The sequence below is a fragment of the Streptomyces sp. WZ-12 genome, assembly GCF_028898845.1.
In the GTDB taxonomy this organism is placed as follows: domain Bacteria; phylum Actinomycetota; class Actinomycetes; order Streptomycetales; family Streptomycetaceae; genus Streptomyces.
The window spans coordinates 7,030,007-7,086,251 of the sequence record NZ_CP118574.1 but is presented as its reverse complement, the minus strand read 5'-3'; the positions used below and the strand labels follow the sequence as shown (position 1 = coordinate 7,086,251).

General features: G+C 73.4%; 50 protein-coding genes and 1 tRNA gene (2 of these 51 cut by a window edge). 14 read left to right on the top strand and 37 right to left on the bottom strand.

What is annotated here, in order from left to right; translation table 11 throughout:
* The 5 genes from PV796_RS30725 to PV796_RS30705 all read right to left on the bottom strand — a co-directional run.
* Positions 1–1,558: the 5' portion of a bifunctional metallophosphatase/5'-nucleotidase gene (locus PV796_RS30725; protein ID WP_274916795.1), read on the bottom strand. Its footprint begins 413 nt before the window's first position; the window shows 1,558 of its 1,971 coding nt (coding positions 1–1,558); the start codon lies at positions 1,556–1,558; its stop codon lies beyond the left edge, outside the window.
* Between the two features lie 271 nt (positions 1,559–1,829).
* Positions 1,830–3,437 (bottom strand): MFS transporter, encoded by a 1,608-nt coding sequence (locus PV796_RS30720; protein ID WP_274916793.1) that lies wholly within the window; start codon positions 3,435–3,437, stop codon positions 1,830–1,832.
* A complete protein-coding gene (locus tag PV796_RS30715; protein WP_274916791.1) occupies positions 3,434–3,985 on the bottom strand; it encodes a TetR/AcrR family transcriptional regulator in 552 nt (183 codons plus the stop codon). Before PV796_RS30715 ends, PV796_RS30720 begins: the two co-directional genes overlap by 4 nt.
* Positions 3,986–4,142: 157 nt before the next feature.
* Positions 4,143–5,573 carry an argininosuccinate lyase gene (gene argH / locus PV796_RS30710; protein WP_274916790.1) on the bottom strand — a complete coding sequence of 477 codons (1,431 nt, stop codon included), beginning with the start codon at positions 5,571–5,573 and terminating at the stop codon, positions 4,143–4,145.
* A 93-nt stretch (positions 5,574–5,666) separates the two neighbouring features.
* On the bottom strand, positions 5,667–6,869 hold the full coding sequence (locus PV796_RS30705; RefSeq protein ID WP_274916789.1) for an argininosuccinate synthase: 1,203 nt from the start codon (positions 6,867–6,869) through the stop codon (positions 5,667–5,669).
* Between the two features lie 249 nt (positions 6,870–7,118).
* On the opposite strand from PV796_RS30705, the gene PV796_RS30700 reads away from it, so the two are divergent.
* Positions 7,119–7,192 (top strand) — tRNA-Pro (locus PV796_RS30700).
* A 127-nt stretch (positions 7,193–7,319) separates the two neighbouring features.
* Here the strand turns inward: PV796_RS30700 and PV796_RS30695 are convergent.
* The 7 genes from PV796_RS30695 to PV796_RS30665 all read right to left on the bottom strand — a co-directional run bounded on the left by PV796_RS30695 (position 7,320) and on the right by PV796_RS30665 (position 14,550).
* Positions 7,320–7,862, bottom strand: coding sequence for an arginine repressor (locus PV796_RS30695; protein WP_274916788.1), 543 nt, complete (start codon positions 7,860–7,862; stop codon positions 7,320–7,322).
* A 19-nt stretch (positions 7,863–7,881) separates the two neighbouring features.
* Positions 7,882–9,132, bottom strand: a complete 1,251-nt coding sequence (locus PV796_RS30690) for an acetylornithine transaminase (protein ID WP_274916787.1) — start codon at positions 9,130–9,132, stop codon at positions 7,882–7,884.
* Positions 9,129–10,082 carry an acetylglutamate kinase gene (gene argB / locus PV796_RS30685; protein ID WP_274916786.1) on the bottom strand — a complete coding sequence of 318 codons (954 nt, stop codon included), beginning with the start codon at positions 10,080–10,082 and terminating at the stop codon, positions 9,129–9,131. The genes PV796_RS30690 and argB overlap by 4 nt, the downstream gene beginning before the upstream one ends.
* A gap of 85 nt (positions 10,083–10,167) precedes the next feature.
* The gene (gene argJ / locus PV796_RS30680) at positions 10,168–11,325 is read right to left on the bottom strand and encodes a bifunctional glutamate N-acetyltransferase/amino-acid acetyltransferase ArgJ (protein ID WP_274916785.1); all 1,158 of its coding nucleotides are present in this window, start codon (positions 11,323–11,325) and stop codon (positions 10,168–10,170) included.
* A 127-nt stretch (positions 11,326–11,452) separates the two neighbouring features.
* The gene (argC, locus tag PV796_RS30675) at positions 11,453–12,481 is read right to left on the bottom strand and encodes an N-acetyl-gamma-glutamyl-phosphate reductase (RefSeq protein ID WP_274916784.1); all 1,029 of its coding nucleotides are present in this window, start codon (positions 12,479–12,481) and stop codon (positions 11,453–11,455) included.
* 89 nt (positions 12,482–12,570) lie between these two features.
* Positions 12,571–14,148, bottom strand: coding sequence for a N,N-dimethylformamidase beta subunit family domain-containing protein (locus tag PV796_RS30670; protein ID WP_274916783.1), 1,578 nt, complete (start codon positions 14,146–14,148; stop codon positions 12,571–12,573).
* Between the two features lie 210 nt (positions 14,149–14,358).
* Positions 14,359–14,550: a DUF1059 domain-containing protein gene (locus PV796_RS30665; protein WP_274916782.1), complete on the bottom strand. Its 192-nt coding sequence runs from the start codon at positions 14,548–14,550 to the stop codon at positions 14,359–14,361.
* 310 nt (positions 14,551–14,860) lie between these two features.
* Here PV796_RS30665 and PV796_RS30660 point away from each other — a divergent pair, with 310 nt between their 5' ends.
* Positions 14,861–15,634, top strand: coding sequence for a helix-turn-helix transcriptional regulator (locus PV796_RS30660; protein WP_274916781.1), 774 nt, complete (start codon positions 14,861–14,863; stop codon positions 15,632–15,634).
* Between the two features lie 37 nt (positions 15,635–15,671).
* Here the strand turns inward: PV796_RS30660 and PV796_RS30655 are convergent, their stop codons facing one another.
* Positions 15,672–16,133 carry a GNAT family N-acetyltransferase gene (locus tag PV796_RS30655; protein WP_274916779.1) on the bottom strand — a complete coding sequence of 154 codons (462 nt, stop codon included), beginning with the start codon at positions 16,131–16,133 and terminating at the stop codon, positions 15,672–15,674.
* Positions 16,134–16,197: 64 nt separating this feature from the next.
* The gene (locus PV796_RS30650; RefSeq protein WP_274916777.1) at positions 16,198–17,664 is read right to left on the bottom strand and encodes an aminotransferase-like domain-containing protein; all 1,467 of its coding nucleotides are present in this window, start codon (positions 17,662–17,664) and stop codon (positions 16,198–16,200) included.
* On the opposite strand from PV796_RS30650, the gene PV796_RS30645 reads away from it, so the two are divergent.
* The gene (locus PV796_RS30645; protein ID WP_274916776.1) at positions 17,663–18,619 is read left to right on the top strand and encodes a DMT family transporter; all 957 of its coding nucleotides are present in this window, start codon (positions 17,663–17,665) and stop codon (positions 18,617–18,619) included. The two genes, PV796_RS30650 and PV796_RS30645, sit on opposite strands and share 2 nt — an antisense overlap.
* A 185-nt stretch (positions 18,620–18,804) precedes the next feature.
* Positions 18,805–19,014, top strand: coding sequence for a DUF1918 domain-containing protein (locus PV796_RS30640; protein WP_274916775.1), 210 nt, complete (start codon positions 18,805–18,807; stop codon positions 19,012–19,014).
* A gap of 48 nt (positions 19,015–19,062) precedes the next feature.
* Here PV796_RS30640 and PV796_RS30635 read toward each other — a convergent pair whose 3' ends face one another.
* The gene (locus PV796_RS30635) at positions 19,063–20,283 is read right to left on the bottom strand and encodes a glycoside hydrolase family 10 protein (protein WP_274916774.1); all 1,221 of its coding nucleotides are present in this window, start codon (positions 20,281–20,283) and stop codon (positions 19,063–19,065) included.
* Between the two features lie 159 nt (positions 20,284–20,442).
* Between PV796_RS30635 and PV796_RS30630 the strand changes: the two genes are divergently transcribed.
* Both PV796_RS30630 and PV796_RS30625 read left to right on the top strand, forming a co-directional pair.
* Positions 20,443–21,312 carry a 3-hydroxybutyryl-CoA dehydrogenase gene (locus PV796_RS30630; RefSeq protein WP_274916773.1) on the top strand — a complete coding sequence of 290 codons (870 nt, stop codon included), beginning with the start codon at positions 20,443–20,445 and terminating at the stop codon, positions 21,310–21,312.
* Between the two features lie 411 nt (positions 21,313–21,723).
* A complete protein-coding gene (locus tag PV796_RS30625; protein WP_274916772.1) occupies positions 21,724–21,981 on the top strand; it encodes a hypothetical protein in 258 nt (85 codons plus the stop codon).
* 22 nt (positions 21,982–22,003) lie between these two features.
* Here PV796_RS30625 and PV796_RS30620 read toward each other — a convergent pair whose 3' ends face one another.
* The 9 genes from PV796_RS30620 to infC form a co-directional block, all read right to left on the bottom strand.
* Complete coding sequence (locus tag PV796_RS30620; protein ID WP_274916771.1) at positions 22,004–22,534, bottom strand: NUDIX hydrolase; 531 nt, start codon at positions 22,532–22,534, stop codon at positions 22,004–22,006.
* A gap of 48 nt (positions 22,535–22,582) precedes the next feature.
* Positions 22,583–23,920 carry a transcriptional regulator gene (locus tag PV796_RS30615; RefSeq protein WP_274916770.1) on the bottom strand — a complete coding sequence of 446 codons (1,338 nt, stop codon included), beginning with the start codon at positions 23,918–23,920 and terminating at the stop codon, positions 22,583–22,585.
* Positions 23,921–24,130: 210 nt separating this feature from the next.
* Entirely contained in the window at positions 24,131–26,656 is a 2,526-nt protein-coding gene (pheT, locus tag PV796_RS30610) for a phenylalanine--tRNA ligase subunit beta (RefSeq protein ID WP_274916768.1), read from the bottom strand.
* A complete protein-coding gene (gene pheS, locus PV796_RS30605) occupies positions 26,656–27,807 on the bottom strand; it encodes a phenylalanine--tRNA ligase subunit alpha (RefSeq protein WP_274916767.1) in 1,152 nt (383 codons plus the stop codon). The genes pheT and pheS overlap by 1 nt, the downstream gene beginning before the upstream one ends.
* A gap of 216 nt (positions 27,808–28,023) precedes the next feature.
* On the bottom strand, positions 28,024–29,148 hold the full coding sequence (locus tag PV796_RS30600) for a sensor histidine kinase (protein ID WP_274916766.1): 1,125 nt from the start codon (positions 29,146–29,148) through the stop codon (positions 28,024–28,026).
* 74 nt (positions 29,149–29,222) lie between these two features.
* Positions 29,223–30,086 (bottom strand): TrmH family RNA methyltransferase, encoded by an 864-nt coding sequence (locus PV796_RS30595; RefSeq protein WP_274916764.1) that lies wholly within the window; start codon positions 30,084–30,086, stop codon positions 29,223–29,225.
* 139 nt (positions 30,087–30,225) lie between these two features.
* Positions 30,226–30,612: a 50S ribosomal protein L20 gene (gene rplT, locus PV796_RS30590; RefSeq protein ID WP_274916763.1), complete on the bottom strand. Its 387-nt coding sequence runs from the start codon at positions 30,610–30,612 to the stop codon at positions 30,226–30,228.
* Positions 30,613–30,720: 108 nt separating this feature from the next.
* Complete coding sequence (gene rpmI / locus PV796_RS30585) at positions 30,721–30,915, bottom strand: 50S ribosomal protein L35 (protein ID WP_006607578.1); 195 nt, start codon at positions 30,913–30,915, stop codon at positions 30,721–30,723.
* A gap of 123 nt (positions 30,916–31,038) precedes the next feature.
* Positions 31,039–31,737: a translation initiation factor IF-3 gene (infC, locus tag PV796_RS30580; RefSeq protein ID WP_274916758.1), complete on the bottom strand. Its 699-nt coding sequence runs from the start codon at positions 31,735–31,737 to the stop codon at positions 31,039–31,041.
* A 314-nt stretch (positions 31,738–32,051) separates the two neighbouring features.
* Here infC and PV796_RS30575 point away from each other — a divergent pair, with 314 nt between their 5' ends.
* Positions 32,052–32,438 carry a DUF1844 domain-containing protein gene (locus PV796_RS30575; RefSeq protein WP_274916757.1) on the top strand — a complete coding sequence of 129 codons (387 nt, stop codon included), beginning with the start codon at positions 32,052–32,054 and terminating at the stop codon, positions 32,436–32,438.
* A 66-nt stretch (positions 32,439–32,504) separates the two neighbouring features.
* On the opposite strand, the gene PV796_RS30570 is transcribed toward PV796_RS30575, so the two are convergent.
* The 4 genes from PV796_RS30570 to PV796_RS30555 all read right to left on the bottom strand — a co-directional run bounded on the left by PV796_RS30570 (position 32,505) and on the right by PV796_RS30555 (position 36,822).
* The gene (locus tag PV796_RS30570; protein WP_274916756.1) at positions 32,505–33,269 is read right to left on the bottom strand and encodes an MIP family channel protein; all 765 of its coding nucleotides are present in this window, start codon (positions 33,267–33,269) and stop codon (positions 32,505–32,507) included.
* Between the two features lie 102 nt (positions 33,270–33,371).
* Complete coding sequence (locus tag PV796_RS30565) at positions 33,372–34,103, bottom strand: SseB family protein (protein ID WP_274916755.1); 732 nt, start codon at positions 34,101–34,103, stop codon at positions 33,372–33,374.
* A gap of 242 nt (positions 34,104–34,345) precedes the next feature.
* Positions 34,346–35,515 carry a type VII secretion-associated serine protease mycosin gene (gene mycP / locus PV796_RS30560; protein WP_274916754.1) on the bottom strand — a complete coding sequence of 390 codons (1,170 nt, stop codon included), beginning with the start codon at positions 35,513–35,515 and terminating at the stop codon, positions 34,346–34,348.
* On the bottom strand, positions 35,512–36,822 hold the full coding sequence (locus tag PV796_RS30555; protein ID WP_274916753.1) for a hypothetical protein: 1,311 nt from the start codon (positions 36,820–36,822) through the stop codon (positions 35,512–35,514). The genes mycP and PV796_RS30555 overlap by 4 nt, the downstream gene beginning before the upstream one ends.
* A gap of 215 nt (positions 36,823–37,037) precedes the next feature.
* Between PV796_RS30555 and PV796_RS30550 the strand changes: the two genes are divergently transcribed.
* On the top strand, positions 37,038–38,294 hold the full coding sequence (locus PV796_RS30550) for an amino acid deaminase/aldolase (RefSeq protein WP_274916752.1): 1,257 nt from the start codon (positions 37,038–37,040) through the stop codon (positions 38,292–38,294).
* Positions 38,295–38,328: 34 nt separating this feature from the next.
* On the opposite strand, the gene PV796_RS30545 is transcribed toward PV796_RS30550, so the two are convergent.
* From PV796_RS30545 to PV796_RS30530, 4 genes are all read right to left on the bottom strand, one after another.
* On the bottom strand, positions 38,329–39,669 hold the full coding sequence (locus PV796_RS30545; protein ID WP_274916751.1) for a haloacid dehalogenase-like hydrolase: 1,341 nt from the start codon (positions 39,667–39,669) through the stop codon (positions 38,329–38,331).
* A gap of 77 nt (positions 39,670–39,746) precedes the next feature.
* Positions 39,747–40,547: a 3-oxoacyl-ACP reductase gene (locus PV796_RS30540; protein ID WP_274916750.1), complete on the bottom strand. Its 801-nt coding sequence runs from the start codon at positions 40,545–40,547 to the stop codon at positions 39,747–39,749.
* A 32-nt stretch (positions 40,548–40,579) separates the two neighbouring features.
* Positions 40,580–41,953: an aldehyde dehydrogenase family protein gene (locus PV796_RS30535; protein ID WP_274916748.1), complete on the bottom strand. Its 1,374-nt coding sequence runs from the start codon at positions 41,951–41,953 to the stop codon at positions 40,580–40,582.
* A gap of 9 nt (positions 41,954–41,962) precedes the next feature.
* On the bottom strand, positions 41,963–43,330 hold the full coding sequence (locus tag PV796_RS30530; RefSeq protein WP_274916746.1) for a glutamine synthetase family protein: 1,368 nt from the start codon (positions 43,328–43,330) through the stop codon (positions 41,963–41,965).
* A gap of 73 nt (positions 43,331–43,403) precedes the next feature.
* On the opposite strand from PV796_RS30530, the gene PV796_RS30525 reads away from it, so the two are divergent.
* From PV796_RS30525 to PV796_RS30515, 3 genes are all read left to right on the top strand, one after another.
* Positions 43,404–44,135, top strand: coding sequence for a FadR/GntR family transcriptional regulator (locus PV796_RS30525; protein WP_274916744.1), 732 nt, complete (start codon positions 43,404–43,406; stop codon positions 44,133–44,135).
* 124 nt (positions 44,136–44,259) lie between these two features.
* A complete protein-coding gene (gene eat, locus PV796_RS30520) occupies positions 44,260–45,738 on the top strand; it encodes an ethanolamine permease (protein ID WP_274916743.1) in 1,479 nt (492 codons plus the stop codon).
* Between the two features lie 74 nt (positions 45,739–45,812).
* Positions 45,813–46,532 carry a gamma-glutamyl-gamma-aminobutyrate hydrolase family protein gene (locus tag PV796_RS30515; RefSeq protein ID WP_274916741.1) on the top strand — a complete coding sequence of 240 codons (720 nt, stop codon included), beginning with the start codon at positions 45,813–45,815 and terminating at the stop codon, positions 46,530–46,532.
* 21 nt (positions 46,533–46,553) lie between these two features.
* Here PV796_RS30515 and PV796_RS30510 read toward each other — a convergent pair whose 3' ends face one another.
* A complete protein-coding gene (locus PV796_RS30510) occupies positions 46,554–47,117 on the bottom strand; it encodes a helix-turn-helix domain-containing protein (RefSeq protein WP_274916740.1) in 564 nt (187 codons plus the stop codon).
* A 140-nt stretch (positions 47,118–47,257) separates the two neighbouring features.
* On the opposite strand from PV796_RS30510, the gene PV796_RS30505 reads away from it, so the two are divergent.
* Both PV796_RS30505 and PV796_RS30500 read left to right on the top strand, forming a co-directional pair.
* Positions 47,258–48,415 (top strand): arylsulfotransferase family protein, encoded by a 1,158-nt coding sequence (locus tag PV796_RS30505; RefSeq protein ID WP_274916739.1) that lies wholly within the window; start codon positions 47,258–47,260, stop codon positions 48,413–48,415.
* 3 nt (positions 48,416–48,418) lie between these two features.
* Complete coding sequence (locus PV796_RS30500; protein ID WP_274916737.1) at positions 48,419–49,711, top strand: uracil-xanthine permease family protein; 1,293 nt, start codon at positions 48,419–48,421, stop codon at positions 49,709–49,711.
* Between the two features lie 49 nt (positions 49,712–49,760).
* Here the strand turns inward: PV796_RS30500 and PV796_RS30495 are convergent, their stop codons facing one another.
* Positions 49,761–50,711, bottom strand: a complete 951-nt coding sequence (locus PV796_RS30495) for a LysR family transcriptional regulator (protein ID WP_274916735.1) — start codon at positions 50,709–50,711, stop codon at positions 49,761–49,763.
* A 70-nt stretch (positions 50,712–50,781) separates the two neighbouring features.
* On the opposite strand from PV796_RS30495, the gene PV796_RS30490 reads away from it, so the two are divergent.
* Positions 50,782–51,924: a TDT family transporter gene (locus tag PV796_RS30490; protein WP_274916734.1), complete on the top strand. Its 1,143-nt coding sequence runs from the start codon at positions 50,782–50,784 to the stop codon at positions 51,922–51,924.
* Between the two features lie 7 nt (positions 51,925–51,931).
* Here PV796_RS30490 and PV796_RS30485 read toward each other — a convergent pair whose 3' ends face one another.
* The 3 genes from PV796_RS30485 to PV796_RS30475 all read right to left on the bottom strand — a co-directional run.
* Positions 51,932–52,669: a helical backbone metal receptor gene (locus PV796_RS30485; protein ID WP_274916733.1), complete on the bottom strand. Its 738-nt coding sequence runs from the start codon at positions 52,667–52,669 to the stop codon at positions 51,932–51,934.
* A 307-nt stretch (positions 52,670–52,976) separates the two neighbouring features.
* Positions 52,977–55,580 (bottom strand): ABC transporter permease/substrate binding protein, encoded by a 2,604-nt coding sequence (locus PV796_RS30480; RefSeq protein ID WP_274916732.1) that lies wholly within the window; start codon positions 55,578–55,580, stop codon positions 52,977–52,979.
* Positions 55,573–56,245 carry the 3' portion of a quaternary amine ABC transporter ATP-binding protein gene (locus PV796_RS30475; RefSeq protein ID WP_274916731.1) on the bottom strand. Its footprint extends 470 nt past the window's final position, so the window shows 673 of its 1,143 coding nt (coding positions 471–1,143); the start codon falls outside the window, past its right edge; its stop codon occupies positions 55,573–55,575. Before PV796_RS30475 ends, PV796_RS30480 begins: the two co-directional genes overlap by 8 nt.

Sequence of the window (56,245 nt, the reverse complement as noted above, 5' to 3'; positions counted from 1 at the left end):
CGAAGCGGTAGCGGACGTTGCCGGAGACGGCCAGCGGGGCGAAGGTGAGGCCGCCGTCCGCGGTCGACGCCCACTGCTGCTCCAGGGCTTCGTGGATCTGCCGGCCGGTGACCGTGACGGTGACGATCGGGTCGCCGAAGCCGACCGCGTTCCACGCCTGCCCGAAGGTGACCGCGCCGTCGGACGCCTCGTCGCGCACCAGGTCCCCGGAGATGATCGCGGCACCGACCCGCGGGGCCACCGCGATCACCGCGAGTTCGGCCGGAACGTTGCGGTGCCCGCCGCGGTCGTCCATCGGGCCGTGCGGCTGACTGCCCGCCCAGAGCGCCCAGTCGGCGACGAGGTTGCCCATGGTGGACTCCCCCACCGCGTTGCGGCGCTGGGTGAAGGAGGCGGTCTGGGTGCCGATCCGGGTGCGGGCGCGGCGGGCGCCGTAGCCGGCCCAGTAGTCGGCGATCTCCTTCAGCTCCCGATCGGGCGCGATGTCACGGGTGTTGGGGTGGTTGACGGAGGTGGTCAGGGATCTGATGACCTTTCCGCTCACCGGGTCGAGCCGGAGGTTGATCTCGTTGATGATCTGGCCGTAGCAGCCGGCCTCGACGAACGGGCGGGGCACGCCCTTGGGATCCGGCAGCATCATGGTGAACGCACAGTGCCAGTGGCCGGTGACGATGGCGTCGATGTCCGGCGAGACCCGCAGCGCCAGTTCGTAGGCCGGCCCGGAGGGGTTGCTGCCGCTCTCGAAGTTGCCGCCGGCGACCGCGCCGTCGTGCATGCTGAGCACGATCGCGTTGACGCCCCGGTTCTTGAGCGCCCTGGCGCAGCGGTTGGCGGTCTCCAACTCGTCCAGGGTGCGCAGTCCTGGCTGGTAGGAGCCGGGGAAGGACTCGGTGCCGATGGCGGTCAGGTGGATGAAGCCGATCGGCAGCCGCCGGCCGCGGCCGGCGTCCACGTGCACGATGTTGTACGGCGGCAGCACCCGCTCGCCGGTGTCCCGGCGGACCATGTTGGCGCTGTAGTAGGGGAAGTTGGCGCCGCGGAAGCGGTGGCCGGTGGAGTCGGTGAAGGAGGCGTCGCGGCCGACGACGGGGAAGGCGCGGCCGCGTTCCATGTGGTCACGGAGGAAGACCGTGGACTTGTCGAACTCGTGGTTGCCGGCCGAGGCGAAGTCCAGCCGCATGGCGTTGAGAGCCTCGATGGTGGGTTCGTCGGCGAAGGAGGCGGCGTCGAACTCCCAGCCGGAGAAGAGGTCGCCGGGGGCGAAGAAGAGGGAGTTGCGGCGCCCGGCGCGCAACCGCGCCAAGTGGGCGGCCATGTAGGCAACGCCGCCGACGGTGTAGCGCTTGCCGCCGGCACCGGTGATGACCGAGTTGGCGCCCGGGGCGCTGTGCAGATAGCCGTGCAGATCAGTGATGTTGAGCAGTTGGACGTCGACGTACTCGTGTGCCGTGGCGGCGTCGCGGGCGTGGCCGGTGGCGTAGGCGTTGGTGCCGATCGCGCTGGCGGTGGCCATCGCCCCCGCGGCGGTTACGAAGGACCGTCGTCCGATGTCGCGCACTGCGTCACTCTCCTGAGCGGGTCCGACCGTTGGGGGACGACGGGAGAGTCAAACGCGCCGCGCGGGACAACCGGCCACCAGGGCGCGTACCGGGCGTGAACGGCGGGGGACAGTCGCCCCCGGGGGCGTGTCCCGTGGATCATGGCCGGTGCGCGCGGTCACGATCCACGGGACACGCCTGAACGGGGGCGCGGTGCGCGGTGGTGTCCCTCGTTCGCCCGCCGGGGTGGACCCTTACGGGTGCTCGGAGGGGGAGGCGCGCCGGGCCGGGTCAGCGGCGTTCGGAGCCGGCCACCGGAGCGGTCTCGGGGTCCGTCGCCGGCTGCACGACGGGGGCGCTGTCCGCCAGTTCCTGGCCGCGGAGCAGGAACCAGGCGGCGACCGCGGCGCCGAGCAACACCACCGCGCCGATGCCGGCCGCGGTGTCCACGCCGCTCACGAAGGCGTCCTGAGCGGCCTTCAGCAGGGCGGCGCTCTGGTCGGCGGGGAGTTGGGCGGTGGCGTCCACGGCGCCGCCGAGCGATGAGCGGGCCGCGTCGACGACGTGTCCTGGCACCCCGACGGGGGCGGTGAAGCCCTGGTAGATGCTGGTGACGATGGAGCCGAGCAGGGCGATGCCGAGCGCGGCGCCGAGCTCGTAGGCGGTCTCGGAGACCGCGGAGGCGGAGCCGGCTTCCTCCTTGGGCACGCTGGAGAGGATCACGTCGGCGGTGACGGTGAAGGCGAAGCCGGCGCCGATGCCGACGACGAAGAGGATGACGCACAGCGCGAGGGTGCCGGTGTCGCCGTGCAGGGCCATGCAGCCGGCGAGCGAGAGGCCGACCACCGCGAGGCCGCCGGCCACCACCAGCCGCACCGACAGCCGGCGGGCGACCCAGCCGGCGGCCAGCCCGGCGCCCACCGCGCCGACCGCGGCCGGGAGTTCGACCAGACCGGCGTTGAGCGGCGAGCGCATCTGCACCATCTGGAGGAACTGGGAGAGGAAGAAGACCAGTCCGGACAGGCCGAGGATGGTCAGCAGGTCGGCCAGGACCGCGCCGGAGAAGCCCCGGTGTTGGAAGAGCTTCATGTTCAACAGCGGCGAGTCGAGGGTGAGCTGGCGGCGGACGAACCACACCAGGGCGAGCAGGCCGATGACGGCGGCCGGCCCGATGTCCCAGCGGAGACCGTGCACCGCCGCTTCCTTGATGGCGTAGACGACGCCGACGATGCCCACCAGCGACAGCAGCACGCTGGGGACGTCCCACGGTCCCGGGTCGGGGTTGCGGGACTCGGGGATGACCTTGGCGCCGACGACGACCAGCAGCAGCATCACCGGAAGGTTGATCAGGAAGACCGAGCCCCACCAGAAATGGCCCAGCAGGAAGCCGCCGAGGACCGGCCCGACCGCGGTGCCGGCCGAGGCCATCGCGCCCCAGATGCCGATCGCCAGGCTGCGTTCCTTGGGGTCGTGGAAGAGGTTGCGGATCAGGGCGAGGGTGGAGGGCATCAACGTCGCGCCGGCCACGCCCTGGAGGGCCCGGGCGGCGATCATCATCTCCGGGGTGCTGGCGTAGGCGGCGAGCACCGACATCGCGCCGAACGCCATCGAGCCGATCAGCAGCAGCTTCTTGCGGCCGATCCGGTCGCCGAGGCTGCCCATGGAGACCAGCAGGCCGGCGATGACGAAGGAGTAGATGTCGCCGATCCACAGCAACTGGGTGCCGGACGGCCGCAGATCCTCGCTCAGGAAGGGGGTGGCGAGGCCGAGGACGGTGGCGTCGACGCCGACCAGCAGCACCGCCAGGACGAGGACCGAGAGCGCGAGCCAGCGGCCCGGACGGGGTTGGTCATCGACATGGGCCGCACCGGCCCGGGGTGGCGCTATGCGCTCGCTCATTTCTCCATGCTCCGTCGGATGCCACCGAGCAGCAGCTCGGCGATCGAGTGGTTGAGGTCGCCGCGGGCCAGGCGTCCTTCGTGGACCGACCAGGCGCCCGCGCCGAGGAGGCCGTAGAACGCCTCGGTCAGCCAGACCGCGCTGAGGTCGACACGGAAGTCGCCCTCTTCCTGGCCGCGCCGGAACAGCGCGGCGAGCCGGGCGTCGAGCCGGGCCCAGCCGGCGTTGACCGTCCCGCCCTCGAAGAGTTGGTTCTCGGTGAAGAGGAAGGCCAGTACCGCGGCGACCGGTTCGGCCTCGCCGACCAGTCGGCGCAGCGCCTCGACGGCGCTGCCGTCGTCGAGGCGGGCGGCGTCCATCGCCCGCGCGAACATCTCGATGCCGTGCTCCTCCAGGGCACGGATCAGCGCATCGCGGCCGGCGAAGTGCCGGTGCAGGGTCGCCCGGCTGATGCCCGCGGCGCGCGCGATCTCGTCCATGGACGTCGTGGAGCGGCGGGTGAGCAGCGCGGCGGCCTCGGTGAGTACGCGTTCCCGATCCACAGCCATGAGACAGAGACTAACCGAATGAGACGTCGATGTCTCATCGAGGGGGCGGCGCCTGGCTCTCCCCCGCTGCGGAACGGGCCCCACGCACGAGGGCGGCCTCCACCCGCATCGGGTGGAGGCCGCCCCGGACGGCCGGGCGTGACCCGGCCGCCTTAGGTCACTTCCGGGCCGCGGCCCACTCCTGCTGTCCGGCCAGGTCGGCCCGCACCTCGGCGAGCTGCACCGCCACCGCCGACGGCGCGGTGCCGCCGCGGCCGTTGCGGGAGGCCAGCGCGCCGGGGACGTTGAGCACGCCCCGGACCTCGGGCGTCAGATGCGGCGAGATCTTGGCGAACTGCTCGTCGGTGAGCTGGTCCAGCTCGATGCCCTGCGCCTCACACTCCTTGACGCACTCGCCGGCCACCTCGTGCGCCACCCGGAACGGCACGCCCTGCTTCACCAGCCACTCCGCGATGTCGGTGGCCAGCGAGAAGCCGGCCGGCGCCAGCTCCGCCATCCGCTCCCGGTTCACGGTGAGGGTGGCCATCATCCCGGTGAACGCCGGGAGCAGCACCTCCAGTTGGTCGCACGAGTCGAAGACCGGCTCCTTGTCCTCCTGGAGGTCGCGGTTGTAGGCGAGCGGGAGGGCCTTCAGCGTCGCCAGCAGGCCGGTCAGATTGCCGATCAGCCGGCCGGACTTGCCGCGCGCCAGCTCCGCGATGTCCGGGTTCTTCTTCTGCGGCATGATCGACGAGCCGGTGGAGAAGGCGTCGTGCAGGGTCACGAAGGAGAACTCCTTGGTGTTCCAGACGATCACCTCCTCGGCGATCCGGGACAGGTTGACGCCGATCATCGCGGTGATGAAGGCGAACTCCGCGACGAAGTCCCGGGAGGCGGTGCCGTCGATGGAGTTGCCCACCGAGCCGCGCTCGAAGCCGAGGTCCGCGGCGACCGCCTCCGGGTCCAGGCCCAGGCTGCTGCCGGCCAACGCCCCCGATCCGTACGGCGAGACGGCGGTCCGCTCGTCCCACTGCCGCAGCCGCTCCGCGTCCCGGGACAGCGCCTGGACGTGGGCGAGCACGTGGTGGGCGAAGAGCACCGGCTGGGCGTGCTGGAGGTGGGTGCGGCCGGGCATCGCGACGTCCGGGTGCGCCTCGGCGAGGCCGACCAGCGCCTCCTGGAGGTCGGCGAGCAGCCCGCCGACGATCCGGGCGTGGTCGCGCAGGTACATCCGGAACAGCGTGGCCACCTGGTCGTTGCGGGACCGGCCGGCCCGCAGCTTGCCGCCGAGGTCCGGGCCGAGCCGCTCCAACAGCCCCCGCTCCAGGGCGGTGTGCACGTCCTCGTCGGCGACGGTGCCCACGAACGCGCCGGAGGCGACGTCGACTTCGAGCCGGTCCAGCCCGTCGAGCATCCGCGCCAGTTCGTCCTCGGTGAGCAGGCCCGCCGTGTGGAGCACCCGGGCGTGGGCGCGCGATCCGGCGATGTCGTAGGGGGCCAGGCGCCAGTCGAAGTGCACCGAGGCGGACAGCTTGGCCAGGGCCTCGGCCGGTCCGTCCGCGAACCGTCCGCCCCAGAGCCGGACGTCACCGGTGTTGCCGTTGCTCACTTGTGCTGCTCCTTGCTGGATGGGGTGGTGGCCGGCCGCCCGCCGGCGGGGGTGCGCCCGTGTCCGGGCCGCGGGGCCCGGCGCGCGGTCGCGTCAGGCTCTGCCTGCCAGGTCGCGCTGCCCGGCAATCCTGCTCGACATGCCGAAGAGTTCGATGAACCCCTTGGAGAGCGACTGGTCGAACGTGTCACCGGTGTCGTAGGTGGCGAGGTCGAAGTCGTAGAGGGACTGCTCCGAGCGGCGCCCCGTGACCACCGCGCGGCCGCCGTGCAGGGTCATCCGCACCTCGCCGGAGACGGACCGGTTGGCCTCCTCGACGAAGCCGTCCAACGCCCGCTTCAGCGGCGAGAACCACAGGCCGTCATAGACCAGTTCGCCCCAGCGCTGCTCAACTCCCCGCTTGTAGCGGGCCAGTTCGCGCTCGACGGTGACGTTCTCCAGCTCCTGGTGCGCGGTGATCAGCGCGATCGCGCCCGGCGCCTCGTACACCTCGCGGGACTTGATGCCGACCAGCCGGTCCTCGACCAGGTCGATCCGGCCGACGCCCTGGGCGCCGGCCCGCTCGTTGAGCCGCGAGATCGCCTGGAGGACGGTGACCGGCGCGCCGTCGAGGGCGACCGGCGCGCCGTGCTCGAAGGAGACCACGACCTCGTCGGCCTCGCGGGCGACGGCCGGGTCCCGGGTGTACGCGTAGACGTCCTCGGTCGGCGCGTTCCAGATGTCCTCCAGGAAGCCGGTCTCCACGGCCCGCCCGAAGACGTTCTGGTCGATGGAGAACGGCGACTTCCTGGTGGTGGCGATCGGCAGGCCGGCCTTCTCCGCGAAGGCGATGGCCCTGTCCCGGGTCATCGCGTAGTCCCGGACCGGGGCGAGGCAGGTGAGGTCGGGGGCGAGGGCGGAGACCCCCGCCTCGAAGCGGACCTGATCGTTCCCCTTACCGGTGCATCCGTGCGCGACCGCGCCCGCGCCGTACCGCCCGGCGGCGGCGACCAGGTGCTTGACGATGGCCGGCCGGGACAGCGCGGAGACCAGCGGATAGCGGTCCATGTAGAGGGCGTTGGCCTTGATCGCCGGGAGGCAGTAGGCGTCGGCGAACTCGTCCTTGGCGTCGACGACCTCGGCCTCGACGGCGCCGCAGGCGAGCGCCCGCTTGCGGATGACGTCCAGGTCCTCGCCGCCCTGGCCGACGTCGACCGCGACGGCGATGACCTCGGCGCCGGTCTCCTCGGCGAGCCAGCCGATGCAGACGGAGGTGTCCAGTCCGCCCGAGTAGGCGAGTACAACGCGCTCGGTCATGGGGGCCTCCTTGCGTGCATGCCCTGATAGGCATAAGTATGCACTCGCCCGTATGATTCGTCAATGAAGGGGGAAAGTGCAGGTCAGGGAGGTGATGAGAGGACGTACGGGGCGCTCCGGAGCGCGCGTTGGACCCTGCCAGGGGACCCGGAGTCACCCCGAAAAGACCCCGCTTTGGATTCATCGGCCGGGACAGGGTATTTTTCTGTCTGCACGCCCCGACCGGGAACGCCCGGTCGGTACGAGCACCGGGACGTGGCGCAGCTTGGTAGCGCACTTGACTGGGGGTCAAGGGGTCGCAGGTTCAAATCCTGTCGTCCCGACGGTGCAGAACACAGGCCGGAGGCCGCTCCTCGCAGGGATGCGAGGAGCGGCCTCCGGTCGTTTTGCGTGCGGGTCGGGGGTCGCGGGGGCCCTGGTGCCCGCGACCCCCGACCCCTCGGACGGACGCTAGCGCGCCCCCTGCGCGAGCTGGAGGAGATGGTCGGCGAGCTGCTGGCCGCCCGACGGGTCGCGGCTGATCAGCATGAGGGTGTCGTCGCCGGCGATGGTGCCGAGGATGTCGTGCAGCTCCGCCTGGTCGATGGCGGAGGCCAGGAACTGGGCGGCTCCCGGCGGGGTGCGCAGGACGACAAGGTTGGCCGACGCCTCGGCGGAGATGAGGAGTTCGCCGGAGAGGCGGCGCATCCGCTCCTCCTTGGCGGACTCCCCCAGCGGCGCCCGCGGCGTGCGGTCGCCGCCCTCGCTCGGTACCGCGTAGATCAGCTCGCCGCCGGTGTTGCGGATCTTGACCGCGCCCAGCTCGTCCAGGTCGCGGGAGAGCGTCGCCTGGGTGACGGAGAGGCCGTCGTCGGCGAGCAGCTTGGCGAGCTGGCTCTGGGAGCGGACCGGTTGCCGGTTGAGGATGTCCACGATCCGGCGGTGGCGGGCGGTGCGGGTCTGCGGCACGGCCGGGCCGTTGATCGGCGGCTCGGTCTCCTGCGGCTCGGTCATCGTTGCGTCAGTCTCCGGATCATCGTTCCCCGTTGGCCGCTTGCTCGGCCGTCGACAGGACGCCGGGGAGCTTCTGGAGGAAGGTCTCCACCTGCTCGTCGGAGACGATCAGGGGCGGGGCGAGCCGGATGACGTCCGGCGCGACCGCGTTGACCAGAAGGCCCGCGTCCTGGGCCGCCTGTTGCACCTGGGATGCGTGGGGCCCGCTCAAGACGATACCGAGGAGCAGGCCGACTCCGCGGACCTGGCCGACGAACGGGTGCGCAACGGCCTCGATCCCGGAGCGCAACCGCTCGCCGGTCCGCCGCACGTGGTCGAGCAGGCCGTCCGCCTCGATGGTGTCCAGGACGGCGAGGGCGCCGGCGCAGACGACCGGGTTGCCGCTGAACGTCGAGCCGTGCGAGCCGGGGGTGAGCAGCTCGGCGGCCGGGCCGAAGGCGAGGGTGGCGCCGATCGGGAGGCCGCCGCCGAGGCCCTTGGCGAGGGTGATGACGTCGGCCTCGACGCCCTCGGCCTGCGAGGCCAGCCAGTACCCGGTGCGGCCGATGCCGGTCTGGATCTCGTCGAGGACCAGCAGGGTGCCGGTGGCGGCGGTGATCTCGCGGGCGGCCTTGAGGTAGCCGGCGGGCGGGACGATCACGCCGTTCTCGCCCTGGACGGGTTCGAGGATGACGAGGGCGGTGTCGGTGGTGACGGCGGCCCGCAGGGCGTCCGCGTCGCCGTACGGGACGAAGGTGACGTCGCCGGGCAGCGGGCGGAACGGATCCTGCTTGGCGGGCTGGCCGGTGAGCGCCAGGGCGCCCATGGTGCGGCCGTGGAAGCCGCCGGAGGTGGAGACGATGTGGGTGCGGCCGGTCAGCCGGCCGATCTTGAAGGCGGCCTCGTTGGCCTCCGCGCCGGAGTTGGAGAAGTAGACCCGGCCGGGCCGGCCGGCGAGCGCGAGCAGGCGCTCGGCGAGGGTGACGGTGGGCTGCGCGACGAAGAAGTTCGACACGTGGCCGAGGGTGGCGATCTGGTCGGTGACGGCGCGGACCACCGCGGGGTGGGCGTGGCCCAGCGCGTTGACCGCGATCCCGCCGAGGAAGTCGAGGTAGGCGTTGCCGTCGGCGTCCCAGACGGTGGCGCCCTCGCCCCGGACGAGCGGGAGGCGGGGGGTGCCGAAGTTGTCCATCATGGCGCCCTGCCAGCGCCGGGTGAGCCCTTCGTTGGTGGCCGGTCCGTGGTCGGTCGTGGTGTCCCCGGTGGCCGGGGTCGCTGCCGCGGTGTTCATTCCGTCCCCTGTGCGGTGTGGTGTGCGGTGGCCTGGGCGTCGCCGGAGCACGGATCGGGGTCCGGGACGACCATGGTGCCGATGCCCTCGTCGGTGAAGATCTCCAGCAGGATCGAGTGTTGCACCCGGCCGTCGATGACCCGGGCGGTGCGCACCCCGTTGCGCACCGCGTGCAGACAGCCCCGCATCTTCGGGACCATGCCGTTGGCCAACTCGGGCAGCAGCTTCTCCAGTTGGCTCACGGTGAGCCGGGCGATGACCTCGTCGCTCTGCGGCCAGTCCTCGTAGAGGCCCTCGACGTCGGTGAGGACCATCAGCGTCTCCGCGCCGAGCGCCGCGGCCAGTGCGGAGGCGGCGGTGTCGGCGTTGATGTTGAAGACGCCGGAGAGCTCGCCCTCGTCGCTGCTGCGGGCGATGGAGGAGATGACCGGAATCCGGCCGTCGTCCAGCAGCGCATGCACGGCGCCCGGGTCGATCGCGGTGATCTCGCCGACCCGGCCGATGTCGATCCGCTCGCCGTCGACGTCGGCATAGTGCTTGGTGGCGGACATCAGATGGGCGTCCTCGCCGGTCATGCCGACGGCGAGCGGGCCGTGCTCGTTGAGCAGGCCGACCAGCTCGCGCTGGACCTGGCCGACCAACACCATCCGGACGACGTCCATCGCCTCGGGCGAGGTGACCCGCAGGCCGCCCTTGAACTCCGATGCTATGCCGAGGAGTTCGAGCTGGGCGCTGATCTGCGGGCCGCCGCCGTGCACCACGACCGGGCGCAGTCCGGCGTGCCGCAGGAAGACCACGTCCTGGGCGAAGGCGCGCTTGAGCTCCTCGTCCACCATCGCGTTGCCGCCGAACTTGATCACCACGGTCTTGCCGTGGTGCCGGGTCAGCCAGGGCAGCGCCTCGACGAGGGTGCGGGCCTTGGGGAGCGCGGTGTGCTTACGGGTCGTCATGCGACGGTCTCGTTCCGCTCGGTGGGGGAGGCGTGGGGTGCGTGGGGCGACCGCGGGTCCGCGGCGGGGGCGGCCGTGGGGCCGGTCATGAGGAGTACGCGCTGTTCTCGTGGACGTAGTCGGCGGTGAGGTCGTTGGACCAGATGACGGCGGAGTGCGCGCCGGCGGCGAGGTCGGCGGTGATCCGCACCTCGCGGTAGCGCATGTCCACCAGCTCGCGGTCCTCGCCCACCGAGCCGTTCTTGCACACCCAGACGTCGTTGATCGCGACGTTGAGCCGGTCCGGGTCGAAGGCGGCGGCGGTGGTGCCGATGGCGGAGAGCACCCGGCCCCAGTTGGGGTCCTCGCCGTGCAGGGCGCACTTGAGGAGGTTGTTGCGGGCGATGGAGCGGCCGACCTCGACCGCGTCGTCCTCGCTCGCGGCGTTGATCACCTCGATGCGGATGTCCTTGCTGGCGCCCTCGGCGTCGCCGATCAACTGCCGGGCCAGGTCGTCGCAGACCTCGCGGACCGCCGCGGCGAAGGAGTCCGGGTCCGGGACGACGCCGGAGGCGCCGGAGGCCAGCAGCAGCACGGTGTCGTTGGTGGACATGCAGCCGTCGGAGTCGACCCGGTCGAAGGTGGTGCGGGTGGCGCCGCGCAGCGCGGCGTCCAACTGCTCGGCGGGGACGTCCGCGTCGGTGGTCAGCACCGCGAGCATGGTGGCGAGGCCGGGCGCGAGCATGCCGGCGCCCTTGGCCATGCCGCCGACGGTGACGCCCTCGGAGGTGGTGACCTGGGCGGTCTTGTGGACGCTGTCGGTGGTCTTGATGGCGATGGCGGCCTTCTCGCCGCCGTGGCCGGTGAGTTCGGCGGCGGCCTTCGCCACGCCGGGCAGCAGCTTGTCCATGGGCAGTCGCACCCCGATCAGGCCGGTGGAGGCCACCGCGACCTCGCCGGCGCTGTGCCCGTCCAGCACCTCGGCGACCTTCTCGGCGGTCGCATGGGTGTCCTGGAAGCCGAGCGGGCCCGTACAGGCGTTGGCGCCACCGGAGTTGAGGATCACCGCGGAGACCCGGCCGCCCTTGAGGACCTGCTCGGACCAGAGGACCGGCGCGGCCTTGACGCGGTTGGCGGTGAACACGCCGGCGGCGGCCAGCCGCGGCCCGCTGTTCACCACGAGGGCGAGGTCGGGGTTCCCGCTCTCCTTGATCCCGGCGGCGATGCCCGCCGCGAGGAAGCCCTTGGCTGCCGTCACACTCACTGCTTCTCCTCGTTCGCCCCGCCGCAGCAGCGGCTCGTGTCGTTGTCGGCCGCGTGGTGCGGCGACGCCCCTTCGGTCGTGGGCCGCGGCCCGGCGGCCACGCGCGCCCCGCCGGGAAGCGCCCGGCTCACGGCGCGACCCCGGCCGCGGACAGGCCCAGGTCCTCGGGGAGGCCGAGGGCGATGTTCATGCTCTGGACCGCGCCGCCGGCGGTCCCCTTGGTCAGGTTGTCGATCGCGCTGATCGCGATGATCCGGCCGGCCGCCGGGTCGAGCGCCACCTGGATCTGCGCGGCGTTGGAGCCGTACACGGCCGCGGTCGCGGGCCACTGGCCCTCGGGCAGCAGCCGGACGAACGCCTCGCCGGCCAGCGCCTTGTCGTACGCGGCGCGGACCGACTCGGCGGTCACTCCGGGCCGGGCCTTGGCCGAGCAGGTGGCGAGGATGCCGCGCGGCATCGGCGCCAGGGTCGGGGTGAAGGAGACCGACACCGGCTCGCCGGCCACCGCGCCGAGGTTCTGCGCGATCTCCGGGGTGTGCCGGTGGCCGCCGCCGACCCCGTACGGGCTCATCGAGCCCATCACCTCGGAGCCGAGCAGGTGCGGCTTGAGGGCCTTGCCGGCGCCGGAGGTGCCGGACGCCGCGACGATCACCGCCTCCGGCTCGGCGAGGCCGGCCGCGTAGGCGGGGAAGAGCGCGAGCGAGACGGCGGTGGGGTAGCAGCCCGGGACCGCGATCCGCCGGGCCCCGGTCAGCGCCGCCCGGCCGCCGGGCAGCTCCGGCAGGCCGTAGGGCCAAGTGCCGGCGTGCGGCGAGCCGTAGAACGCCTCCCAGGCGGCGGCGTCCCTGAGCCGGAAGTCGGCGCCGCAGTCCACCACCAGTACGTCGGGGCCGAGTTGCTCGGCGACCTCGGCGGACCGGCCGTGCGGCAGTGCCAGGAACACCACGTCGTGGCCGGCCAGCGCCTCGGCCGAGGTGGGCGCGAGCTCCCGGTCGGCGAGGGGGGCGAGGTGCGGCTGCAGGTCGCCCAGGCGCTGCCCGGCGTTGGAGTGCCCGGTCACCGCCCCGATCTCGACCCGGGGGTGCCCCAGGAGCAGGCGCAGGACCTCGCCTCCCGCGTATCCGCTCGCTCCGGCGACTGCTGCTCGTACCGTCATGGCCGCTTGACCCTCCTCTTCGATGGCATGACTATACGAAACTTAGCAGTTTTATGCAATGGTTCTGCGGGGCTCGCGGCGCTACCCGCTCATCCCCCGTACACGCGGTCGGTGTTGCGCTGCGGGGCCGGGCGGTGGCGGGCCGCCGGGCCCGCGGCGAAGGCGCGCAGCAGGTTCTCGGTGGTGCGGGTGACGAACGCGCCGGTGCGGCGGTCGAGGCCGTGGTTGCGGCCATTGTCCCGGGTGCCGGCCATGAGGGCCTCGACCCAGCGCATGGTGCCGGTGGCGAAGACCCCGGCCCCGCTGGGCACGGTGTAGTAGGCGGAGTCGGCGTGGCTGGCACGGCCGCGGCAGACCAGCGGGGAGTGCGCGACGATCTCCAGGTCGGCAGGGGTGGGGGCCTCCGGTGTGACCCGGTCGTACTCCACCCCGACCAGGTGCGCGAAGGCGTCCCCGGGCCTGACCCCGGTGCCCTCGAAGAGCCAGTGGTCGGCGCCGTGGACGACGTAGGGCGCGTCCGTCGGGTAGCCCTCGTAGAAGACGCCGGTGAGGGAGGACTCGGGGTCGGCGGCGGGCGGGGCGCGGAAGTCGTGGGTGGGCGGGGCCTGGTGGGCGGCGAAGGCGGGGTCGTCGCGGTAGGCGGTCTTGTAGCACGTCACGGTGGGCGGCCCGCCGTTCGGGCCGGCGTCCAGGCGGACCCGGCGGAAGCAGGCGTTGGCGCCGAGGAAGGCGACGTTGGTGCCGGCGTCGCGGGCCCGGGTGACGTGCTCGCGCTGCTGCGGCGTCCAGTACTCGTCGTGGCCCGGGGAGAGCACGGCGGTGGCGCCGCGCAGCGCGTCGGCGTCGCGGTGGACGTCGAGCGAGGTGGTGTAGGCCAGCGGCAGCCCGAGGCGTTCGGCCAGCACCACCAGGGCGCGCTCGTAGACCAGGAACTTCTCGGCGCCGGTGGCGTCGTAGGGGCGGTCGAAGGTGACGGCGAGGGAGCGGCCGGCGTAGTCGCCGTCCCGGCCGCGGTAGAGGCTGTGGCCGCCCCAGGCGTTGTACGCCTGCCAGGTCGTCACCGCGTGCATCAGCACGGTGCGGCCCGCGGCGGCGGGCGAGCGGACCACGAGCGGGACGTAGCGCTGGTGGCCGTGGTCGGCGTCCAGGCGCAGCAGGTAGGCGCCGGGCGGCCAGCCGTCGGTGCGGACGGCGGTGGTGCGCGGCCAACCGGCCCGTACCGTACGGGTCTTGGGCAGCAGGTGCGGCGCGGGGGCGCGGCGTCCGGCGAGGCGGTCCGAGCGCCACACCAGGCGGGCCTGGGCGCCGCCGTACCAGCCGACCCGGTAGGCGGAGACCCGGAAACCGGGCGCGGTGGTGGAGACGTGCAGGCCGAACTCCTCGCCGGGGAGCACGCTGACGCGGTCCGGGTAGCCCTCGATCGCGTCCGGCGGGCCGGTGGTGCGCAGTCGCCAGTCGGGGCTGCCGGGGCGGTCGCGCTCGGCGGCGAGCGGGTCCGCTGGGCGGCCGCCGCGCGGACCGTCGCCGGAGGTGGCGCAGCCGGTCAGGCCGGTGGCCAGGGCCGCGAGGCCGGTGGCCGCGCCGAGGAAGCGCCGGCGGTCCAGGCCGGGCCGCGGGCGGTCCCCGGGGGCGCCCTCCCCCGCGTCGTGCGCCGCGCCGTCCGCCATCGGCCCGCTCCCGTCCGTGCGTTCCCGGTGGTGCCCGGCGGACGCGTCGCGGCGGTGCCGCCGGGCGGGCGCCGGGTGCCCGTTCCAGGACGATCCTGCGCCGGGCGGCGCGGCCCGACGACCGCAGCGGGCCCGAACGCGGGTACCGGGAGCGCGCGTGCCCGGCCGCCCCTGGGAACGACCGGGCACGACCACCGCTCCACCGGTGGCTCAGGCGGGCTGTGGCATCTCGTTCCTGAGGGACTTACGGAGTTGCTCGCGCAGTTCGGGGCTGTCCGTGTGGCCGTGCACGGCGATCGCGTGCGCGGTGGCGGCGCGGAGCACTTCCTCCTCCTCGCCGGCGATGACGAGGGTGCACTTCTTCTCGCTCGGGTAGTCCCGACAGTCGATCATCTTGCGCATGCCCCACCACCTCCTCGTCCTTCCAGTCTCGGCCGGCGGCGCCGGGCCGGCCCGGCGGGTACGGGGAACCGCGTATGGCGCTGCGGCGGCCGCAACTGGTGCAGTAGAAGGGAGAAGACGGCGGTCACGGCGGTCTCCGCCCGCTCGGGCGGGAAGCGCGTCCATGCCGTCGGGCGCCTCGCGCGCCCGACGCCCCCGGCCGGTCTTCCCCCGGCCGGCCGGGCGGCCCCGCTCCGGGCGGCTCCCGGGCGCCTCGGGAGCCGTCCCGAGCGGCCTTGACCGCTGCCGGGGGGCTCGGCAGGCTGGACGTATGAGCACGGCCGCGGAGGCCGGCGTGCGGCGCATCCTCCCCGTCGTGGACCTCCTCATCGACGCCGTGGACGAGGACGCCCTGGTCCCGGCGCTGCTGCCGCTGCTGCTCGACGCGGTCCCCGGCGACAGCGTCATCTGGTCGCCCCGCCCGGACCCGGCCCATCCGCTGTGCACCCTCCCCGCCGGCCTGCTGAGCCGGGACGTGCTGGACGCCTTCGACCGCGGGTGGTGGTGCGACTCCTTCGTGCGGCACACCCGGCTCGGCAGCGGCACCCCGATGCGCCGCTCCGCCCTCCAGACCACCGGCGAGTTCCACGCCCTGCCCGTCTACCCCGACGTCTACCGACCGTTCGGCGCCGAGCGGCAGTTGGCGATGTCCTTCCCCGCCGGGTACGCCGCGGGCGGGCCGCGCCGGGTCGCGGTGGTGGTCAGCCGGGGCCGGCGGGACCGCGACTTCAGCGACGCCGACGTGGCCGCCGCCGGCCTGCTGCGCGCCCGCCTGATCCGGGCCCTGGGCCGCCTCGCCCCGCCGCCCCCGGAGCCGGCCCGGGACCTGGTCACCCGCCGCGAATCGGCGGTGCTCGGCCTGCTCGCCGACGGTCTGACGAACCAACAGATCGCGCACCGGCTGGCGATCAGCCCGCGCACCGTCGACAAGCACCTGGAGCACGCCTACGCCAAGCTGCGGGTCGGCGGCCGGGTCGCGGCGGCCAACGCCTGGCTGATGCGGACGGGTGCGCCGGCGGACCGCGCCCCGGACGCCGGGGCGTGAGGCCGCCATGTGCCCGGCGGCCGCGGTGACTTGACCGTCAGGCGGCCTCCGGCGCGAGGGGCCCCGGGTCGAGCAGCCCGAGCGTCATCCACTGCTCGGGCGCGACCAGCGGCCGGAAGCCGACCTTCTCGTAGACGCCGTGCGCGTCCTTGGTGGCGAGGGTGATCCGGGCCAGCCCGTGCGGCTCCAGCTCCGCTGCGACCGCCTCCACCAGGGCGGTGCCCAGACCCTTGCCGCGGTCGTCGGGGCAGATGTAGACGTCGCAGAGCCAGGCGAAGGTGACGTAGTCGGTGACGATCCGGGCGTAGCCGGCCTGGCGGCCCGAAGCGGCTTCGTACAGGCCGAAGTTGAGCGATCCGGCGACGGCCCGGTCGTGGTGCTCGCGGGTCCGGCCCAGGGCCCAGTAGGAGTCGGTGGCCAGCCAGTGGTGGACCAGGGCCACGTCGAGCCGGTCGGGGTCGGTGGAGATCTCGTAGCCGTCGAGGGCGCGCGCGTTCATGCCGGGAGACTGGCAGATGGGGCGCGCGGAGTCGAACGGGTACCCGGTGCCGACCCCGGCCCGTTCAGCCGACCGGGACGCCCAACTCCTCGCAGGCGGTGCGGAGCCTGCGGACGCCCTCGTCCAGTTCGCCGGGGCCGGCCGCGGAGGCGAAGCTCAGCCGCAGGTGAGGGGCGGGCGGCTCGGCGGGGAAGTAGGGGCGGCCGGCCGCCACCGCGACGCCGGCGCGCTGCCCGGCGCCGGTCAGCGCCGCCTCGTCGGTGCCGTCCGGCAGCCGCAGCCAGATGTGGCAGCCGCCGCGGGCGGTGCGGCTGCCGGGGCCCGCGGCGACCAGCGCCGGCACCTCGCGCTCCAGCGCGGTCCGCATCGCCTGCCGACGGGTCGCCAACTCCCCGGCCACCAGCCGGAGATGACGGCCCCAGGCGGGCGAGCCGACGAGCTCCAGCGCGGCCTCCTGGAGCGGCCCCGGCACGAAGAAGCTGTCGACGACCTGGATGGCGCGCAGCCGGTCGAGCACCGGGCCGCGGGCCGCGAGGGCGCCCACCCGCAGGCTCGGCGAGGTGATCTTGGTGAGCGAGCGGACGTGCACGACGGTGCCGTCCGGGTCGTCGGCGAGCAGCGTCGGCGGCAGCGCGGGCGCATCGGCGTGGCCCAGGAAGCGGGCGAAGTCGTCCTCGACGACGAACGCGCCGGCGGCCCGGGCGATCCGCAGCACCTCCCGGCGGCGCTCGGCGACCAGCGCCGCGCCGGAGGGGTTCTGGAACAGCGGCTGGCAGAGGAACAGCCGGGCGCCGCTGGCCCGGAAGGCGTCGGCGAGCAGATCGGTGCGCACGCCGTCGGCGTCCATCGGGACCGGGACGGGGCGGAGTCCGGAGGCCCGGGCGACCGCCAACAAGCCGGGATAGGTGGGTGATTCGAGCAGGACCGGGGCGCCGGGGGCGGCCAGCGCGCGCAGCGCGGCGGTCAGCGCGCTCTGGCCGCCGGCGGTGATCAGGACGTCGCTGGCGGCGAGCGGTCCGCCGGGCCCGCCGATCTCCCGGGCGAACCACTCGCGCAGCTCCGGCACCCCGTCCAGGGGCGGCCGCCCCCAGGCGCCGGGGCGCCGTCCGGCCCGGGCCAGCGCGGCGGCCAGGGCACGTTCGGGCTGGAGGGAGGGGTGCAGATAGCCGCCGTTGAACTCGATGACGCCGGGCGCGGGGGCGGCGAGGGTGGCCAGCACCCCGGTGGCGTCGACGCTGCGCGGCACCTGGTCGCCGGCCGGCTCGGCGCTCAGCGCGATCTCCTGCCAGGAGGTGTCGACCCGGCGGGGCGCCGCGCTACGCGGCTCGGCGCGGAACGCCCCGGCGCCGGGGCGGGTGACGACCAGCCCCTCGGCGACGAGCACGGCCAGCGCCCGGGAGACGGTCACCGGGCTGACCCGGTGCCGCTCGACCAGCGCCCGACTCGATGGCAGCTTCTCACCCGGGGAGTAGCGCTCCAGCTCTTCCCGCAGGCTCGCGACCAGTTCAGCCCCACTGCTACGCTCATGCATGAGAGCTAACGATAGCGCTATCGCCTCGACGCCGATAGCGGTCGCCACCCCGGCCCCCGGTCCCGCCGCACCGCTCCCGGCGCCGCAGGGCCGCGCATCGGGCTCCGGCGCCCTGCTCGCCGTCCTCGGCGTCGCCTCCTTCTCGCTGACCTTCCCGGCAACTGCCTGGGCCCTTGAGGGGATGGCCCCCTGGACGGTGGTGATGCTGCGCAACGTGCTGGCCGCGGTGCTGGCCGGCGCGTGCCTGGTGGCCTGCCGGGCCCGGTTGCCGGCACGCCGCCACTGGTTCGGCATCGCCGTGGTCGCGGCCGGCGTCGTGCTGGGCTTCCCGATCCTGACCACCCTCGCCCTGCAGACCTCCACCACCTCGCACGCCGCCGTGGTCGTCGGCCTGCTGCCGCTGACCACCGCCGCCTACTCGGCGGTCCGCACCGGGTCCCGCCCGTCCCGGACGTTCTGGATCGCGGCCCTGGTCGGCGCGGCGCTCGTGATCGCCTTCGCGGTGCAGCAGAGCGGCGGCAGGCCCAGCACCGGCGACCTCTACCTCTTCGCGGCGCTGGTGCTGTGCGCGGCCGGCTACGGCGAGGGCGGGCGGCTGGCCCGCCAGATGCCGGGCTGGCAGGTGATCGGCTGGGCGCTGGTGCTGTCGCTGCCGTTGACCGTGCTCGGCGCGGCGCTGTCGCTGTACGCCGAGCCGGCGCCGCGGTGGACGGGCCACTCGGTGGCCGGGCTGGTGTGGCTGGCGGTCGGCTCGACGTTCCTGGGGATGATGGTCTGGTACCGCGGGATGGCCGCCATCGGCATCTCCCGGGCCAGCCAGCTCCAGCTCGCCCAGCCGCTGCTGACCCTGGTCTGGTCGGTGACGCTGCTCGGCGAGCACCTGCCGCCGGCCGCCCTGCTGACCGCGCTGGCGGTGCTGGCCTGCATCGTGGTCACCCAGCGGGCACGTAGCTGACGGCCCGGCGCCGGGGCCCGCCCTCACCGGGTGCGCCCCGGCACCCCGGACCTAAACTGGCGAACGACGGCAGGTAGTGCCGTCCGGGCCGCTCGCGGGCCCGCAAACCGTTGGCCGCCCCACCGCCCGGCCGCCGTGCGCGTCGGCCACCCCGGTCGGCGGCCGCCCGAAGCGGAGGAGCCCAGATGCACGCGAAGACGGGCGACCGGCTGCTGGTGCACGGCAGGACCGTCGGTCACGGCGACCACGTCGTCGAGATCGTGGAAGTGCTGGGGACCAACGGCGAACCGCCCTTCCGCGTCCGCGCCGAGGACGGCCACGAAACGATCATGTGGCCCGGTCCGGACTGCGTCGTCCAACACCCCAAGTCCACCCAACCCCACACCATCCGCTAGCGGACCGCGGCGGCGGTGGCGGGTCGCCCGCCACCGCCGCCGCGGTGCTCACGGCCGGGCCGGGCCGCCGTAGTGGTCCTTCACCACCCGGGCCAGCGCGCCCAGCGGGTCCTTCACCACGTCCTTGGTCGAGAAGTAGACGTGCCCGGCGACCTGCGGATGGCGGGCGGCGAAGGTGAGGTGTCGGGAGAGCTCGGCCGGGTCCTGCCAGGCCGCGGGCTGCGCGGACGGGCCCGCCTTGTAGAGCGCCTCGCCGATGTAGAGCGCCACCCGGGTGCCCGCCACGGTCCTGGCCCACCACGTCACCAGCTCCGCGTAGTCGGCGGCGGCGAAGCCCAGCGGCCAGTAGACCTGCGGCACGATCGAGTCGACCCAGCCCTCCCGCACCCAGCGCCGGGTGTCGGCGTAGAGGTCGTCGTACGCCTGCACCCCGGCCTCGGTCCGGGAGCCGTGCGGATCGGTCGCGCTGTTGCGCCAGACCGCGAACGGGCTGACGCCGAACGGCACTTGGCGGCCGACCCCGGCGAGCCGCTCGTGCATCTCCCGGATCAGCAGGTTGACGTTGTCCCGCCGCCAGTCGCCGCGGCCCGCGAACTCGCCGCCGTACTCCTCGTAGGCCGCGTCGTCGCCGAACCCCTGGCCGGCGACCGGGTACGGGTAGAAGTAGTCGTCGAAGTGCACCCCGTCGAGCGGGTAGCGGCGAACCGCGTCCAGCATCGCGTCCTGGACGAAGCGGCGGACCTCGGGCAGCCCGGGGTTGTAGTAGAGCTTGCCGGCGTAGGGCACCACCCAGCCCGGGTGCCGGCGGGCGGGGTGACCGGGGACCAGCCGGCCGGGGTCGGCGTGGTTGGCGATCCGGTACGGGTTGAACCACCCGTGCAGCGCCAGGCCGCGCCGGTGCGCCTCCCGGACCGCGAAGTCCAGCGGGTCCCAGCCCGGGTCGCGGCCCTGCACCCCGGTCAGGACCTGCGCCCAGGGCTCGTACGGCGACGGCCACAGCGCGTCCGCGGTCGGCCGCACCTGGAAGAACACCGCGTTCAACCGCCGCCGGACCGCGGCGTCCAGCAGCCCGACCAGTTCCCGCTGCTGGGTCGCCCGGTCCAGCCCGGGCCGGGACGGCCAGTCCAGATTGGCCACCGTCGCCAGCCACATCCCGCGCAGCTCCCGACCGGCCGGGGCGCCCCGGCCCGCCCCGGCACCCGCGCCGAGCAGCCAGGAGGCCGCCCCCAGCGCCGCCGCACCGAACCCGCGGCGTGAGATACCTCGCATGAAAAGCCCCCATCTCGTCCGTTTCGTCCCGAGTAGCAGCCTCAGAATGCCCGCCCCTGCGCCCTCCTTCCGGCACCGCGCGGAGTAACGTCAAGGGCGAGGCGGCCGCCTAACCCTTACGGCGGACCGCCGGTCCTGTAGATCAGCGAAAGGCACGAGGTGACGGACTCATTCGCCGACATTGCACGCGTCGGAGTGGTCGGCTGTGGCCAGATGGGCGCTGGCATCGCCGAGGTGTGCGCCCGCGCCGGGCTGGACGTCAAGGTCGCGGAGACCACCGGTGAGGCACTGGAGTTGGGGCGCACCCGTCTGACCAACTCGCTCGACAAGGCCGCCGAGCGCGGCAAGATGACGGTCGCCGAGCGCGATGCGACGCTCGGCCGGCTCAGCTTCACCACCGACCTCGGCGAGTTCGCCGACCGTGACCTCGTCATCGAGGCGGTTGTCGAGAACGAGCAGGTCAAGACGGAGATCTTCCAGGTCCTCGACCAGGTCGTGGTCCGCTCGGACGCCATCTTGGCCTCCAACACCTCGTCCATCCCACTGGTGAAGCTGGCGGTGGCGACCTCCCGACCCGACCATGTCATCGGCATCCACTTCTTCAACCCGGCACCGGTGCAGAAGCTGGTCGAGCTGATCCCCGCGCTCACCACCAGCGAGGAGACCCTCAAGCGCGCCGAGTCGCTGACCCAGGACGTGCTCGGCAAGCACGCGATCCGCGCCCAGGACCGCTCCGGCTTCGTGGTGAACGCGCTGCTCATCCCCTACCTGCTCTCCGCGGTCCGGATGTTCGAGTCGGGCATCGCCAGCCGTGAGGACATCGACAACGGCATGGAGTTGGGCTGCGCCCACCCGATGGGCCCGCTCAAGCTCTCCGACCTGATCGGCCTGGACACCGTCGCCTCGGTCGCCGCCTCGATGTACGAGGAGTACAAGGAACCGCTCTACGCCGCACCGCCGTTGCTGCAGCGGATGGTGGACGCGGGGCGGCTGGGGCGGAAGTCCGGGTCCGGGTTCTACTCCTACTGAGCCCGGCTCCCCCGGCGAAGCCGCCGCTTCGCCGGGGGAGGTTGCGTGGGCCGGCCGCCCGGGCGGAAAGAGGGGGGCCCTCCGCCCGGGCGGGATACGAGGGCCGTCCGCCCGCCGCTCGGGGGAAAGTTCGGCGGGCGGACCCGGCCGGCAGGCGCCCGACCGCCGGCGTTCGTCCCCGTAAGAAGAGTGAACTCCCTTCTGGCCGTTGATGACAGAGGGTGAATGCGCCAACTCGGCGCGCGCGCTTCGCACCCCGTGCGAAACGCTCACGGAGCGTCACTTCGCACGGGGTGTGAAGCGCTGACCCGTATCTCCCCGCCGCACACGCTCCCGCCTTCTCCCCCAGGGCAGTTGACTGGTTCCGGTAACCCCCCGACCGCCACCAGGAGAAGGAAAGAGGAGCGGAACGTGACCGCCCATCGGGACCCCGATCTGATCGCCGCCGACTTAGCGGAGCTGCGGCGCCTACTCGACGTACGCACCGCCACGGTCGACGGCCAACTCAGGCTCCAGGCCCAGCGCTGCGAACAGACCACCCGCGAAGCGGACGAACTCCAGGCCCGCGTCACGCGGTTGGAGAGTCGGCGCTGGCCACTGCCCTCGCTCGCCGCCCTGGCCGGGCTCGTAGCGGGGGCCGCCGCCCTGTGGCAGGCGTACGGACGCTAGGGCCGGGCCGACCCGACCGGCATCAGCCGAGCCGGATGTGGTGGAGCATCAGCAGGGCCGCGGCCATGTTCGCGGCCGGCACCTCCCCCCTCGCCACCATGTCGGGCACCAGCTTGAGGTCGACCCACTCCCGCCGGTCCGACTCGAAGTCGTCCTGCGGAACGCCCAGGTACTCGGCCTCTTCGGACCAGTAGATGTGGTGCCGCGCGTCGGTGAGGCCGTTGGACGGCTCCACCGAGAGGAGGTGGTGGAGGGGTCCGGGTCGCCACCCGGTCTCCTCCTCCATCTCGCGCGCGGCCGCGATGACCGGGTCCTCCCCGTCCTCCACGACGCCGGCGGCCAACTCCCAGCCCCAGCTGTCGGTGATGAAGCGGTGCCGCCACAACAGCAGCACCTCATTGGCCTCGTTGACCACGGTGGCCACCGCGACCGGCCGCATCCGGATCAGGAAGTGATCCAGATGACGGCCGTCGGGGAGCTCCACATCGGCCAGGTTGACCCGGAACCAGGGATTCGCGTAGACCGGCTTTTCGCTGAGGTTGTTCCAACGCACGTAACTGCCACCTTCCGCTTGAGGGCCGGCAAGGTGACACGAGCCCGGTCACAGCGGAACGCGCAGCACCTCGTCGATGAGATCGGCAGCCTCGTCCGTCGCGGAACTCCCGGTCTCCGCCAGATGCTCGCGCACGGCCCGCAGCCGGTCCCGCAGGCGCTGCGACTCCATGCCCCGAGCCTGCTCCGTCATCTCCGCGGCATTGGCCACGGCCCGGTCCGCATCCCCTTGGCGCAGCTCGATATGGGTGAGCATGGCCAGCCGGTGAACCCGGCCGCGGTCGTGTGCGGGGGTGTCCACGGCGGCGTCCGCCTGCTCCCGGGCGGACCGCAGGTCCCCCAGGCTGAGCAGCGCCTCCGCCACTTGTACGTTCACCAGGCCCGGCTGCACATAGCCGGTCTCGGCGGGCTCCAGCCCAGGGCGGATCCGGTCCGCCGCGGTCTCGGCCCGTCGGATGCAGTCCAGCGCGCCGGAGCCGTCGCCCAGCCGCGCGTACGCCTTGGCCTGCATCGCGTGGAGATCGGCCGACAGCGCCGGGGTGAGCTGCCCGCCGGCGGTGCGCAGCGCGGCCTCCGCGAAGGCGACCGCCTGGCGGTATTCCCGTACGAAGAGGGACTGGTTGACCAGCAGCGCGATGATGTACGCGCCGAGCCCGCGGTCCCCGCTGGCCTTGGCTAACCGCAGCGCCTGGTGAAAGTAGCGCTGGGCCAGCCCGAGAGCGTCCGAGTCGTACGCGCAGATGCCCGCGACGGCCACCAACCCACCGGTGGCCCGGTGCAGTTGACGCCCCGTCGCATCGCTGTAGCTGCCCCGCAGCAGCGGCGCCGCCTCGGTGTTGAGGAATCCGACGATGCGTGTTCTGGTAGCGATACCACCCGCCTTCCGGTACATCTGCTCGTAGTGGGTCCGCGCCGCCCGGAGCATCTCGATGTCGGCCAAGCCGACCCGGGTCAGCCCCTCGCGCGAGACGTCGAAGTCCTCCGGCGGGTTCTCCCACTCCCAGACCGGGATGATCGCCGACGTTCCGGTGAGCGCGGGCGCCGCGACCACGTGCGGCCGCTGCTGTTCGTCGGACCGCCACAGCGCGGTGGCCCGCTCGACGAACCCCGACAGCTGGGTGTCCGGAGTCCGGCGCGCCCCCGGGCCGCTGAATCCGATGTCGCCCAGGCCCACCGGCCGGCGCAGCCGCTCGCCGAGCACCTCGCAGATCAGGTCCGGCACCTGGCCGCGCGGGCGCTGCCCCTTGAGCCAGCGCGCCACGGCGGTGTGCTCGTAGCGCAGCGCGAGCCCGCGCCGCCGCCCGAGTTCGTTGATCCGGGCCGCCAGCCCGGCGTGCGAGATGCCGGCCTCGTCCAGGATCGCGTCGAGCAACGTGTTGGGCTCCATGGCTCGCCCCCCAGGGACGTAAGGACTCCTTAAGTCCAGCGTAATCAGGGGGAGTTCGCACGGGGTGTGAAGCGGCCACGAGCGGGGCGCGGGCCCGTCCGGGGTCGGGTATGGGCGGGTTGGGGGTGGGTTGGGGGTGGCCGGAAAGCGACGGGCCCCCGTCCACGGAGCGTGGACGGGGGCCCGTTCGGGGCCTCGATGGGCCGGGCGTCAGCCGCGCAGGGCCGCGCCCACCCGCTCGACCGCGACGGCGACCGCCGCGTCCCGGGCCGCCGTGGCCTCCTCGGCCGTCAGCGTCCGGTCGGACGCCCGGAACCGCAGCGCGTACGCCAGGGACTTCTTGCCCTCGCCCACCTGCTCGCCGGTGAACACGTCGAACAGCCGCACCGACTCCAGCAGTTCGCCGGCGCCGGCCCGGAGGGCGGCCTCGACGTCCGCCGCCGCCACCGACGCGTCGACGATCAGCGCCACGTCCTGCGTGGCGACCGGGAAGGTGGAGATCCGCGGCGCCTGCTGGGCGCCGGCCGAGGCCCGCTCCAGCCGGTCCAGGTCGATCTCCATCGCGCTGGTGCGCTCGGGCAGCCCGAGCGCCTTGACGACCCGCGGGTGCAGCTCACCGGCGTTGCCGACGAGGATCTCCTCGCCGTCGACCACCGCGAGCAGCGCCGCGCACCGGCCGGGGTGCCACGGGGCGTGCTGGTCCTGACGGACGATCAGCTCGACGCCCGCCTCACGGGCCACGGTCCGGCCCGCCTCGATAGCGTCCGCCCAACCGGCCGGGTAGCCCTCGCCCCACCAACCGGCCTGCTCGCGCGCGCCGGCCAGCACCACGGCGGCCCGCCGCGGCTGCTGCGGCAGCGAGGCGTCCAGCGAGGCGATCTCGTCGTCGGTCGGCCGGCGGTCGACCACCAGCCGGCGGGCCGGCTGCTCCTGACCGGTGGCCCGGAACACCGGGCCGGTCTCGAAGAGCGCCAGGTCGTGGTTGCCCCGGCCGACGTTGCGGCGCAGCGTGCCCAACAGTCCGGGGACCAGGGTGGTGCGGAGGTCCGGCTCCTCGTCCGAGAGCGGGTTCACCAACGTGACCGCGTCCCGCCGCGGGTCGTCCGCCTCGATGCCGAGCTGGTCCAGGACGGCCGAGCCGGTGAACGGGTAGTTCAGCGCCTCGACGTAGCCGGCGCCGGCCAGCGCCCGGCCGACCCGGCGGTGCAGCCGCTGACGCTCCGTCAACCCGCGGCCGGCCGGCGGCAGCGGCAGCGTGGAGGGCAGGTTCTCGTAGCCCTCCAGCCGGATGACCTCCTCGGCCAGGTCGTTGGGGTCGCTGAGGTCGGGGCGCCAGGACGGCACCGTGACCACCAGCTCGTCCTGGCCGTAGACGTCGCAGCCGACCTGCTGGAGGCGGCGGACGACGGTCTCCCGGCCGTACGGGACACCCGCGACCTTGTCCGGGTGGTTGGCGGGGATGCTGACGGTGCGCGGCCCGCGCGGCGAGACGATCTCGGTGACGCCGTCCTCGACGGTGCCGCCGGCGAGCAGCACCAGCAGGTCCACGGTGCGCTGTGCCGCTGCGGACGCCGCCTCCGGGTCCACCCCGCGCTCGAAGCGCTTGGCGGCCTCGGAGGAGAGCCGGTGGCGGCGGGCGGTGCGGGCGATGGAGATCGCGTCGAAGTGCGCGGCCTCGATCACCACGTCGGTGGTGCCGTGCAGTTGGCCGGACTCCGGGTCCACGGTCGGCGCCGCGATCTCGGTGTTGGCGCCGCCCATCACGCCCGCCAGCCCGATGGGGCCGCGGTTGTCGGTGATGACCAGGTCCTCGCCGTCCAGCACCCGCTTGGTGCCGTCGAGGGTGACCAGCTCCTCGCCGGGCGTGGCGCGGCGGACGCCGATCGGACCGTCGACGGTCGCCCGGTCGTAGGCGTGCAGCGGCTGACCCAGCTCCAGCATCACGTAGTTGGTGACGTCCACGGCCAGCGAGATGGGGCGCATGCCGGCCTTCTGCAGCCGGCGCTGCATCCAGAGCGGGGTGCGGGCCTCGGGGGCCAGACCGCTGACCGTACGGGCGGTGAAGCGGTCGCAGCCGATCGGGTCGGCGACCTGGACCGGGTAGCCGCCGGCGTTCGGCGGCGCCACGTCCAGCAGTGCCGGGTCGCGCAACGGCAGGCCGAAGGCGGTGGCCGCCTCGCGGGCCACACCGCGCATCGACAGGCAGTAGCCGCGGTCCGGGGTGACGGCGATGTCCAGCACCTCGTCGCGGAGCTCCAGCAGCTCGATCGCGTCGAGGCCCACCTCGGTCTCCGGCGGCAGCACGATGATGCCGTGCGTGCCGTCGTCGCCCATGCCCAGCTCGTCGCCGGAGCAGATCATGCCGTGCGACTTCCTGCCGTACGTCTTGCGGGCGGCGATCTTGAAGTCACCGGGCAGCACGGCGCCGGGGAGGACGACCACGACCTTGTCGCCGACCGCGAAGTTCCGCGCACCGCAGACGATCTCCTGCGGCTCGCCGGTGCCGTTGGCCTGGCCGACGTCCACCGTGCAGAAGCGGATCGGCTTCTTGAAGCCCTCCAACTCCTCGATGGTCAGCACCTGGCCGACGACCAGCGGGCCGGTGAGGTCTGCGCCGAGCTGCTCGACGGTCTCGACCTCCAGGCCGACCGTGATGAGCTTCTCCTGCACGTCGCGGCCGGTCGTCGTCGCCGGCAGGTCGACGTATTCCCGCAGCCAAGAAAGCGGGACCCGCATCAGATCTCCATCCCGAACGGCCGGGTGAACCGGACGTCGCCCTCGAACATGTCGCGCATGTCTTCCACGTTGTGCCGGAACATCAGCATCCGGTCGATTCCGAACCCGAAGGCGAAACCGCTGTACTTCTCGGGGTCCACACCACAGGCGACCAGCACCTTGGGGTTGACCATGCCGCAGCCGCCCAGCTCGATCCAACCCTCGCTGGAGCAGGTGCGGCACGGCCGGTCCGGGTTGCCCACGGACGCGCCGCGGCAGACGTAGCAGACCATGTCCATCTCGGCGGACGGCTCGGTGAACGGGAAGTAGTTCGGCCGCAGCCGGGTCTTCATGTCCGGGCCGAACAGCGCCTGGACCATGTGGTCCAGGGTGCCCTTGAGGTCCGCCATGGTCAGGCCCTCGTCGACGGCGAGCAGCTCGATCTGGTGGAAGACCGGGGAGTGCGTGGCGTCCAGCTCGTCGGTGCGGTAGACCCGCCCCGGGCAGACGACGTAGACCGGCGGCTCCCGGTCGACCAGCGTGCGGGCCTGCACCGGCGAGGTGTGGGTGCGCAGCACCACGCCCGACTCGTCGCCCTGGGGCCCTCCCCCAGACTCCGTCTGAGAGGTGCCCCCACTTTGCACGAAGAAGGTGTCCTGCATCTGGCGCGCGGGGTGGTCCGGCACGAAGTTGAGCGCGTCGAAGTTGAACCACTCGGCCTCGACCTCGGGGCCCTCGGCGACCTCGTAGCCCATCGCGACGAAGACGTCCGCGACCCGCTCCATGAAGGTGGTCAGCGGGTGCCGGGCGCCGGCCGGGACCCGGTCGTACGGCAGCGTGACGTCCACCGCCTCCTCGACCAGGACGCGCGCGTCGCGCTCCGCCTCCAGCTCTTCCTGACGGGCCTTGAGCGCCTGGTTGACCCGCCCGCGGGCCTGGCCGACGCGCTTGCCGGCGTCCGCCTTGGCCTGCGGCGGGAGGGCGCCGATCTCGCGGTTGGCGAGCGCCAGCGGCGAGGTGCCCCCGGCGTGCGCCACCTTCGCCTGAGCGAGCGCGTCGAGGTCACCCGCGGCGGCGATGGCGGCCAGCGCCTCGTAGACCCGTCGGGCGATCTCTTCCGGTTTCAGGGCTTCGACCTCGACAGGGTCGTACGACTTATTGGGTGCGGACATCTCTTCCCGTGCTTCCGGTGGTGTGGCTTGGCGCGGCTCGCTTCGCCTCGGCTCTGCGCCCGCGTGTCCGCGATGCCTGTGCGCCAAAGGTGCCAAAGGTCAAGTCTAAGGGTCGGGCCGCCGGCGGCCCGCCCGCCCCTGCCGTCGGGGCGCCCGCCGCGCCGCTCAGCCCGCCCGGCGCCCACCGCCACCCTTGCACGACGCTTCGCGACACTGCTAATTCAAAAAGGCCGGCGCCGCGACGGGCAGGCTGAATCGGAACTGGGCGCCGCCGGCCGGGGCCCGGCCGACCGTGATCGTGCCGCCGTGGGCCTCGACGATGCCCTTGACGATGTAGAGGCCGAGCCCGGTGCCGCCGCGCTTGCTGCCCCGCCAGAAACGGGTGAAGACACGGCTCATCGACTCCTCCGGGATGCCGGGACCCTCGTCGCTCACGGTGACGCTCGTCCCCTTTCCCCCGCCGGTGTCCTTCACCGGTCCGACCTCGATGGTGACCGTTCCGTCGCCGTGGCGCACCGCGTTTTCCAGGAGGTTGCCGAGCACCTGGTCCACCTTGTCCGGGTCCGCCCACAGGTCGGGCAGCGGCTCCATCATCCGGATCAGGAAGCGGTCCGGCCGCTGGCCCGCGGTGGTCTGCGCCTGCACGTGCCGCCGCACCGCGGCGATCATGTCGACCCGCTGCCGACGGACCTCCAACCGCCCGGAGTCGATCCGGGAGATGTCCAGCAGCTCGGCGATGAGCCGGGTGACGCGGTTGGCGTCGGCATCCACCGTCTCCAGCATCAGCCGTTTCTGGTCGTCGGTGAAGCGTTCCCACTTCTGGAGGAGGGTGGCGGTGAAGCCCTTGACGGAGGTGAGCGGCGAGCGCAGCTCGTGGGCGACGGTGGCGATCAGCTCGGCGTGGCTCAGCTCGGTGCGCCGCCGGGCCTCGGTGCCGCGCAGCGCGATCACCAGCCGCCGCACCGGCCCGGCCGGCCGACTGCGGACGTAGCGCGCGGAGACCAGCACCTCCCGCCCGCCCAGCAGCAGGTTCCGCTCCGGCTGACCGCGGCGGATGGCCAACCCCCCGTACGGGTCCGTCAACTGCCACCACCGGCGACCCTCCAGGTCCTGGAGCGGCAGGGCGTCCCCCACCGGGCGGCCCAGCGCGTCCGGCGCGGCGATCCCGGTGATCCGGGCGGCGGCGGCGTTGAAGCAGATCACCCGGCCGTCCTCGTCGGCGACGACCAGGCCGTCGGGGAGGTCGTCGGGCACCACTCCGAGCGGCCCCGCGACCGCCCCGGACGCCTCGGGCCCGCCGTCGGCAGCGGTCGCCGCGCTGGCCGAAGTCCTCGCCGTCATCGCCGTGTTACCCCCTTCCGGGCCGGAGCTGGTCACACTACTAGCTCGGCCCGGCCCCGCCGTCGGGATCGCGACTACGCCCCTCCCGCGGGTGACGTCGCGCGGCAGCCGCCGGTCGTGCGCTGGGCGCGCGCGGAGGCGTAGAGGCACACCGCGGCGGCGGTCGCGAGGTTGAGGCTCTCGGCCTTGCCGTGGATCGGCACCCGCACCACCGCGTCGGCCAGCGCGCGGGTCTCCACGGGCAGCCCCCAGGCCTCGTTGCCGAAGAGCCAGGCGGTCGGCCCGCCCATCGAGCCGGCGTCCAACTCCGCGTCCAGATCGCGGTCGCCGGCCCCGTCCGCGGCCAGCACCCGCACCCCGGCGCCCGTCAGCCCGGACACCACCCGCTCGACCGGCACGCCCACCGCGACCGGCAGGTGGAACAGCGAACCCACCGACGCCCGCACCGACTTGGGGTTGTAGAGGTCCACCGAGGCGTCGGTCAGCACCACCGCGTCGGCGCCCGCGGCGTCCGCGCAGCGCAGCACCGTACCGGCGTTGCCGGGGTCGCGGACGTTGGCCAGTACCGCCACCAACTGCGGGCGGGCGGCCAGGATCTCCTCGAACGGCGAGTCCAGGAACCGGCAGACGCCCACCAGCCCCTGCGGGGTGACGGTCTGCGAGACGTCCGCGACGGTCTTGTCGTCGGCGAAGTGCACCGGCACCCCGGCGCCGCGGGCCGCCTCGACGATCTCGGCGTGCCGCTCGGCGGCCTCGACGGTGGCGAACAGCTCGATGAGGGTGGACGATCCGCCGGCGCGGTGCGCGACGGCCTCGCGGACGGCCTGCGGGCCCTCGGCGATGAACCGGCGTTCCTTGCCCCGGAAATGGCGCCGGGCCAGCCGCCGGGCGGCGGCGACTCGCGGGGAACGCGGGGAGATCAGCTCGGGGGTGCCCATGGGCGGCGGCTCGCTTCTTTCGTTCGGTGCGGGGACCCGGCGCGGACCGGGGCCGGAAACGCGGCGGACCCGCAGGCCGGGGCCCGCGGGTCCGCAATCCCGACGTCTTGCCGACGCCAGTGCGCTGTCAGGCTGAGCCTCAGGCGGCAGCCTTCGGGGCGTTGACGTCGCTCGGCAGCGCCTTCTGCGCGACCTCGACCAGCGCGGCGAACGCGTTGCCGTCGTTCACGGCCAGGTCGGCGAGGATCTTGCGGTCCACCTCGACGTTGGCGGCCTTCAGACCCTGGATGAAGCGGTTGTAGGTCATGCCGTTGGCGCGGGCAGCGGCGTTGATGCGCTGGATCCACAGCTGACGGAAGTCGCCCTTGCGCTTCTTGCGGTCGTTGTAGTTGTAGACGAAGGAGTGGGTGACCTGCTCCTTGGCCTTGCGGTAGAGGCGGGAGCGCTGGCCGCGGTAACCGCTGGCCTGCTCCAGGATCGCCCGGCGCTTCTTCTGGGCGTTGACTGCCCGCTTGACGCGTGCCACTTGTTAACTCCTTGTAGCGGGGCCGTGGTTGGTCATCACACGGCCCGAATCGACGTTAGGTCCCGGTCCGGTCGGCGCGCTCCGCTTCACGTGGCGGAGCGCCCCGGCTCACTTGCCGAGAAGCTTCTTGATCTTCGCGGCGTCGCCCGGGGCCATCTCGGCGTTGCCGGTGAGGCGACGCGTCACGCGGGACGACTTGTGCTCAAGCAGGTGGCGCTTGCCTGCGCGCTCGCGCAGCACCTTGCCGGAGCCAGTGATCTTGAAGCGCTTGCTGGCACCGCTGTGCGTCTTGTTCTTCGGCATGCGCCGTACTCTCCTCGTCAGTGGCGCCCCCACCGGCGGAGACCGGCATACGGGAGCGTCAGATGTGTCGATTGTTCCGGGGCTGGCGCCCCGGCCTGGATCCGGGGCAGCTCACCCAAGAGCTCACGCCTCGGCGTGCTCCTCAGCGGGCTCCGCGGGAGCCACACCCTGGCGCTCCGCCTTGCGGGCAGCCTGCGCCTCGCGGGCCTCGGCCATCGCCTCGGTCTTCTTCTTGTGCGGACCGAGGACCATGATCATGTTCCGGCCGTCCTGCTTCGGGTTCGACTCGATGAAGCCGAGGTCCTGGACGTCCTCCGCGAGCCGCTGGAGCAGCCGGAAGCCCAGCTCGGGCCGGGACTGCTCGCGACCACGGAACATGATCGTGATCTTGACCTTGTCACCCTGCTTGAGGAACCGGACGACGTGACCCTTCTTGGTGTCGTAGTCGTGCGGGTCGATCTTCGGCCGGAGCTTCATCTCCTTGATGACCGTGTGCGCCTGGTTCTTGCGCGCCTCACGGGCCTTCATGGCCGACTCGTACTTGAACTTTCCGTAGTCCATGAGCTTGCAGACCGGCGGACGGGCGTTCGCCGCCACCTCGACCAGGTCAAGGTCGTACTCCTGCGCAAGCTCCAGGGCCTTGGCAAGCGGCACAATGCCGACCTGCTCGCCACTGGGACCGACGAGTCGCACCTCGGGGACGCGAATCCGGTCGTTGATGCGGGGCTCGGCGCTGATGGATCCTCCTCGGTAGCACCACGCGACGGCCTGGCGGACTGCCGCGTAACGTCTGTTCGGTGTGACCAACCGCGCCGGAAGCATGAAAAACGCCCCGGACGGGACACAGGCGGGGCTCCATGAGATCAGGAGCACCGTCGCGAAGTCTCCGCGGGGCGCAGCCAGACCGTTGACCCGCCAACCTGAGGTCGGCCGGGTGGGAGATCGGAGCCTCCACTTGTGGGCCGGTCACCTACGTGTCCGGCCGGTCGGAACACCAGAATACACGAGTCAAGAGGGCGACCCCACTCCCGTGCACCGGGCCGCCCGGCGGCCCCTGCGCTCCCGCGCGCGGGGCCGCCGGGCGGGGGTCCTAGTCTGGAGTGCGACCCCTCCAGCAGGAAGTGAAACCCCAGCACATGAGCGAGCAGATCCCCCAGCAGCCGGCCGCCGCGGAGACCGCCGGCCAGGCGCCCGACTTCGAGACCATGACCCGGGACATCGCGGAGGTGCCGGCGGTCGAGGTGATCACCACGGTCGCGGTGCACCTGATGAGCTCGGCGGCGGTCAACCTCGGGCTCGCCGAGGAGGGCGCGGACCACAAGGACCTGGACGAGGCCCGCAAGCTGATCCACGCGCTGGCCGGGCTGGTCACCGCGAGCGCCACCGAGATCGGCTCGTACCACGCGGCGCCGCTGCGGGACGGCCTGAAGTCGCTCCAACTCGCCTTCCGCGAGGCGTCGGTGGTCCCGGACGAGCCGGGCCAGGGCCCCGGCGAGAAGTACACCGGCCCCGTCTACGGCTGACGCACCACGACGACGAGCCCCGGCCGCATCCCGGCCGGGGCTCGTCGTCGTGGAGGGGGCTGCGGGTCAGACGCGGTCGCCGGAGGCCGGCTCGTCCGGCTTGGTCGGCTCGCCGGCGGCCCGGTCGGCGGTCCCGACGTGCTCCTCCTGCGGGTGGGTGAGCTGGTGCACCACCGCCGCCAGCGCGCCGCCGATCAGTGGCGCGAGGATGAACAACCACACCTGGGTGATGGCCGCGCCGCCAGCGAAGATCGCCGGGCCCAGGGTCCGCGCCGGGTTCACCGAGGTGCCGTCCAACGGGATGCCGAAGAGGTGGACCAGGCCCAGGGCGAGACCGATGGCCAGGCCGGCGAAGCCCGTCACCGCCGTGTTGTGGGTGACGCCCAGGACGACGAAGACGAAGAAGAAGGTCATCACGATCTCGGCGACGAACGCGCCGCCGAGGTTGATGTGCACCGCCGAGCGGTCGCCCCAGCCGTTGGTGCCGAAGGCCCCGTGGGTCTGCAGGCCCGGTACCTGCTTGGCCACCAGGAAGAGCAGGGCGGCGCCGACGATGCCGCCGAGGATCTGCGCGATCCAGTACTCGACGGCGGTGCGGACCGTGATGCGCTTGGCCAGCAGCGCGCCGAGCGTCACCGCGGGGTTGATGTGGCAGCCCGAGATCGGGCCGAGGGCGTAGGCAAGTGCCAGCATGACGAATCCGAAGGCCAGGGCGATGCCGAAGGTGCCGATGTATTCGCCGGCCAGCACTGCCGCGCCGACGGCGAAGAACACCAGGAGCAGCGTGCCGAGGAATTCGGATGCGACCGTGCGGGTCTCCGTGGTCTCCATGGGCTCTCCTCGCGTGGATCTTGAGCTCTCCTCGCATTGTGCGGCCCGTGGGACGAAGCCGCCCGTTGGAGGCGGGCGGCGCCGGACTCGTATCCCGGTGGGTCAGCGTCGGTAGAGGGGCTCCCCCGGGGCGTTCGAACCGGGCGGGAGAAGGGCCAGGTCGAGGCCGCGGACCAGCCGGGCGCGGAGCGTCTCGTCGCCGGCGAGCGCCTGGGCGAGCCGCTGGGCGGCCTCGGCGGGGTCGGTGCCGGGCGCGAGGCCGAGGGCGAGGGTGCCGTCGGTCTCGGCGGACGGGGTCAGGTGCGCGAGGTGCACCGCGGGTTCGGCGTCGAGGAGGGCGCGCAGCGCCTCGGTGACGGCGGGGTCGGCGAGCGGGTCGGCGCTGGTCCGGCCCTCGGCGAGGGCCCGCAGGGCGGCGCCGGTCAACTGGTAGGTGACCGGCCCGGCCAGGTCGATCACGACGGTGTCGGCCTGCTCGTGGGAGGCGGCCAGCAGGGCCTGCCGCATCGGGACCGCGACCGGCCGGGCGTCCGGCCGCCAGCGCTGGAGCGTCTCCATGGACGTGAACGCGGGGAGGGCGCGGCGACCGTCCGGCGCGCTGAGCGTCGGGACCGCCATGTCGCTGGTCTTCTCCCGCCGCAGCCCGTCGGGCCCGGTCTCGACCTCCCCGAGCACCGCCACCACCGGCACCAGGACGCGGGCCTCCGCCAGCGCGGTCAGCAAGGAGCCTTCGGCACCGCGATCCGCGTCGTACGCCGCGAGCGCCGCCGCCAGCGCGGGATCGGCGGACCCGTCATCGTCCGCAAAGCCAGGATTCGGAATGTTCTTCTCCACCCACCGAGCGTATCCGCGCGTCGGCGCGGGTTCGCCTCGGCCCCACGTTGTTGGCTTTCCCGCCATGGGGTGCTGTCTTTGCGCCTGCGGCGCGGTGCCGCTGCGCGGGGCTGTTGGGTGCGGTGACGGGCCTCCGGGGTGGGTGTGCAGGACTGCTTCGCTTTACGTCCTGCACACCCACCCCTCCGGCCCGTCACCTCCCGTTGGGGGGTAGGAAAAACAGGTGGGTGGGGGCGGGGAGCTCAGTCGAGCGCGGCGGATCGGCGCCAGAGGAAGAGCGCTACTGCTACGAGCCCGACGCCGGTGGCGCCTAGGGCCCACGGGATCCAGTTGACGGGGGTGTCATCGCCGGGATCGGCGACCGGGCCGGGGCCGAAGTACCGGTGGGGATAGGCAACGGGGGCCGGCTTCTGCGGAGTTGGGGCGAGCCGCTCGGCGGCCGTCAGCGCGGCGGCGGGATCGACGAGCCCCGCGCCGTACTCGTCGTCCCGCCCGCCCTCGGGGCGGTGCTGCGCGGTGCCGGTGAGCAGGTCGCGGATCTGGTTCGGGCTGAGACCGCGGTGCGCGGAGCGGAGCAGCGCGACGGCCCCGGAGACGAAGGCGGCCGCGGGGCTGGTGCCCCAGCCGGAGACGTAGCCGGTGCCGTGGTCGGCCATGAGGATGTCGTAGCCGGGGGCGCTGACCGTGGCGTACCAGTGGCGGGTGGAGAAGGGCGCGCGGGCGTCCAGATGGGTGACGGCGGTGGCGGCGATGACGCCGGGGTAGGCCGCGGGGTAGGAGACGTGGTTGCCCTTGAGGCCGCCGTTGCCGGCGGAGGCGACGACGGGGATGCCCTTGCCCAGGGCGTACTGGATGGCGGCGTCCTCGCGGGAGTCGGGGTGGGCGGTCTCGCTGTCGTCGCCGAGGGACATGTTGATCACGTCGGCGCCGTGGTCGGCGGCCCAGCGGATGCCGTCGGCGAGGGCGCCGGCCTTCTGGTCGCGGGCGCGGCGGCGCTCGGGGTCGTGGTCCTCCAGGATCACGCGGACGGGCAGGATCTTGGCCTCGGGGGCGACGCCGAGGACGCCGTCGGAGCGGCCGGGACCGTGGCCGTGGCCGGCGATGACGCTGGCCATGCCGGTGCCGTGCTGGGCGTAGGTGTCGTCGCCGGGGCGGGCGCCGAAGCCGATGAGGTCCTTCTGGGGCAGCACCTGGCCCGTGAGGTCGGGGTGGTCGGCGTCCACGCCGGTGTCCAGGACGGCGACGGTGACGCCGGCGCCCTTGGTGGTCCCCCAGGCGTCCTGGGCGTGGATGGCCGCCAGGCCCCATTCCTGGGCGCGGAGGGTGTCGGCGCGGGCCGGCAGGGACGGCAGGACGGCCAGCGCGGCGGAGGTCAGGGCGACGGCCGCGGTGCGCCACGCGGGCTTGGTCATGGGGCTTGCTCCGTGGGCTGCGCGGGGAGGCCGGACGCGGTGCGGAAGGTCGTGCTGATCTTGTCCGCGAGGCCCTTGGCGTCGTGGCCGAGGCCGGCCTCGGCGGGGGCGGTGGCGGTGCCGGGTTGGACGGCGGCGTCGGCGGGCTGCGGGTCGGCGACCTCGCGGCCGTCGGCGAAGCCGGAGACCGCGTAGACCACGACCGGGACGTCGGTGAGGACCCGGATCGTCCAACTGGCGCGCTGGGCGGGACCGAAGTCCTCGGCGGCGGTGCCCTTGGCGGCCAGCGGCGGCGGCATCAGGGCGCTGCGGGTGGCCAGGTCGTTGGTGCTGAAGCGGGCGTTGAGGTCCATCATTTTGGACCGGTCGGCCTGGGTGGTCTGGGCGCCGACGGTGATGACGCCGGTGCGGGTGGCGTCGACGTAGGTGGCGCGGAGCAGGCGGGCGCAGCCGGCCGGGGCGAGTTCCTTGGCGAGCGGGCCCTCGGCGGCGGGGGTGCAGCCGGTGTCGGGGGCGACCGCGATCCGGATCCAGGTGCGGTCGGCGCCGCCGGGGCCGGCGGCCAGGCCCTCGACGGTGCGCGGGAAGAGGGCGTCGACGGGGGTGTTGCGCCAGGCGTCCCGGCCCCTGGCGAAGACGGCCTCGGGCGTCGGAGTGCCCTTGGCGGGGGTGTCGGTGAGCCAACTGCCGGCCGCGGCACCGGCGATCAGGCCGATGCCGAGGACCAGGGAGACGGCCGCGGCCACGACCCGGTTGCCGGGCAGGCGGTCGGCCAGTGGACGGCGCGGTTCCGCCTCGACTCCGGTGGGGTGGGCGGGAGTTGACGGCCGGTCGGGGGCGGGTGGGGGCTCGGGGGCGGGGGGGTGGCGCGGGGTGCGCGGCGCGGTCGCGCGGGCGTCGTCCCACAGGGCGGCGCTGTTGGCGAGGTGGAAGGCGGCGGTGTCGCGGAACGAGCGGGGGGGCGCCGGCGCGGGCGGCGGCGGGGCGGCGGGCGGCTCCGTGCGGGGGTGGGGGGGGGTGGCCTGGCCGGCGGCGGCGGGGTCGTCGACCGGGGGGGCGCGGTGGGGGCCGGGGTGGGGCCGCGTTCGGCTCGGGCGCGGGGGCGGCGGGCGACGGGGTCGGCTTGGGGGCCGGGGTGGTCTCGGCGGGGAGCGGCCGGCGGGCGGGCGGGGGGGCTCGGCGGGGACCGGGCGCAGGACGGTGGTCTTGGGGTCCTCGTCGGGGGCGGGCCCGGCGGGGCGGTGCGGCGGGCGCGGGGGTATGGGTGGGATGCGCGGCGCATCGGCGTAATCGGCGTCGGCGCTCACCAGCGCTCCCCCTCGCACGGTGTGCCCCGGACCCGACAAGCAATCGGGGCAGGGTGGTTCGTATCCGGACAACACGCCGCTGACCTGCTGGTTGCGGTGTCGAGCCACTTTAAGGGCTGGCCGGGCCGCCGCTCCAACCCCCGCGCGCTCCCGCGACACTTCCGGCGCGGTTCGTCCCCTTACCAGGGGTAGCGCGGTCTGGCAGGCTGCGGGCCATGTCCCCGCTCTTCACCGACGCGCATGCCACCACCGCTCCCGCGCCCCGGGCGCCCGGCTCCGGACGGACCCCGCTCGACCGGGCCACCGCCTCCCTCGACGCGCCGCTGGCCGTGGTCGATCTGGCCGCCTTCGACGCCAACGCCGCCGATCTGGTGCGCCGTTCGAAGGGGAAGCCGATCCGGGTGGCGAGCAAGTCGGTGCGCTGCCGGGCGCTGTTGGAGCGGGTGCTGGCGCGCGACGGCTTCGCCGGGATCATGAGCTTCACGCTCGCCGAGTCGCTGTGGCTGGCCCGGTCCGGCTTCCCGGACGTGCTGCTGGCGTACCCGTCGGCGGACCGGGCCGGCTTCGCCGAACTGGTCGGCGATCCCGCGTCGGCGGCGGCGGTGACGGTGATGGCCGACGACCCCGCGCAACTGGATCTGATCGACGCGGCCCGTCCGGGCGGTCCGGGCAGCGGCGCGGAGGTCCGCATCTGCCTGGAACTGGACACCTCCTACCGGCTGTTGGGCGGGCGGGTGCGGGTCGGGGCCCGGCGGTCGCCGCTGCGGGACCCGGAGCAACTCGCCGCCTTGGCCCGGACGGTGGTGCGCCGGCCCGGTTTCCGGCTGGTGGGGCTGATGGCCTACGAGGGGCATGTGGCGGGAGTGGGTGACGAGGTCGCGGGGCGGCCGGTGCGTTCGCGGACGATCCGGGTGATGCAGGCGGCGGCGCGGCGGGAGTTGGCGCAGCGGCGGTGGGCGGCCGTGCGGGCGGTGCGGCAGGTGGCGCCGCGGCTGGAGTTCGTCAACGGCGGGGGGACGGGGAGCGTGCAGCACACCGCGGCGGAGGCGGCGGTCACCGAGATCGCGGCGGGTTCGGGGCTGTACGTGCCGCGGCTGTTCGACAACTTCCGGTCGTTCACCGGGCGTCCGGCGGCGCTGTTCGCCCAGCCGGTGGTGCGGCGTCCGGGGCCCGGGGTCGTCACGGTGCTGGGCGGCGGCTATCCGGCGTCGGGGGTGGCCGGTGCGGACCGGCTGCCGGAGCCGTATCTGCCGGCCGGGCTGCGCTACGACCCGCAGGAGGGGCCGGGCGAGGTGCAGACGCCGCTGCTGGGGGCGGCGGCGGACGGGCTGGCGGTCGGCGACAAGGTGTGGTTCCGGCACGCCAAGGCGGGCGAACTGTGCGAGCGGTTCGCGCAGTTGCACCTGGTCGAGGGCGACCGGGTGGTGGCGACGGTGCCGACGTACCGGGGCGAGGGCCGCACCTTCCTGTGACGGCGCGGGCCTCGCCCGTGGTCCGGCGGTGCGCTCAACCGTGGATGCGGTCCCGCTGGTCGGCGACGACGGTGCCGTCGGGGCGGCGGACCGGGCCGAGGGAGCCGTCGGTGTTGGTGTAGCCCTTGGTGGCGCAGGGGTAGGCGCCGGACTTGCGGGGCAGCGGGTCGATGAACATCGGGTTGACCACCCAGCGGCCGTCGGCGTCGTCGTAGCCGCGGCACATCAGCTCGTCCTTGTTGCGGTTAATGGCCAGGTGGGCGCCGGTGGCGTCGCCGACGAAGGTGACGTCGGTGGTGGCGTCGCCGCCGCCCAGCGCGATGCGGTGCGCGGGGTCCTGCTTGCGCCACGCCTCGGCGCCCTTGATGCCGTAGATCTCCTGGTTGATGAAGCAGCGCTTGCCGTCGATGTACGGGATGGCCTCGCCGGGGCCGTCCTTGACGTCGCCGCAGCCGGCGAGGCGGGTGGTGAACCTGCCGTGCTGCAGGCGGCTGCGGATGCCGAGGGTGTGTGCGGCGTCCAGCCCGACACCGCCGGACCACGCCTCGGCGAGGGTCTCGGAGGACGCGGAGACGATGTAGACGTCGAAGCCGGCGGCCTTGAGCGTGCGGATCAGGTCCTTCTGCTGCGGGTAGTAGCGGATGTAGCCGGCCATCTTGTGGGTGCCGACGGTCTGTTGGGCGCCGATCGGCGCGGCGAGGTTCTCGGCGCGGGCCTGCTTGGCGTACCGGGTGAGGGCGGCGGGCTTCAGGCCGGCGAAGAGCTGGGGGACCCAGGCGTACTGGGGGACCGTGCGGCGGTGGTTCCAGGTGCCGGCGAAGGCGGCGGCGCCGCTCATGGTCTTCCCCTCGCCGCGGATCTCCATGATCTCGTCGGCGCAGGCGGCGCGGCCGGACGTGGGCAGCGGGCGGCCGGCGGGGCCGGTGCCGCAGGCGCGGGTCAGCGCGCGGTCGGCGGCGGCGGTCAGCCAGGGGCTGGTGTCCCGCCAGCTCTTGGGCCGGAGCACCTTGTCGTGCCGGAGCATCCAGGCCAGGGTCGCGTCGGTGATGTCGTTCTTGACGACGGTGTTGTCCCAGTCGAAGGCGGCGACGGGACGGGGGCCCGTCGAAAGGGGCTGCGCGGAGCGCATCCGGCCGGGGTGGTGGTCGGGCGACGGGTGGGACCCGGAGCAGGTGCCGCGCTCGTCGATCATCTTCTGGAGCTTGGCGCGGTTGTCGCCGTACCAGGGCAGCTTCTTGGAGAGCTGCGGGCAGTTGGCGCGGGCCGGGGCCGTTGCGGGGGTCGCGGCGGTGGCGGGCGCGGTGGCCGTGAGGGCGGCGAGCGCGGCGGCGCCGGCCAGGCCCAGGGCCAGCAGCCGGCGGGGGCGGGCGGTCATGTGTCCTCCGTGGTCAAGGGGGAAGCACGGCGGGACCGGCGCCCGCGGGCGCCGGTCCCGATATTGATCATGGAAGCCTACAAGGGGGTCACATAGGCGCCCGCGATGCCTCCGTCGACGAGGAATTCGGCGGCGTTGACGAACGAGGAGTCGTCGCTGGCGAGGAAGGCGACCGCGGAGGCGATCTCCTCGGGCTCGGCGAACCGGCCGACCGGGACGTGCACCAGGCGGCGCGCGGCCCGCTCCGGGTCCTTGGCGAACAGCTCCTTCAGCAGCGGGGTGTTGACCGGCCCCGGGCAGAGCGCGTTGACGCGGATGCCCTCGCGGGCGAACTGCACGCCCAGTTCGCGGGACATCGCCAGCACGCCGCCCTTGGACGCGGTGTAGCTGATCTGCGAGGTGGCGGCGCCCATCACGGCCACGAAGGAGGCGGTGTTGATGATGGAGCCGCCGCGCCCGGTCTGCTCGAACTGCCGCCGCATGTAGGGCAGTGCGTGCTTGCAGCAGAGGTAGACCGAGGTGAGGTTGACCTCCTGGACGCGCTTCCAGGCGTCGATGCCGGTGGTCAGGATGGAGTCGTCGTCGGGCGGCGAGATCCCGGCGTTGTTGAAGGCGATGTCCACCGAACCGTAGGTGTCGTAGGCGGTCTTGTAGAGCGCCTCGACCTGCTCGGCGTCGGTGACGTCGACCTGGACGAAGGTGCCGCCGACCTCCTCGGCGGCGGCCTTGCCGGCCTTCTCGTCGATGTCGGCGCAGACGACGTGGGCGCCCTCGGAGGCCAACCGGCGGGCGGTGGCCAGGCCGATGCCGCTGCCGGCTCCGGTGATCACGGCGGTACGGCCGACGAGGCGGCGGCACACGGCGGTCTGGTCGGTCACGTGGCTCTCCTAGTGGGTGGTGACGGTGCGGATCACGAGCCGGCCGGCTCGGTGGCGAGGAAGACGTTCTTGGTCTCGGTGAAGGGCGTCAGCGCGTCCGGGCCCAGTTCGCGGCCGAGACCGGACTGCTTGAAGCCGCCGAACGGGGTCCAATAGCGCACCGCGCTGTGCGAGTTGACCGAGAGGTTGCCGGCGGCGACGGCGCGCGCCATGCGCAGCGCGCGACCGACGTCGCGGGTCCACAGGGAGCCGGCCAGGCCGTAGTCGGTGGCGTTGGCGAGCCGGACGGCGTCGGCCTCGTCGTCGAAGGGGAGGGCGACGGCCACGGGCCCGAAGATCTCCTCGACGGCGGTGCGGTCCTCGGGGCGGCCCTCCAGGACGGTGGCCGGGTACCAGAAGCCCTTGCCGGTGGGGACCGCGCCGCGGATGGCGGCCGGGGCGTCCTCGGGGACGTAGGAGCGCACCCGGTCGCGCTGGGCGGCGGAGATCAGCGGGCCCATCTGGGACGCGGGGTCGTTCGGGTCGCCGGCGGTGAACGCCTTGACCGCGGGCTCCAGCAGGCTCAGGAAGCGGTCGTAGACGCTGCGTTGGACCAGGATGCGGCTGCGGGCGCAGCAGTCCTGGCCGGTGTTGTCGAGGAACGAGCCGGGGGCGGCGGCCGCGGCGGCCTCCAGGTCGGCGTCGGCGAAGACGATGTTGGGGCTCTTGCCGCCGAGTTCGAGGGTGAGCCGCTTGGTCTGCGCGGCGCACTGGGCGGCGATCCGCCGGCCGGTGGCGGTGGAGCCGGTGAAGACGACCTTGGCGACGCCGGGGTGGTCGACCAGCGCGCTGCCGGTGACCGCGCCCTCGCCGGGCAGGACCTGGAAGAGGTGCTCGGGGAGCCCGGCCTCCAGGGCGAGTTCGGCGAGCTTGAGGGCGGTGAGCGGGGTGGTCTCGGCGGGCTTGAGGAGGACCGCGTTGCCGGCGGCGAGCGCGGGGGCGGTGCCCCAGGCGGCGATCGGCATCGGGAAGTTCCAGGGGGCGATGACGGCGACCACGCCGAGCGGTTCCTGGAGGGTGAGGTTCAGCCCGCCCGGCACCGGGATCTGATGCCCTGTCAGCCGCTCTACTCCCCCGGCGGCGTAGTGCAGCAGATCGCGGACGTTGCCGGCCTCCCAACGGGCGTTGCCCAGGGGGTGGCCGGCCTCGCGCAGCTCCAGTTGGGCCAGCGGTTCGATCGCCGCGTCGACGACGTCGGCGAACCGGCGCAGCAGCCGGGCCCGGTCGCCGGGGGCCAGCGCGGCCCAGACTTCCTGGGCCGCGGCGGCCCGGCGGACGGCCGCGTCGACCTCGGCGGGCGGGGTGGTGGGGACGGTGGCCACCACCTCCTCGGTCGCCGGGTTGAGGATGGTCAGCTCTTGCAGCACGGGCGTTCCTTACATGCGCTCGAAGGAGCGGAAGCGCTCCCAGTCCGTGACGGCGGCGTCGTAGGCGTCCTGTTCGACGCGGGCCATGTGGCGGTAGTGGTCGACGACCTCGTCGCCGAAGGCGGCGCGGGCGACGGTGCTGCGCTCCCACAGCCCGGCGGCCTCGCGGAGGGTGGCGGGGACGTGCGCGGCGTCTCCGGCGTAGGCGTTCCCCGTGGTGGCGTCCGGGAGTTCGAGCTCCTGGTCTATGCCGTGCAGGCCGGCCGCGATCATGCCGGCGACCGCGAGGTAGGGGTTGACGTCGCCGCCGGGCAGGCGGTTCTCCAGGCGGTGCCCGCGGCCGTGGCCGACGACGCGGAGGGCGCAGGTGCGGTTGTCCGGGCCCCAGGCGACGGCGGTGGGGGCGAAGGAGCCGGGGCGGAACCGCTTGTAGGAGTTGATGTTGGGGGCGTAGAGCAGCGTGAAGTCGCGCAGCGCGGCGAGTTGGCCGGCGAGGAAGTGCCGCATGGTGCGCGACATGCCGTGCGGGCCGGCGTCATCGGCCAGCACCGGGCGGCCCTGCGCGTCCTGGAGTGAGAGGTGGATGTGACAGGAATTGCCCTCGCGCTCGTCGTACTTGGGCATGAAGGTGAGCGCCATGCCCTCCTGGGCGGCGATCTCCTTGGCGCCGGTCTTGTAGATGCTGTGCTGGTCGCAGGTGGTGAGCGCCTCGTCGTAGACGAACACGATCTCGTGCTGGCCGAGGTTGCACTCGCCCTTGGCGGACTCGACGGTCATGCCGGCCGCGCCCATCTCGTTGCGGATCCGGCGCAGCAGGGGCTCGACGCGGCCGGTGCCGAGGACGGAGTAGTCGCCGTTCCACTGGTTGGCCGGGGTCATCCCGCGGTAGCCGCGGGACCAGGCGTCCTCGTAGCTGTCCTTGAAGACCATGAACTCCAGCTCGGTGCCGACGTGGGCGCTCCAGCCGCGCTCGGCGAGCCGGTCGAGCTGGCGGCGCAGGATCTGCCGGGGTGAGGCGACGACCGGGGTGCCGTCGTGCCAGGCGAGGTCGGCGGTGATCAGGGCGGTGCCGGGGTTCCAGGGGGTGCGGCGGAGGGTGGCGGGGTCGCCGTGCATCGCGAAGTCGCCGTAGCCGCGCTCCCAGGAGGACATCGCGTAGCCGTCGACGGTGTTCAGGTCGACGTCGACGGCGAGGAGGTAGTTGCAGCCCTCCGTGCCGTGGTCGAGGACGGTGTCGAGGAAGTAGCGGGCGGCGAACCGCTTGCCCTGGAGCCTGCCTTGCATGTCGGTGAAGGCGAGGACGACAGTGTCGATCTCCCCGTTGTCGACGAGGGCGGTGAGCTCCTCGACGGAGAGCGGGGGCCTGCGGTCTGCCACGGTGGTGCCTCCTGTCGCTGCATCCGGAGCCCATAAGGTAGGCACACGAACCATTGATTGGGAAGGGGTTCCGATGGATGCTGCGGCCGATGGGCTGGCGCCGGTGCTGCGGCCGGTCCGGGCGGGCAACGGCTTCGAGGAGGCGCTGGAGCAGATACTCCAGATCGTCCGGCTCGGGCTGGTGCCGCAGGGCGAACGCCTGCCGGCCGAGCGGGAGTTGGCGGAGCGGCTGCAGATCAGCCGGGTCACCCTGCGCGAGGTCCTCAAGGTGCTCCAGGACGAGGGGCTGGTGGAGAGCCGGCGCGGCCGGTACGGCGGCACGTTCGTGCGGATGCGCACCGACAGCCCGGGCGAGGCCGAGCTGCGGCGCCGGGTCGACCGGACCGACGTCGAGGACATCCTGCGCTTCCGGGAGGTACTGGAGGTCGGCGCGGCCGGGCTGTGCGCGGCGCACGGGCTGTCGGGCGAGCAGGCGGCGCGGCTGCGGGAGGCGCTGGCCGCCACCGAGGACGCGCCGCTGGCCGACTACCGGCGCCGGGACACCCTGCTGCACCTGACGCTGGCGGAGCTGTCCGGATCGCCGTCGCTGGCCGCCCAGTACGCCGCGGTCCGGGCCGGCGTCAACGACCTGCTGGACTGCATCCCGCTGCTGGTGCGGAACTTGGAGCACTCGCAGACCCAGCACGCCGCGCTGGTGGAGGCGGTGCTGGAGGGCGATGCGGACGGCGCCCGCGAGGTGATGCGGGAGCACTGCTGCGGCACCGCGGCCCTGCTGCGCGGCTTCCTGTCCTCGCCGGCGCCGTAACGCCCCCTTTTACGCCCCATGTCGCCGGCCTTTTCCGCACGGGTCTTGCGCTGAGCCGCCGAGGCGACAAAGGTATGCGGCTAAACCTTTACTCCGGTTGTCCCCCGCGAGGCAGGAGCGGCTCATGGCCGACAGCACCCATGCCGACAGCACCCGCGCGCCGTCCGCCGCGTCCCCCGACGGCGGGCCCCCGAGCGGCGACGCCTATCTGGAGCGGCGGACGCTGCGCCGCGGCAGCGCCGGCCCGCTGCTGCTGACCGGCCTCGGCGTCGCCTACGTCGTCTCCGGCGACTTCTCGGGCTGGAACAACGGGCTGGCGCACGGCGGCTTCGGCGGACTGGCGATCGCCGCGGTCCTGATGGGCCTGATGTACACCTGTCTGGTCTTCGCGCTGGCCGAGTTGGCCTCGATCCTGCCCACCGCGGGCGGCGGCTACGGCTTCGCCCGGCGGGCGCTGGGCACGTGGGGCGGCTTCCTGACCGGCACCGCGATCCTGATCGAGTACGTGTTGGCGCCGGCCGCGATCTCGATCTTCATCGGCGACTACGTCGAATCGCTGGGCCTGTTCGGACTGCACTCCAGTTGGCCCGTCTATCTGGCCTGTTTCGTGCTCTTCATCGGGATCCACCTGTGGGGCGTGGGCGAGGCGCTGCGGTTCAGCCTGGTGGTCACCGCGATCGCGGTCGCCGCGCTGCTGGTCTTCGCGCTCGCCGCGCTCAGCGACTTCCACGTCGACGCGCTCAACGACATCCCGGTCGAGCCCGATGCCTTCGGGGCGAGTTCGTGGCTGCCGTTCGGGGTGCTGGGCATCTGGGCGGCGTTCCCGTTCGGGATGTGGTTCTTCCTGGGCGTGGAGGGCGTCCCGCTGGCGGCCGAGGAGACCAGGGACCCGGCGCGTACGCTGCCGCGGGCGATGGCGGCCGCGATGGGCGTGCTGCTGCTCCTGGCGCTGATCACCTTCACCGCGGCCACCGGCGCGCGCGGCTCGGCCGCGATCCAGTCCGTCGGCGACCCGCTGGTCCAGGCGCTCCAGCCGCACGGCACCCCGACCACGGTCAGCCGGATCGTCAACTACGCCGGCCTGGCCGGCCTGGTGGCGTCCTTCTTCTCCCTCATCTTCGCCGGCTCCCGGCAGCTCTTCGCGCTCTCCCGGGCCGGCTACCTGCCCCGTTTCCTCTCCCTGACCAGCCGCCGCAAGGCGCCCTACCTCGGCCTGCTGGTCCCCGGCGCGCTGGGCTTCGGGCTGGCCGCGGCCACCGGCGACGGCGCCCGGATGCTCAACGTCGCGGTCTTCGGCGCCACCATCTCCTATGCCCTGATGGCCCTTTCGCACCTCGTGCTGCGCCGCCGCGAGCCCGGCCTGCACCGCCCGTACCGCACCCCGGGCGGCATGCTGACCTCCGGCGTGGCCTTCGTGCTGGCCTGCTCGGCGCTGGTGGCGACCTTCCTGGTCGACAAGGAGGCCGCGCTGATCGCGCTCGCCGTCTACGGCCTCGCCCTGGCCTACTTCGCCCTCTACTCCCGCCACCGGCTGGTGGCGGCCGCGCCCGAGGAGGAGTTCGCGGCCCTGGCCGCCGCGGAGGCCGAACTCGAACGCGACTAGGGCCAGTTCACCCCGCCCCGCAGGTAACCCCAGAACCACCCGCAGCGCCCCACACCGCACGGAGGAGCCCCCCGATGCCCCAGCCGCCCCAGCCGCAGCCCCCGCTGATCGGCATCAGCACCTACCAGGAAGAGGCCCGGTGGGGAGTGTGGACGCTGCCCGCGGCGCTGCTGCCGGCCGGCTACCCGCGCCTGGTGCAGCGCTCGGGCGGGCTGCCCGCCATGCTGCCGCCCGGCGACCCGGAGACCGCCGCGGCGACCGTCGCCCGGCTGGACGGGCTGGTGATCGCCGGCGGCGCGGACGTCTCCCCGGCCCGCTACGGGGCCGAGCCGCACCCCCGCACCGGGCCGCCCGCCCTGGACCGGGACGCCTGGGAACTGGCCCTGATCGAGGCGGCGTTGGCGGCCCGGGTGCCGCTGCTGGGCATCTGCCGGGGGCTGCAACTGCTGAACGTGGCGCTCGGCGGCACCCTCGTCCAGCACCTCGAAGGCCACGTCGGCCCGCCCGGGGTCTTCGGCCGGCACGAGATCGCGGCGGTGCCCGGCACGCTGCTGAGCGCGGCGCTGCCCGAGCCGGTGGCCGTGCCGACCTACCACCACCAGGCCGTGGACCGCCTGGGCCGCGGGCTGGTGGTCTCGGCGTACGCGGAGGACGGCACCGTCGAGGCGCTGGAACTCCCGGACGCACCGGCCCTCACCCTGGCCGTCCAGTGGCATCCGGAGGCCGGCGACGACACCCGCGTGATGGAGACCCTGGTGACGGCGGCCCGGGGGACGGCCGCGGCCGAGGTGTGAGCGCCGGCGGCCGCCGCCCCCTCACCCCCGGAAGTCATCCGCCACCCCCACCAACAGCACCCGGCTCTCCGGCGCCAGGGACCGCCAGCGGTGGGTGATCCCGCCGGAGCAGTAGAGGGTGTCGCCCGGGCCGAGTGCGTAGCGGCGGCCGTCCGCCTCGGCCTCCACCGCGCCCTCGATCACGTACATCAACTCGTCGTGCGGGTGCCGGAATTCGCGCCGCCAGTCGTGCCGGCCGGTGAACTCCAGGGCGTGCAGCTGCTGGTGGCCGCGGACCAGCGGGCGCACCCGGCCGGTCTCGCCGTCCTCGGGCACGGCGGCCGAGTCGGCCCGCACCACGTCCACCGTGCGCGGCCCGTCGGCGGCGGCCAGCAGTCGGACCGCGGTGGTCTCCAGGGCGTCCGCTATCGACTGGAGCGAACGCATGCTGGGGCGGGCCCGGTCGTTCTCGACCTGGCTGAGGAACGGGGCGGACAGTCCGGTGGCGCGGGCGAGGTCGGCCAGGGTCAACTCCCGCGCGCGGCGCCGCCGTCGGACCGCCGCGCCCACCCGCGGCACCTCGGCCGCGCTCCCGACCCCGCTCATCGTCCGCTCCCCACCGACGCCATCGCGTACTCCTTATCGTGCCGTTCACGACCCCGCAACACACCGGCCCTAGCGTCTAACGCCGTTCGACCTCATCAAACAAAGTTTGACGGCAGCCAGTTCGACGAGGGGAATCCGGCATGACCTCTGATACGGCCTCCGGCCTGACCACCGGCCCGATCGCAGTCGATCAAAACACACGTCGACGGCGCGGCACCGGCCTGATCGCGCTCGACGCCACCGCCGCGCACGACGGCTACACGCTCTACGCCCCGCTGACCGGCGGCGGCCAGGTCCTGCTGATCGACCTGCGCGGCACCGTCGTCCACCGCTGGGACCTTCCGCACCGCCCCGGCCGCCACGCCCGCCTGCTCCCCAACGGCAACCTCGCCTACAACGCCACCCTCCCGGACCAGGGCGCGCTCTTCCCGATGTGGCACAAGTACCGCGGCGGGCTGATGCAGGAGATCGCCCCCGACGGCACGGTACTGCGGTCCCACACCGACCCGCTCCAGCACCACGACGCCCACCACCACGGCGACGGCCGGATCCTCTACTCCGCGCTGGAGCCGCTGACCGGTGACCGGGCCGCGGCGGTCCGCGGCGGCGTGCCCGGCTCCGAGCCGGGCGGCACGGTGTACGCCGACACCCTCCGCGAAGTCGACGCGGACGGGTGCCCGTTGTGGTCCTGGAGCGCCGCCGACCACCTCGATCCGGAGGAGTACCCGCTGCACCCGGCCTACTCGCGGGAGCACTGGCCGCTGATCAACTCGGTGCTGCCGCTGGCCGACGGCGACGTGCTGGTCAGCCTGCGCAGCGTCTCGGCGGTGATCGTCGTCAACCGGGCCACCGGAGCGGTGCGTTGGCGCACCCGACCGGGACTGGTCTCCCAGCAACACCACCCCACGGAGCTGCCGAACGGCAACTTCCTGATCTTCGACAACGGCGTCTTCCGACCCGACTGCGACGTCCCCTACTCCCGCGTCATCGAGGTGGACCGGGCGACCGGCGAGGTGGTGTGGGAGTACCACGACCCGGCCCGGGAGGCGTTCTTCGCGCCGTTCATGGGCAGCGCCCAGCGCCTCCCCAACGGCAACACCCTGGTCACCGACTCCCCCGCCGGCCGGCTCTTCGAGGTCACTGCCGAGGGCCGGGTGTGCTGGGAGTACGTCGTCCCGGAGTTCGGCGGCTACCGCGAACCGGAGGTCGGCGCGCTGTTCCCCACCCAGAACAACGCGGTCTTCCGCGCCTACCGCTACGCCGCCGCTGAACTCCCGTGGCTGAAGCGGCAGGTGTGAGCGATGGCCACCCCCGGGCCCGCGCCGGTCGACGCGCGCCTTCCGCTGCACCGGCTGCTGCCGCTCGCCGCCCAGCACGTTCTGGCGATGATCGCCGCCCCGGTCTCCACCGTCTTCCTGCTGGCCGGCGGGTTGCACCTGCCGCCCGACCGCACCGCCGCGCTGCTCAGCGCGACCCTGGTGCTCTGCGGCGCCGGGACGCTGTTGCAGTCCCTCGGCGTGCTGCGGATCGGCGCCCGACTGCCGTTCGTGATGCTGCCCGGCGGCGCGGCGGCCGCCCTCTTCCTCCAGATCGCCCGGGAGCACGGCGCGGCCACCGCCTCCGGCGCGGTGCTGCTCGCGGCCGCGCTGCTGCTGGCCGCACTGCCGCTGTACGGGCGGCTGGTGCGGTTCTTCCCGCCGCTGGTGATGGGCGCGACGGTGCTGGTCATCGGGGTCACCATGGTCGCGGTGGCGGCCCCGATGGCGACCGCCGGCGGCGGCCCGGCGCTGGTCACCGTCGCCGCCACCGCGCTGGGATTCCTGCTGCTGCGCGGCGTCTGGCGGCAGTTGTCGGTCCTGCTGGGCATGGCGGTCGGCACCGCCGCGACGGCCCTGAGCGGCGCCCCGTTCCGCGCCGTACCGGGGGACGCGGTGCTGGCCCTCCCCCGCCTCCTCCCGTACGGCGTCCCGCACTTCGACCTGCTCGCCGCGCTGCCGCTGCTGGTCTTCGCGCTCGCCTCGCTCGCCGAGGCGACCGGTCAGACGGTGCTCAACAGCCGGGCGGTGGGCCGGGATCCGCGGCCGGCCCGCGACGTGCCGCGCACCGCCCGCGCGGATGCGGCGGCGTCCCTCCTGGCCGGGCTGTTCGGCGGCGTGACGATGGTGACCAGTGCGGAGAACATCGGCGTCGTCCGACTCACCGGCGTCCGCAGCCGGTTCGTGACCGCGGCCGCGGGAGCGCTGCTGGTGCTGTGCGGGCTGCTGGCGCCCCTCACCCGGCTGCTGGCGGCGCTCCCGGTGCCGGTCGTCGGCGGTGCGGCGCTGGTGATCTACGCGGTGATCGCTGCCATGGGCATCGCGATGCTGGCCGGCACCGACCTGGACGACCGCGCCGCCGCCACCGTCCTCGCCCTCACCCTCCTCGCCGGTCTGCTCCCCCTCCTGGCGCCGCGGCTCTACGCGCCGCTGCCCACGTGGGCGCACGCCCTCCTCGGCAGCGGCGTCCCGGCCGCCGCGCTGACCGCCGCGACCCTGACGGCGCTCTTCACCCGCCTCGGCACGGCCCGCCGACCGGCGCCGGCCGGCGCGGAGTAGGGCCGGTCCGCCCCCGCCCCACCGGACCGGCCCCGCCGGAGGCGGCCGTTCAGGCCCCCCGCCGCGTCAGCCCCAACAGATCGCGCGCCGGCCCCACCGGCCGCTGGCCCGCGGGCCACACCGCCCGTAGCTCGCGGGCGAGTTCGAGCCCGCGCACCGGGACGGCCACCAGCCGGCCGGCGGTCAGCTCCTCGCGCACCGCCAACTCGCTCAGCACGGACGGGGCCGCCTCGCTGACCACCGCGGACTTCACCGCGGTGGTCGAGGCGAGCTCCAACAGCGGCGCGGCCAGCCCCCCGGTCCCGGCCAGCGCCGCGTCCAGCACCTGCCGGGTGCCCGAACCGCGCTCCCGCAGGATCAGCGGCGTCGCGGCCAGTTCGGCGGCGGTCAGCCCGGTGCGGCGCCGGGCCCACGGGTGGGACGGGGCGGCCACCACGACCAGCCTGTCGCGCCCGACGACCACCTCGTCCAGCCCCGCCGGGACGTCCAGCCCCTCCACGAAGCCGAGGTCCGCCTCGCCGGCCAGCAGCCGCTCGGCGACCAAGCGGGAGTTCCCCGCCAGCAGCGACACCGCCGTCCCCGGGCGCTGCGCGCGCAGCGCGATCAGCCAACCGGGCAGCAGGTACTCGGCGATGGTCATGCTGGCCGCGACCCGCAACCGGGAATCGCGCCGCCCTCGCAGCGCCTGGGTGCCCGCGTCGAACGCCTCGGCGGCCTCCACCACCCGCCGCGCCCAGTCGGTGACCAGCGCCCCCGCTTCGGTCAACCGCGAACCGCGCGGCGACCGTTCGACCAGCGCCACCCCCAACTGCCGCTCCATGGAACGGATCCGACTGCTCGCGGCGGGCTGGGTGATGCCCATCACCCGCGCGGCCCGGCCCAGGCTGCCGAGCCGGGCGACGGCGAGCAGCAGCTCCAGCGCCCCGAGGTCCGGCACCCGGTGGTGCAGCGGAACCCCGTCGCCCGGCGCCCCGGCCCACTCCTTCGTCTCGCCACTCATAACCCCATCTTATGCCCTCATAGAGACAAGATCCCTGGTCGGCGGGGACCGGACGGGCGACCGTTGTGCCATGTCCTCAGTAGCCCAGGCCCCGCCCAGAAACCCCGCCACCGGCGCCCCCGCCCCGACCCCCGGCCCCTCCTCGGTGCGCCATCTCGGCCCCAACTGGTACGCCGCCGTCATGGGCACCGCGATCGTCGCCAACGCCGGCGCGACGCTGCCGCTCACCGCCCCCGGCCTCCGCGCCGCCTACCAGGTGGTCTGGGCGCTGTCCGCGCTGCTGCTGCTCACCCTGCTGACCGCGCGCGCCGTCCACTGGGCGCGCCACTCCGACCAGGCCCGCCGCCACCTGCTCGACCCGACCGTCGCCCCGTTCTACGGATGCCTGGCGATGGCGCTGCTGGCGGTCGGCGGCGGCACCCTCGCGGTCGGCCGGGACATCATCGGCACCCCCGCCGCGGTGGCCGCCGACGCCGTGCTGTGGACCGCGGGAACCCTGGTCGGGCTGGCCACCGCGGCCGGCATCCCGTACCTGATGGTGGCCCGGCACAAGATCACCGAGGGCAGCGCCTCCCCGGTCTGGCTACTGCCCCTGGTCGCCCCCATGGTCTCGGCCGCCCTGGGCCCGGCCCTGATCCCCCACCTGCCCCCCGGCCAGCCGCAGAAGGCGCTCCTCCTGGCCTGCTACGCGCTCTTCGGGATGTCCCTCCTGATGACCCTGGCCGTCCTCCCCCTGGTCCTGAGCCGCCTCTTCCACCACGGCCCGCTCCCCCTGGCCCTCACCCCGACCCTCTTCCTCGTCCTCGGCCCGCTGGGCCAGTCCACCACCGCCGTGAACAACCTCGCCGACGTCGCCCCCGGCGTCGTCACCCCGTCCACCGCGCACGCCATGAGCGCCTTCGCGGTGCTCTACGGGGTCCCGGTGCTGGGCTTCGCCCTCCTCTGGCTGGCCCTCGCCACGGCCCTGGTGGTCCGCGCCGCCCGCCGCGGCATGGGCTTCGCGATGACCTGGTGGGGCTTCACCTTCCCCGTCGGCACCTGCGTCACCGGCGCCGCCGGCCTGGCCCGCCACACCGGCCTGACCGCCTACGGCTGGCTCGCGGTGGCCCTCTTCGCCGCCCTCGTCATAGCCGTCGCGGTGACCGGCACCCGCACCGCCCACGGCCTGGCCCGCGGCCGCCTGCTCGCCCCGCCCCGGCCGACCACGGCCTGACTCACGATCAGAGCCGCCGCACCCACGCCGACTCGGCCAGCCCCGCCGCCAACACCTGCGGCGCCCGCACCAACGACGGCCCGTACCACGTCAGATGACGCCCACTGACCAACGCCGCCGGCATCCCCGGAAACGCCTCGGGCCCATCGTCCCCGGCAAACCGGTAGGGCTCATCCGGCAACACCACCAGATCCGCCCCGACGGCATTGAGCTCGCCCAACGCGATCCGCGGATACCGCTCCTCGTGCTCCGCGTACACGTTCCGCACCCCGAGCCGCCGCAACAGGTCCCCGGCGAAGGTGTCCCGCCCCACCACCATCCACGGCCGCCGCCACACCGGCACCACCGCGGTCCGCTCCACCACCGGAACCGGCACCGCCCGCCAGGCGTCCTCCGCCGCGTCCAACCACCCCGGCCGCGCCAGCCCGCACCCCTCCGCCAACACCCGCGCCAACTCGGCGAACGCCTGCTCCAACGACCGCACCTCGGTCACCAAGACCCGCAATCCCGCGGCCCGCAACGCCGCCAGGTCAACCGCCCGGTTCTCCTCCTCGTTGGCGATCACCACATCCGGACCCAACCCCACGATCCGCCCGACATCGGGATTCTTGGTCCCCCCGACCCGCACGACATCCAGCCCCACCGGATGACTGCACCAATCCGTGGCCCCCACCACCACCCCGGGCGCACTCACCGCCACCGCCTCCGTCAACGAAGGCACCAAAGACACCACGCGCAGCCCCATACCTCAACGGTAGGCCCAACCCCCTGGGAAACGGCCCGCTGAGAACCACCGGCCGCAACCCCCACCAACCACATCCCACCCAACAAACGGGAGGGGACGGGCCGGAGGGGCCGGTGTGCAGGACGTAGAGCGAAGCAGTCCTGCACACCGGCCCCGGAGGCCCGTCCCCACACCCAACAGCCCCGCGCAGCGGTCCCGCGCCGCAGGCGCCAACAGCAACCCCCACGGCGGGAAAGCCGACAACGTGGGGCGCGGCCAGCCGCGGGCTCACGGCGGGAAAGCCGACAACGTGGGAAGAATCCAGCGCCTACTTCACGGGCGCCATCTCATCAACGATCCCCGGATGCCCGTCGATCCACTTCTGGACGCCCTTGTCCTCGTTCCCCTTCCCCGCGTCCTGGATGTCCTTCTCCAGGCTGCCGAGTTCGTCGGGCGTCATCTTCCAGTTCTTCAGCCAGCCGTAGAACTCCGGGAACTTCTTCGGGAAGCTCTTGTTGCCGAGCGTCTTGATCTGGTTGTTGGCGCCCCACGTGCCCTTGGGGTCGGCCAACTTGGTGAGCTGGTACTTGTTGTAGGCCCAGTGCGGCGACCACAGCACGACCGCGACCGGCTCGTGGTTGCGGTAGGCCCGGTCCAGTTCGGCGAGCATCGCGCTGGTGCCGGCCGAGGTGACCTCGAAGTCCGACAGGCCGTAGGCGGGCAGCACGGTGCTCTTCAGGCGCTGCATCTCACCGGTGCCCGGCTCGATGCCGATGATCTTGCCCTTGAACTCGTCCTTGTGCGCCCGCAGATCGTCCATGGACTTGACGTCCTTGACGTACGACGGGACCGCGATCTCCAGCGAGGTCTTGTCGTACCAGGCGCCGACGTCGACCAGATCGTCCTTGTACTTGTCCCAGTACTGTTTCTGGGCGACCGGCAGCCAGGCGTCGGTCTCCACGTCGATCTGGCCGGTGGACAGGCCGGTCCACATCGGTCCGACGTCGAGGTTGCGCAGGTTGGGCTGGTAGCCGCGCTTCTCCAGGACGTTCTTCCACAGGTAGGCGGTGGCGATGCCCTCGTCCCACGCCGGGTAGCCGATGTTGGGGGACTTGCCGGCGTCCGCGCCCTTGGCGTAGGTGGCGTGCGCGGACGGCGCGATCTTCTCGACGAGACCGGGGTTCTGCTTCAGCCAGCTCCGGACGCCGTCCTGCTCGTGGCCCTCGCCGGCCGACTTGATGGCGTTCTCCAGGCTGGTGAGCTGCTTCTCGTCGAGGTGGAAGTTCTTCATCCACTTCGCGACCTCGGGCATGTCCTTGGCGAAGCCCTTGCGGCCCAGCATGTGCAGGCCGTCGCCGGAGCCGAAGGCGCCCTTGGGGTCCTTGAGCTTGGTGAGCTGGTACTTGTCGTACGCCCAGTGCGGGGACCACAGGGTGACCGCGATCGGCTTCTTGTTGTGGATGGCCCGGTCGAGCTCGCTGAGCATGGAGGCGGTGCTGGACTCCTGCACCTTGTACTCGCCGCCCAGCCCGTAGGCGCCCAGGACCTTGTCCTTGAGGATCTTCATCTCGCCGGCGCCCGGCTCGATGCCGGTGATCTTGCCGCCGAACTCGGCGCTCCTGCCCTTGAGGTCGTCGAGGGTCTTGACGTCCTTGACGTAGGACGGGACCGCGATCTCCAGCGAGGTCTTGTCGTACCAGGTGCCGAGGTCCTCAAGCTGGTCCTGGTACTTCTTCCAGTACTCGGCGTGGGTGACCGGCAGCCAGGCGTTGGTCTGCACGTCGATGTCGCCGCGGGCCTGGCCGGCGAAGAGCGGACCGGCCTCCAGCGCCTGCACCTTGGGCTTGTAGCCGCGCTCCTCCAGGATCTCCTTCCAGAGGTACGTGGTGGCCTTGCCCTCGTCCCAGTTGACGTAGCCGAGGGTGATCGGCTTGCCGTTGCCGCCGCCGGACGCGCCGGAGCCGTTGTTGTTGAGGTAGCTCATCCCGCCGGCCAGCAGCGCCAGCACGACGACGCCGACCATGGCGACCGAGGTCGCGGGCCGCCACTGGAGGAACTTCCAACCGCCCAGCGCCGCCTGCGCCTTGGCCAGCGCCCGCCGGCCGAGCGGGGAGACCCGCTGGTTGAGCGCGCCGGTCATCCGGTCCAGGTACATGGCGAGGATGACCACCGCGAGGCCGGCCTCGGCGCCCAGGGCGACGTTGACCGAGCTGATCGCGTTGTAGACGGACGCGCCGAGGCCGCCGCCGCCGACCATGCCGGCGATCACGACCATGGACAGCGCGAGCATGATGACCTGGTTGATACCGGCCATGATCGTCGGCAGCGCGAGCGGGAGCTGGACCCGCAGCAGGGTGCGCCGCGGGTGGGTGCCGAACGCCTCGGCCGCCTCGACCAGTTCCCCGTCGACCTGCCGGATGCCGAGCTCGGTCATCCGCACCGCGGGCGGCATGGAGAAGACGATGGTGGCGACGATGCCGGGGACGACGCCCAGGCCGAAGAAGAGGATGCCGGGGATGAGGTAGACCATCGCCGGCATGGTCTGCATCAGGTCCAGCACCGGGCGCAGGATGCCGCCGACGACCCGGCTGCGGGCCGCCCAGATGCCCAACGGCACCGCGACCACGACGGTGATCAGGCAGGCCACCAGGACCAGCGAGAGCGACTCGACGGTCGGGCCCCACTGTTGGATGGAGTCGATCAGCGCGAAGCCGAGGAAGGTGAGGACCGCGGCCGGCAGTCCGCGCAGCCACCAGGCGAGCACCGCCAGGATGCCGGCGAGGACCAGCGGTTGAGGCGCCGCGAGGACGGTGTGGATCGCGTTGTAGAGGCCGTTCAGCACCGTGGTGATGAGCTGGAACAGCCAGTCGAGGTTGTCGCGCAGCCAGTTGACGGCGTCGTTGGCCCAGCTACCGATCTGGATCCTAGGCATCGGCGGTCACCGTGCCCTCGGTCTTGTCGGCGGCGGCCGGTGCGGGCACGGTCGGCGCCGCGTCCGGGAGGCTCGGCTCGCCCAGCACGGCGAGCAGCCGCTCCGCGGTGACCGCGCCGGCCAGTTCGCCGCGCTCGTCGGTGACCGCGACCGGTACCGCGCTGGTCGAGCAGGCGGTGAACAGGTCGGCGAGCGGGGTGTCCACGCCGACGGTGGCGGGCGCGGCGGCCCGGAACGCGGCGGCGGTGGCCAACCCGGTCCCGCCCGGGGCGGCGTCGCCCAGCACGGAGTCGACGTCCGTCATCACCGCGCCGGCGGTCAACACCCGGCTGCGGTCGACGTCCTGGATGAAGGAGGCGACGTAGTCGTTGGCGGGCCGCACCAGGATGTCCTCGGCGCTGCCGGTCTGGACGATCCGGCCGTCGCGCATCACGGCGATCTGGTCGCCGAGCCGCATCGCCTCGTTGAGGTCGTGGGTGATGAAGACGATGGTCTTCTTCAGCGTCTTCTGCAGCTCCAGAAGCTGGTCCTGCATATCGCGGCGGATCAGCGGGTCGAGCGCGCTGAAGGACTCGTCCATCAGCAGCAGATCGGCGTCGGTGGCCAGCGCGCGGGCCAGGCCGACGCGCTGCTGCATGCCGCCGGAGAGCTCGTCCGGCCAGGAC

Coding starts and splice junctions, on each gene's coding strand:
- PV796_RS30515 (WP_274916741.1), top strand. CDS start 45,813: ATGCCCCAGCCGCCCCAGCCGCAGCCCCCGCTGATCGGCATCAGCACC.
- PV796_RS30655 (WP_274916779.1), bottom strand. CDS start 16,133: ATGAACGCGCGCGCCCTCGACGGCTACGAGATCTCCACCGACCCCGAC.
- PV796_RS30490 (WP_274916734.1), top strand. CDS start 50,782: ATGTCCTCAGTAGCCCAGGCCCCGCCCAGAAACCCCGCCACCGGCGCC.
- PV796_RS30690 (WP_274916787.1), bottom strand. CDS start 9,132: ATGAACACCGCGGCAGCGACCCCGGCCACCGGGGACACCACGACCGAC.
- PV796_RS30600 (WP_274916766.1), bottom strand. CDS start 29,148: ATGACGGCGAGGACTTCGGCCAGCGCGGCGACCGCTGCCGACGGCGGG.
- rpmI (WP_006607578.1), bottom strand. CDS start 30,915: ATGCCGAAGAACAAGACGCACAGCGGTGCCAGCAAGCGCTTCAAGATC.
- PV796_RS30635 (WP_274916774.1), bottom strand. CDS start 20,283: ATGCGAGGTATCTCACGCCGCGGGTTCGGTGCGGCGGCGCTGGGGGCG.
- PV796_RS30575 (WP_274916757.1), top strand. CDS start 32,052: ATGAGCGAGCAGATCCCCCAGCAGCCGGCCGCCGCGGAGACCGCCGGC.
- pheS (WP_274916767.1), bottom strand. CDS start 27,807: ATGTCCGCACCCAATAAGTCGTACGACCCTGTCGAGGTCGAAGCCCTG.
- PV796_RS30525 (WP_274916744.1), top strand. CDS start 43,404: ATGGATGCTGCGGCCGATGGGCTGGCGCCGGTGCTGCGGCCGGTCCGG.
- PV796_RS30645 (WP_274916776.1), top strand. CDS start 17,663: ATGAGAGCTAACGATAGCGCTATCGCCTCGACGCCGATAGCGGTCGCC.
- eat (WP_274916743.1), top strand. CDS start 44,260: ATGGCCGACAGCACCCATGCCGACAGCACCCGCGCGCCGTCCGCCGCG.
- argB (WP_274916786.1), bottom strand. CDS start 10,082: ATGACGACCCGTAAGCACACCGCGCTCCCCAAGGCCCGCACCCTCGTC.
- PV796_RS30570 (WP_274916756.1), bottom strand. CDS start 33,269: ATGGAGACCACGGAGACCCGCACGGTCGCATCCGAATTCCTCGGCACG.
- PV796_RS30495 (WP_274916735.1), bottom strand. CDS start 50,711: ATGAGTGGCGAGACGAAGGAGTGGGCCGGGGCGCCGGGCGACGGGGTT.
- PV796_RS30510 (WP_274916740.1), bottom strand. CDS start 47,117: ATGAGCGGGGTCGGGAGCGCGGCCGAGGTGCCGCGGGTGGGCGCGGCG.
- PV796_RS30650 (WP_274916777.1), bottom strand. CDS start 17,664: ATGCATGAGCGTAGCAGTGGGGCTGAACTGGTCGCGAGCCTGCGGGAA.
- PV796_RS30615 (WP_274916770.1), bottom strand. CDS start 23,920: ATGGAGCCCAACACGTTGCTCGACGCGATCCTGGACGAGGCCGGCATC.
- PV796_RS30550 (WP_274916752.1), top strand. CDS start 37,038: ATGTCCCCGCTCTTCACCGACGCGCATGCCACCACCGCTCCCGCGCCC.
- pheT (WP_274916768.1), bottom strand. CDS start 26,656: ATGCGGGTCCCGCTTTCTTGGCTGCGGGAATACGTCGACCTGCCGGCG.
- PV796_RS30485 (WP_274916733.1), bottom strand. CDS start 52,669: ATGGGGCTGCGCGTGGTGTCTTTGGTGCCTTCGTTGACGGAGGCGGTG.
- PV796_RS30500 (WP_274916737.1), top strand. CDS start 48,419: ATGGCCACCCCCGGGCCCGCGCCGGTCGACGCGCGCCTTCCGCTGCAC.
- PV796_RS30705 (WP_274916789.1), bottom strand. CDS start 6,869: ATGACCGAGCGCGTTGTACTCGCCTACTCGGGCGGACTGGACACCTCC.
- PV796_RS30720 (WP_274916793.1), bottom strand. CDS start 3,437: ATGAGCGAGCGCATAGCGCCACCCCGGGCCGGTGCGGCCCATGTCGAT.
- mycP (WP_274916754.1), bottom strand. CDS start 35,515: ATGACCAAGCCCGCGTGGCGCACCGCGGCCGTCGCCCTGACCTCCGCC.
- PV796_RS30660 (WP_274916781.1), top strand. CDS start 14,861: ATGAGCACGGCCGCGGAGGCCGGCGTGCGGCGCATCCTCCCCGTCGTG.
- PV796_RS30695 (WP_274916788.1), bottom strand. CDS start 7,862: ATGACCGAGCCGCAGGAGACCGAGCCGCCGATCAACGGCCCGGCCGTG.
- PV796_RS30665 (WP_274916782.1), bottom strand. CDS start 14,550: ATGCGCAAGATGATCGACTGTCGGGACTACCCGAGCGAGAAGAAGTGC.
- PV796_RS30545 (WP_274916751.1), bottom strand. CDS start 39,669: ATGACCGCCCGCCCCCGCCGGCTGCTGGCCCTGGGCCTGGCCGGCGCC.
- infC (WP_274916758.1), bottom strand. CDS start 31,737: ATGCTTCCGGCGCGGTTGGTCACACCGAACAGACGTTACGCGGCAGTC.
- PV796_RS30505 (WP_274916739.1), top strand. CDS start 47,258: ATGACCTCTGATACGGCCTCCGGCCTGACCACCGGCCCGATCGCAGTC.
- PV796_RS30715 (WP_274916791.1), bottom strand. CDS start 3,985: ATGGCTGTGGATCGGGAACGCGTACTCACCGAGGCCGCCGCGCTGCTC.
- argC (WP_274916784.1), bottom strand. CDS start 12,481: ATGACGGTACGAGCAGCAGTCGCCGGAGCGAGCGGATACGCGGGAGGC.
- PV796_RS30480 (WP_274916732.1), bottom strand. CDS start 55,580: ATGCCTAGGATCCAGATCGGTAGCTGGGCCAACGACGCCGTCAACTGG.
- PV796_RS30670 (WP_274916783.1), bottom strand. CDS start 14,148: ATGGCGGACGGCGCGGCGCACGACGCGGGGGAGGGCGCCCCCGGGGAC.
- PV796_RS30595 (WP_274916764.1), bottom strand. CDS start 30,086: ATGGGCACCCCCGAGCTGATCTCCCCGCGTTCCCCGCGAGTCGCCGCC.
- PV796_RS30640 (WP_274916775.1), top strand. CDS start 18,805: ATGCACGCGAAGACGGGCGACCGGCTGCTGGTGCACGGCAGGACCGTC.